This window comes from Quadrisphaera sp. KR29, from assembly GCF_052644995.1.
Genome location: NZ_JBQXXG010000019.1, coordinates 1 through 57,263, shown reverse-complemented (window position 1 = coordinate 57,263; position 57,263 = coordinate 1). Strand labels below are relative to the sequence as shown.

51 protein-coding genes and 2 pseudogenes (1 of these 53 running past the window's edge) are annotated in these 57,263 nt (G+C 76.7%); 16 read left to right on the top strand and 37 right to left on the bottom strand.

Features of this window, described 5'->3' with window-relative positions:
* Positions 1-875: the beginning of a zinc-ribbon domain-containing protein gene (locus ACUN9U_RS15585; RefSeq protein ID WP_445485926.1), read on the bottom strand. Its footprint begins 1,108 nt before the window's first position; only the first 875 of its 1,983 coding nucleotides appear in the window; it begins with the start codon at positions 873-875; its stop codon lies beyond the left edge, outside the window.
* 174 nt (positions 876-1,049) lie between these two features.
* Here ACUN9U_RS15585 and ACUN9U_RS15580 point away from each other — a divergent pair, with 174 nt between their 5' ends.
* Genes ACUN9U_RS15580 through ACUN9U_RS15560 form a run of 5 tightly spaced genes read left to right on the top strand, consistent with a single transcriptional unit; the run spans position 1,050 to position 7,323 of the window.
* A complete protein-coding gene (locus ACUN9U_RS15580) occupies positions 1,050-2,441 on the top strand; it encodes a magnesium transporter MgtE N-terminal domain-containing protein (protein ID WP_445485925.1) in 1,392 nt (463 codons plus the stop codon).
* Positions 2,434-3,123 carry a DUF1003 domain-containing protein gene (locus ACUN9U_RS15575; protein WP_445485924.1) on the top strand — a complete coding sequence of 230 codons (690 nt, stop codon included), beginning with the start codon at positions 2,434-2,436 and terminating at the stop codon, positions 3,121-3,123. The genes ACUN9U_RS15580 and ACUN9U_RS15575 overlap by 8 nt, the downstream gene beginning before the upstream one ends.
* Positions 3,124-3,176: 53 nt before the next feature.
* On the top strand, positions 3,177-5,315 hold the full coding sequence (locus ACUN9U_RS15570) for an ATPase, T2SS/T4P/T4SS family (protein ID WP_445485923.1): 2,139 nt from the start codon (positions 3,177-3,179) through the stop codon (positions 5,313-5,315).
* A 54-nt stretch (positions 5,316-5,369) separates the two neighbouring features.
* Positions 5,370-6,140: a hypothetical protein gene (locus tag ACUN9U_RS15565; RefSeq protein ID WP_445485922.1), complete on the top strand. Its 771-nt coding sequence runs from the start codon at positions 5,370-5,372 to the stop codon at positions 6,138-6,140.
* Between the two features lie 19 nt (positions 6,141-6,159).
* A complete protein-coding gene (locus ACUN9U_RS15560) occupies positions 6,160-7,323 on the top strand; it encodes an Mrp/NBP35 family ATP-binding protein (protein WP_445485921.1) in 1,164 nt (387 codons plus the stop codon).
* Positions 7,324-7,357: 34 nt separating this feature from the next.
* On the opposite strand, the gene ACUN9U_RS15555 is transcribed toward ACUN9U_RS15560, so the two are convergent.
* The 12 genes and pseudogenes from ACUN9U_RS15555 to ACUN9U_RS15500 all read right to left on the bottom strand — a co-directional run.
* Positions 7,358-7,999, bottom strand: a complete 642-nt coding sequence (locus ACUN9U_RS15555; protein WP_445485920.1) for a twin-arginine translocase TatA/TatE family subunit — start codon at positions 7,997-7,999, stop codon at positions 7,358-7,360.
* A gap of 119 nt (positions 8,000-8,118) precedes the next feature.
* Complete coding sequence (gene sigE / locus ACUN9U_RS15550; RefSeq protein ID WP_445485919.1) at positions 8,119-8,769, bottom strand: RNA polymerase sigma factor SigE; 651 nt, start codon at positions 8,767-8,769, stop codon at positions 8,119-8,121.
* A gap of 86 nt (positions 8,770-8,855) precedes the next feature.
* Positions 8,856-9,557 (bottom strand): O-methyltransferase, encoded by a 702-nt coding sequence (locus ACUN9U_RS15545; RefSeq protein WP_445485918.1) that lies wholly within the window; start codon positions 9,555-9,557, stop codon positions 8,856-8,858.
* A 17-nt stretch (positions 9,558-9,574) separates the two neighbouring features.
* On the bottom strand, positions 9,575-11,257 hold the full coding sequence (locus tag ACUN9U_RS15540; RefSeq protein ID WP_445485917.1) for a leucyl aminopeptidase family protein: 1,683 nt from the start codon (positions 11,255-11,257) through the stop codon (positions 9,575-9,577).
* A gap of 95 nt (positions 11,258-11,352) precedes the next feature.
* Positions 11,353-11,520 (bottom strand): DUF3117 domain-containing protein, encoded by a 168-nt coding sequence (locus ACUN9U_RS15535; protein ID WP_109772666.1) that lies wholly within the window; start codon positions 11,518-11,520, stop codon positions 11,353-11,355.
* 137 nt (positions 11,521-11,657) lie between these two features.
* The gene (locus ACUN9U_RS15530) at positions 11,658-12,932 is read right to left on the bottom strand and encodes a hypothetical protein (protein ID WP_445485916.1); all 1,275 of its coding nucleotides are present in this window, start codon (positions 12,930-12,932) and stop codon (positions 11,658-11,660) included.
* A 10-nt stretch (positions 12,933-12,942) separates the two neighbouring features.
* A complete protein-coding gene (locus ACUN9U_RS15525) occupies positions 12,943-13,404 on the bottom strand; it encodes an SRPBCC family protein (protein ID WP_445485915.1) in 462 nt (153 codons plus the stop codon).
* Between the two features lies 1 nt (position 13,405).
* A complete protein-coding gene (locus ACUN9U_RS15520) occupies positions 13,406-13,789 on the bottom strand; it encodes a DivIVA domain-containing protein (RefSeq protein ID WP_445485914.1) in 384 nt (127 codons plus the stop codon).
* A gap of 28 nt (positions 13,790-13,817) precedes the next feature.
* Positions 13,818-14,426 (bottom strand): LOG family protein, encoded by a 609-nt coding sequence (locus tag ACUN9U_RS15515; RefSeq protein ID WP_445485913.1) that lies wholly within the window; start codon positions 14,424-14,426, stop codon positions 13,818-13,820.
* A 103-nt stretch (positions 14,427-14,529) separates the two neighbouring features.
* The gene (locus tag ACUN9U_RS15510; RefSeq protein WP_445485912.1) at positions 14,530-14,799 is read right to left on the bottom strand and encodes a hypothetical protein; all 270 of its coding nucleotides are present in this window, start codon (positions 14,797-14,799) and stop codon (positions 14,530-14,532) included.
* A gap of 85 nt (positions 14,800-14,884) precedes the next feature.
* Positions 14,885-16,282: an FAD-dependent oxidoreductase gene (locus ACUN9U_RS15505; protein ID WP_445485911.1), complete on the bottom strand. Its 1,398-nt coding sequence runs from the start codon at positions 16,280-16,282 to the stop codon at positions 14,885-14,887.
* A 62-nt stretch (positions 16,283-16,344) separates the two neighbouring features.
* A pseudogene (locus ACUN9U_RS15500) lies at positions 16,345-17,604 on the bottom strand (MFS transporter); the annotation flags it as partial.
* Positions 17,605-17,788: 184 nt separating this feature from the next.
* Between ACUN9U_RS15500 and ACUN9U_RS15495 the strand changes: the two are divergent.
* Positions 17,789-18,712 (top strand): LysR family transcriptional regulator, encoded by a 924-nt coding sequence (locus tag ACUN9U_RS15495; RefSeq protein ID WP_445485910.1) that lies wholly within the window; start codon positions 17,789-17,791, stop codon positions 18,710-18,712.
* A 48-nt stretch (positions 18,713-18,760) separates the two neighbouring features.
* Here the strand turns inward: ACUN9U_RS15495 and ACUN9U_RS15490 are convergent.
* Both ACUN9U_RS15490 and dapE read right to left on the bottom strand, forming a co-directional pair.
* Positions 18,761-19,579 (bottom strand): annotated as a pseudogene (locus tag ACUN9U_RS15490) (YhjD/YihY/BrkB family envelope integrity protein); the annotation flags it as partial.
* 103 nt (positions 19,580-19,682) lie between these two features.
* A complete protein-coding gene (gene dapE / locus ACUN9U_RS15485) occupies positions 19,683-20,903 on the bottom strand; it encodes a succinyl-diaminopimelate desuccinylase (RefSeq protein ID WP_445485909.1) in 1,221 nt (406 codons plus the stop codon).
* Positions 20,904-20,995: 92 nt separating this feature from the next.
* Between dapE and dapD the strand changes: the two genes are divergently transcribed.
* Entirely contained in the window at positions 20,996-22,036 is a 1,041-nt protein-coding gene (dapD, locus tag ACUN9U_RS15480; RefSeq protein ID WP_445485908.1) for a 2,3,4,5-tetrahydropyridine-2,6-dicarboxylate N-succinyltransferase, read from the top strand.
* A gap of 36 nt (positions 22,037-22,072) precedes the next feature.
* Entirely contained in the window at positions 22,073-23,080 is a 1,008-nt protein-coding gene (locus ACUN9U_RS15475; protein ID WP_445485907.1) for a hypothetical protein, read from the top strand.
* Positions 23,081-23,211: 131 nt separating this feature from the next.
* On the opposite strand, the gene ACUN9U_RS15470 is transcribed toward ACUN9U_RS15475, so the two are convergent.
* From ACUN9U_RS15470 to mshB, 7 genes are all read right to left on the bottom strand, one after another.
* A complete protein-coding gene (locus tag ACUN9U_RS15470; RefSeq protein ID WP_445485906.1) occupies positions 23,212-24,531 on the bottom strand; it encodes a citrate synthase in 1,320 nt (439 codons plus the stop codon).
* Between the two features lie 78 nt (positions 24,532-24,609).
* Complete coding sequence (gene dapC, locus ACUN9U_RS15465; protein ID WP_445485935.1) at positions 24,610-25,770, bottom strand: succinyldiaminopimelate transaminase; 1,161 nt, start codon at positions 25,768-25,770, stop codon at positions 24,610-24,612.
* Positions 25,767-26,093 (bottom strand): ferredoxin, encoded by a 327-nt coding sequence (gene fdxA, locus ACUN9U_RS15460; RefSeq protein ID WP_445485905.1) that lies wholly within the window; start codon positions 26,091-26,093, stop codon positions 25,767-25,769. Before fdxA ends, dapC begins: the two co-directional genes overlap by 4 nt.
* Before the next feature lie 43 nt (positions 26,094-26,136).
* Positions 26,137-28,218 (bottom strand): VanW family protein, encoded by a 2,082-nt coding sequence (locus ACUN9U_RS15455; protein ID WP_445485904.1) that lies wholly within the window; start codon positions 28,216-28,218, stop codon positions 26,137-26,139.
* A 20-nt stretch (positions 28,219-28,238) separates the two neighbouring features.
* Positions 28,239-28,778, bottom strand: coding sequence for a flavin reductase family protein (locus ACUN9U_RS15450; RefSeq protein ID WP_445485903.1), 540 nt, complete (start codon positions 28,776-28,778; stop codon positions 28,239-28,241).
* Positions 28,775-30,706 carry an AAA family ATPase gene (locus ACUN9U_RS15445; RefSeq protein ID WP_445485902.1) on the bottom strand — a complete coding sequence of 644 codons (1,932 nt, stop codon included), beginning with the start codon at positions 30,704-30,706 and terminating at the stop codon, positions 28,775-28,777. Before ACUN9U_RS15445 ends, ACUN9U_RS15450 begins: the two co-directional genes overlap by 4 nt.
* A 105-nt stretch (positions 30,707-30,811) precedes the next feature.
* The gene (mshB, locus tag ACUN9U_RS15440; protein WP_445485934.1) at positions 30,812-31,759 is read right to left on the bottom strand and encodes an N-acetyl-1-D-myo-inositol-2-amino-2-deoxy-alpha-D-glucopyranoside deacetylase; all 948 of its coding nucleotides are present in this window, start codon (positions 31,757-31,759) and stop codon (positions 30,812-30,814) included.
* Between the two features lie 446 nt (positions 31,760-32,205).
* Here mshB and ACUN9U_RS15435 point away from each other — a divergent pair, with 446 nt between their 5' ends.
* A complete protein-coding gene (locus ACUN9U_RS15435; RefSeq protein ID WP_445485901.1) occupies positions 32,206-32,823 on the top strand; it encodes a hypothetical protein in 618 nt (205 codons plus the stop codon).
* Positions 32,824-32,867: 44 nt separating this feature from the next.
* On the opposite strand, the gene typA is transcribed toward ACUN9U_RS15435, so the two are convergent.
* From typA to ACUN9U_RS15375, 12 genes are all read right to left on the bottom strand, one after another.
* Positions 32,868-34,772 carry a translational GTPase TypA gene (gene typA, locus ACUN9U_RS15430; protein ID WP_445485900.1) on the bottom strand — a complete coding sequence of 635 codons (1,905 nt, stop codon included), beginning with the start codon at positions 34,770-34,772 and terminating at the stop codon, positions 32,868-32,870.
* Positions 34,773-34,806: 34 nt separating this feature from the next.
* On the bottom strand, positions 34,807-36,537 hold the full coding sequence (locus ACUN9U_RS15425; RefSeq protein ID WP_445485899.1) for an EAL domain-containing protein: 1,731 nt from the start codon (positions 36,535-36,537) through the stop codon (positions 34,807-34,809).
* Between the two features lie 6 nt (positions 36,538-36,543).
* A complete protein-coding gene (locus ACUN9U_RS15420) occupies positions 36,544-37,599 on the bottom strand; it encodes an aldo/keto reductase (RefSeq protein ID WP_445485898.1) in 1,056 nt (351 codons plus the stop codon).
* A complete protein-coding gene (locus ACUN9U_RS15415; RefSeq protein ID WP_445485897.1) occupies positions 37,596-38,432 on the bottom strand; it encodes an SDR family NAD(P)-dependent oxidoreductase in 837 nt (278 codons plus the stop codon). The genes ACUN9U_RS15420 and ACUN9U_RS15415 overlap by 4 nt, the downstream gene beginning before the upstream one ends.
* A complete protein-coding gene (locus ACUN9U_RS15410; RefSeq protein WP_445485896.1) occupies positions 38,429-39,316 on the bottom strand; it encodes a fumarylacetoacetate hydrolase family protein in 888 nt (295 codons plus the stop codon). Before ACUN9U_RS15410 ends, ACUN9U_RS15415 begins: the two co-directional genes overlap by 4 nt.
* Positions 39,317-39,390: 74 nt before the next feature.
* Positions 39,391-40,479, bottom strand: a complete 1,089-nt coding sequence (locus ACUN9U_RS15405) for a PfkB family carbohydrate kinase (protein WP_445485895.1) — start codon at positions 40,477-40,479, stop codon at positions 39,391-39,393.
* A complete protein-coding gene (locus ACUN9U_RS15400; protein WP_445485894.1) occupies positions 40,476-41,159 on the bottom strand; it encodes a bifunctional 4-hydroxy-2-oxoglutarate aldolase/2-dehydro-3-deoxy-phosphogluconate aldolase in 684 nt (227 codons plus the stop codon). The genes ACUN9U_RS15405 and ACUN9U_RS15400 overlap by 4 nt, the downstream gene beginning before the upstream one ends.
* The gene (locus tag ACUN9U_RS15395) at positions 41,156-41,908 is read right to left on the bottom strand and encodes an SDR family oxidoreductase (protein WP_445485892.1); all 753 of its coding nucleotides are present in this window, start codon (positions 41,906-41,908) and stop codon (positions 41,156-41,158) included. Before ACUN9U_RS15395 ends, ACUN9U_RS15400 begins: the two co-directional genes overlap by 4 nt.
* On the bottom strand, positions 41,905-43,014 hold the full coding sequence (locus ACUN9U_RS15390; protein WP_445485891.1) for a zinc-dependent alcohol dehydrogenase: 1,110 nt from the start codon (positions 43,012-43,014) through the stop codon (positions 41,905-41,907). Before ACUN9U_RS15390 ends, ACUN9U_RS15395 begins: the two co-directional genes overlap by 4 nt.
* On the bottom strand, positions 43,011-43,472 hold the full coding sequence (locus ACUN9U_RS15385) for an RbsD/FucU domain-containing protein (RefSeq protein WP_445485890.1): 462 nt from the start codon (positions 43,470-43,472) through the stop codon (positions 43,011-43,013). Before ACUN9U_RS15385 ends, ACUN9U_RS15390 begins: the two co-directional genes overlap by 4 nt.
* The gene (locus ACUN9U_RS15380) at positions 43,469-44,494 is read right to left on the bottom strand and encodes an amidohydrolase family protein (RefSeq protein ID WP_445485889.1); all 1,026 of its coding nucleotides are present in this window, start codon (positions 44,492-44,494) and stop codon (positions 43,469-43,471) included. The genes ACUN9U_RS15385 and ACUN9U_RS15380 overlap by 4 nt, the downstream gene beginning before the upstream one ends.
* Entirely contained in the window at positions 44,484-45,818 is a 1,335-nt protein-coding gene (locus ACUN9U_RS15375; RefSeq protein ID WP_445485888.1) for an enolase C-terminal domain-like protein, read from the bottom strand. Before ACUN9U_RS15375 ends, ACUN9U_RS15380 begins: the two co-directional genes overlap by 11 nt.
* Positions 45,819-46,057: 239 nt before the next feature.
* On the opposite strand from ACUN9U_RS15375, the gene ACUN9U_RS15370 reads away from it, so the two are divergent.
* The 6 genes from ACUN9U_RS15370 to ACUN9U_RS15345 all read left to right on the top strand — a co-directional run bounded on the left by ACUN9U_RS15370 (position 46,058) and on the right by ACUN9U_RS15345 (position 53,061).
* Positions 46,058-46,759 (top strand): FadR/GntR family transcriptional regulator, encoded by a 702-nt coding sequence (locus ACUN9U_RS15370; protein ID WP_445485887.1) that lies wholly within the window; start codon positions 46,058-46,060, stop codon positions 46,757-46,759.
* A 132-nt stretch (positions 46,760-46,891) separates the two neighbouring features.
* Entirely contained in the window at positions 46,892-48,142 is a 1,251-nt protein-coding gene (locus ACUN9U_RS15365; protein ID WP_445485886.1) for an ABC transporter substrate-binding protein, read from the top strand.
* 49 nt (positions 48,143-48,191) lie between these two features.
* On the top strand, positions 48,192-49,139 hold the full coding sequence (locus tag ACUN9U_RS15360) for a carbohydrate ABC transporter permease (RefSeq protein ID WP_445485885.1): 948 nt from the start codon (positions 48,192-48,194) through the stop codon (positions 49,137-49,139).
* The gene (locus tag ACUN9U_RS15355) at positions 49,129-50,058 is read left to right on the top strand and encodes a carbohydrate ABC transporter permease (protein ID WP_445485884.1); all 930 of its coding nucleotides are present in this window, start codon (positions 49,129-49,131) and stop codon (positions 50,056-50,058) included. The genes ACUN9U_RS15360 and ACUN9U_RS15355 overlap by 11 nt, the downstream gene beginning before the upstream one ends.
* Before the next feature lie 52 nt (positions 50,059-50,110).
* Complete coding sequence (locus ACUN9U_RS15350; protein WP_445485882.1) at positions 50,111-51,496, top strand: alpha-L-fucosidase; 1,386 nt, start codon at positions 50,111-50,113, stop codon at positions 51,494-51,496.
* Complete coding sequence (locus ACUN9U_RS15345; protein WP_445485881.1) at positions 51,493-53,061, top strand: alpha-L-fucosidase; 1,569 nt, start codon at positions 51,493-51,495, stop codon at positions 53,059-53,061. Before ACUN9U_RS15350 ends, ACUN9U_RS15345 begins: the two co-directional genes overlap by 4 nt.
* Before the next feature lie 254 nt (positions 53,062-53,315).
* Here ACUN9U_RS15345 and ACUN9U_RS15340 read toward each other — a convergent pair whose 3' ends face one another.
* From ACUN9U_RS15340 to ACUN9U_RS15330, 3 genes are read right to left on the bottom strand one after another with little or no spacing between them, the layout of a single operon-like run.
* The gene (locus tag ACUN9U_RS15340) at positions 53,316-53,999 is read right to left on the bottom strand and encodes a LutC/YkgG family protein (protein ID WP_445485880.1); all 684 of its coding nucleotides are present in this window, start codon (positions 53,997-53,999) and stop codon (positions 53,316-53,318) included.
* Positions 53,996-55,507, bottom strand: coding sequence for a lactate utilization protein B (locus ACUN9U_RS15335; RefSeq protein ID WP_445485879.1), 1,512 nt, complete (start codon positions 55,505-55,507; stop codon positions 53,996-53,998). Before ACUN9U_RS15335 ends, ACUN9U_RS15340 begins: the two co-directional genes overlap by 4 nt.
* Positions 55,504-56,382: a (Fe-S)-binding protein gene (locus ACUN9U_RS15330; RefSeq protein ID WP_445485878.1), complete on the bottom strand. Its 879-nt coding sequence runs from the start codon at positions 56,380-56,382 to the stop codon at positions 55,504-55,506. Before ACUN9U_RS15330 ends, ACUN9U_RS15335 begins: the two co-directional genes overlap by 4 nt.
* Before the next feature lie 80 nt (positions 56,383-56,462).
* On the opposite strand from ACUN9U_RS15330, the gene ACUN9U_RS15325 reads away from it, so the two are divergent.
* On the top strand, positions 56,463-57,182 hold the full coding sequence (locus ACUN9U_RS15325; RefSeq protein WP_445485877.1) for a FadR/GntR family transcriptional regulator: 720 nt from the start codon (positions 56,463-56,465) through the stop codon (positions 57,180-57,182).
* Positions 57,183-57,263 lie beyond the last annotated feature (81 nt).

The window sequence follows — 57,263 nt, the reverse complement described above, 5'->3', positions numbered from 1 at the left end:
TGACGGGCGGAACTCGCGTACCACCGGTGGTCGCTGAACTTCGGGCAACGCCACCAGAGGCCCCGTGGGCTGGCCGCTGGCCAGACATGGGGCTGGAAGAACGGTTGCCCATCCGTCGCGACGAGTTCCACCAGCGACGGAGCGACAGCTGCCAGCGAGTCGGGATGGTTCTTCGGCGCGTCACCACCAGGGCCGGGTCGACGCAGTCCCCTCTTCCCGGCGCAGTGAGGGCACCCCCGCCCAAGGCGGACCCTGTTCGACGTGTTGGCGATCCACACGTGATCCGGATCTTTGGGACAGCGCCACCAGTAGGCCTTCTCGGTCTTGGCGACGACGTCTCGGGGAGTGATGGGCTGATTGAGCTCCAGGTCGAACTGCGCGGCGATCAACGGCGCGACCGTCGCCAAGGAGTTCGTCACGGACACGTGCTTCCCAGCACAACAGGGACAGCCTGATCCGCGGCTCCTCGAACCGGCTGAAGCGCACCAGATGTGGTCGGGAGCAACGGGACAGACCCACCACAGCTTGGTGTCAGCCCCCGCTCGGACGGAGCCCAGCTCGAGGTCACCGTTGAGATCGGGGTGGAGCTGTTGGAAGAGGTCCGGCCGCAGCGAAGCGAGTGTGTTGGTCACTGACGGCTGGAGGCCCGCGCAGAACGGGCAACCGTGCCTACCGCTGGTCCTGGTCGCCACCGTCGTCTCCCAGACGTGGTCGGGACCGCGGACGCAGCGCCACCACACGGGCGTGTGCCCACCTGCAGCAAGGTCTTCCGGCGAGGTCAGACCGTTGAGGTCGGTCGAGAACTCCTCGACCAGTTCGGGGTAGTCCGAGAGCTTCTTGTTCGCGACGGACGGCCTTGCGCCGTTGGTGCCCACGGATCAGTCGCTCCTCTGCGAGTCCACGTTCCCTCCTGCCCAGAGGATGCAGGACACCACCGACGGTCCACGGCGGTGGCGGCCCGCGTTGCAGCACCGACCCGTGCGGCCGCGTCGCCCGGGCGGGCGCCGCTGCCGGGGGCAGCCCGGCCGTCGCGACTACGCTCGCTGCACGTGAGCGGCGCACCGTCCCGGGTCTTCGTCGCGCGCCTCGCCGGGCTGCCGGTGTTCGACCCCGTGGGCGACCGCGTGGGGCGGGTGCGCGACGTCGTCGTCCTCCCCCGCGCGGCGCGCAGGCCGCGGGCGGTGGGACTGGTGGTGGAGGTGCCGGGCAAGCGGCGCATCTTCGTCCCCATGACGCGCGTGACCAGCATGGACACCGGTCAGGTCATCACCACCGGGGTGCTCAACGTGCGCCGCTTCGAGCAGCGCGAGGCCGAGGTGCTCGTCATCACCGACCTGTTCGACAGGGAGGTCGTGCTCGGCGGTGCCGCCGCGCGAGCGGTGCGCGGGGCCGACGTCGACGGCCCCGTGGAGGGCTCGGTGGAGGACGTCGCGCTGGAGCAGACCCGCAGCCGGGACTGGGAGGTCGCCCGGCTCTTCGTGCGCGAGTCACCCCGTGGCGGGCGCAAGAAGGGCCTGCGGCGCAAGGGCTCCACCGCCCTCATCGACGTCCACGACGCCGCGGGCCTGTTCGGCACCCCCCAGGAGCAGGGGGCGGCGCTGCTCGCGGCCTCCCTGGAGGAGATGAAGCCGGCCGACATCGCCGACCTCCTGCACGACATGCCGCTCAAGCGCCGGGTGGAGCTGGCCGCGGAGCTGGACGACGAGCGCCTCGCCGACGTGGTCCAGGAGCTGCCCGACGACGACCAGGTGCAGGTGCTGTCGGCGCTGGGCCGCGAGCGCGCCGCCGACGTGCTGGAGGCGATGGAGCCCGACGACGCCGCGGACCTGCTCAACGAGCTGTCCGAGGAGGCCGCCGAGCAGCTGCTGGGCCTCATGGAGCCCGACGACGCGCGCGACGTGCGCCGCCTGCTGGCCTACGAGGAGGACACCGCCGGCGGTCTGATGACCACCGAGCCGGTGGTCATGGGCCCCGAGGCGACCGTGGCCCAGGCGCTGGCCACCCTGCGCCGGCCGGAGGTGCCCTACACGCTGGCCGCCGCCGTCTTCGTGGTGCGCCCGCCCACCGAGACGCCCACGGGGCGCCTGCTCGGCGTGGTCCACCTGCAGCGGCTGCTGCGCGAGCCCCCGCACGAGGCGATCGGCGGGCTGCTCGACACGGAGATCGAGCCGCTGGCGCCCGACACGCCCCTGGCGGTGGTGACCCGCCGGCTGGCGACCTACGACCTGGTGTCGCTGCCCGTGGCCGACCCGCAGGGCCGCCTGCTCGGCGCGGTGACCGTCGACGACGTGCTCGACCACCTGCTGCCCGACGACTGGCGGGAGGTGGACGAGGAGTCCGTCGAGGCCCGCCAGGAGCTGGCGACGGTGACCGGCCAGCTGCGCGCGGTGGAGCCCGGAGCCCCCCGCCCGCGCCCCGCCGGGAGGAGGGCGCGTGGCTGAGGACCGCGACGGCCGGCGCCGCGACGCCCTGGACGTGCCCCGCGAGGGCCGCCAGCGCCTGGCCCCGCGCGTGCCGCGCCTGGACCGGGAGCGCTTCGGGCGCATCTCCGAGGCCTTCGCCCGCTTCATGGGCACCCCGCAGTTCCTGCTGTACATGACGGTGTTCGTCGTCGTGTGGCTGGCGTGGAACACCTACGCGCCCGAGTCGGCGCAGTTCGACCCCCGGGCGCTGAACTACACGCTGCTGACGCTCATCCTGTCCCTGCAGGCCTCCTACGCCGCCCCGCTGATCCTGCTGGCGCAGAACCGCCAGGACGACCGCGACCGGGTGGGCCTGGAGCAGGACCGCCAGCGCGCCGAGCGCAACCTCGCCGACACCGAGTACCTGGCCCGCGAGGTCGCCGCGCTGCGGCTGGCGGTCAGCGAGGTGGCCACCCGGGACTTCGTCAGGTCCGAGCTGCGCACGCTGCTGGAGGAGCTGGAGCTGCTGGCCGCCGACCAGCGCCGCGGCGAGGACGACGACGACGAGCAGGAGCCGCGCCTGGACAGGCCGCTGGACCGCAGCCGCGAGAAGGCGCGCGAGAAGGCCCGCAAGCGCGAGAAGGCGCTGGCGAGGGCCGCCGAGGCCCCGCTCGACGCCTCGGCGCCGACCGGCCAGGTGCACGCCACCACCGAGCGCTGACAGGCACCGCCCCAGCGCTCAACCGGCCCGGCGCGCGTGCCGATGCACCTCGCGTGACGCCCGCAAGACCCTCCCCCACGCTCTCGACGCTGCAGTCGCTGCAGCGCCGGCGCCTCGGCGACGTCCTCGTGGACGCCGGGGTGCTGACGCCCGCGCAGCTGGCCGAGGTGCTCGCCGGGCAGCAGAGCAGCACCGGGCGCCGCAAGCGCCTGGGGGAGCTGCTGGTGCAGTCGGGCATCGCCGACGAGCGCACGATCGCGCGGGCGCTGGCCGACCAGCTGAACCTCACCGTGGTGGACCTGTCGCGCATGGTGCCCGACGCCGAGGTGGTGCGCAGCCTGCCGCAGGCGGTGGCGGAGCGGACCCGCGTGGTGCCGCTGGAGCGCACGCGCACCGGCCTGGTGGTGGCGGTGGCGGACCCGACCAACGTGCTCGCCCTCGACGACGTGCGCCTGCACACCGGCTCGACCGACCTCGTGGTCACCGTGGCCACCGAGAGCCAGGTCCGCGAGCAGCTGGCCCGCGCCTGGTCCCTGGGCCAGGACCGCTCCTCGGCGGCCGCCGTGGAGGACGCCGGCGGCGAGCTGGAGGCCGGCCCGGGCTCGGCGGCGTCCCTGGAGCAGGACGCCGCCGCCGGCGACGAGGAGTCGCCGGTCATCAAGCTGGTCAACCGGATCCTGTCCGACGCCGTGCGGGCGCGGGCCTCGGACATCCACATCGAGACCCAGCGCGACGAGCTGCGCGTGCGCTACCGCGTGGACGGCGTGCTGCGCGAGGTGATGAGCGCCTCCAAGCGCGCCGCCGGGCCCATCATCAGCCGCATCAAGATCATGTCGGGCCTGGACATCGCCGAGCGGCGCGTGCCGCAGGACGGCCGCAGCCGCGTCGTCGTCGACGGCACCGCCTTCGACTGCCGCGTCTCCACGCTGCCGGCGCTGCACGGGGAGAAGGCCGTGATCCGCCTGCTCACCCGCGGGGACGCCGTGCCCGACCTCGACTCCCTGGGCTTCGAGCCCGAGCAGCTGGAGGTCTTCCGCAAGGCGCTGTCGGTGCCGCAGGGCCTGGTGCTCATCACCGGGCCCACCGGCTCGGGCAAGACCAACACGCTGTACTCCGCGCTGGCCGAGGTCCTCACGCCGGAGAAGAACATCATCACCCTGGAGGACCCCGTCGAGGTCCAGCTGCCCGGCATCACGCAGGTGCAGGTCAACGTCAAGACGGGGATGACCTTCCAGGCGGGCCTGCGCTCGGTGCTGCGGCAGGACCCCGACATCGTGCTGGTCGGCGAGGTGCGCGACTCCGAGACCGCCGAGCTGGCGCTGAAGGCCTCCCTGACGGGCCACCTCGTGCTCACCACGCTGCACACCAACTCCGCCGTGGCGGCGCTGACCCGGCTGGTCGACATGGGCGTGCAGCCCTTCCTGGTGGCCTCCTCGCTGACCGCGGCGATCGCCCAGCGCCTGGTGCGCAAGCCCTGCGCCTCGTGCGCGGCGCCCTACGAGCCTCCGGCGGTGGTGCTGGCGGCCCTGGGCCTGCGCGCCTCCGACCTGGCCGGGGCCACCCCGCGCCGGGGCACCGGCTGCCCGGACTGCGGGGGCACCGGCTACAGCGGGCGCACGGCCGTGTACGAGGTGCTCCAGGTGGACGCCGACCTGCGGCGGGTGCTCATCGCCGACCCGCGCAAGGCCGCCGTGGGCGAGGCCGCCGCCCAGCGCGGCATGGCCTCCCTGCGCGACTCCGCCGTCCGCAAGGCGATGGCCGGGCAGACCACTTTCGAGGAGGCGCTGCGCGTCACCGCCTCCGACGACGCCGCCCCCACCAGCTGCCGCGCCTGCGAGCGGTCGCTGGAGGAGGGCATGGTCGCCTGCCCCTACTGCGGCACCGCCCAGCGGGAGGCGGGCTGCTCCAGCTGCCACCGCCCGCTGCGCCAGGAGTGGGCCTGCTGCCCGTGGTGCGCGGCCCCGGTGACCGGCCGGGCGCTGAGCCCCGCCGGCGCGGAGGTCGCGGCACCGGGACGACCGGTGGGCGCGCCGCGCGCCGGCCGGCTCATCGGCGCTGACGACCCCGCACCGGCCCCGGCAGCGCCCCACCCGCTCCACCCGGCAGACCCGCTCCACCCGGGTGACCCGGTGCAGCAGGTCCCGCAGGCGCGGCAGGTCCACCAGCAGGCCGCACCGCCGCGCTGGGCCTAGCCTCGTCCTGACGCCGGGTGCCGCCGCGCCCCGGCCCGGGCAGCGGGAGGACGCGTGAGGACGCCCGGCACGGCCGACGCCGACGACGTCCTCCTGGTCGACCTCAGCGCGCACGACGACGCGACCGCCGGCGGTGCCGCGTGGGACGTCGACGGCGACGAGCCGGCGCTGCCCACCGGTGCGCCGGCGCACGGACCCGCTGCCCGCCGCTCGCGCCGCGCGTGGGCGGGCGTGGCCGCTGGCGCCGTCGCCGTCGTCCTCGTGCTGGTGGGCGCCTCCGAGCTGCTGCGCAGCCCGCAGGAGCGGGTGGAGGGCCGGCTCGCCGACGCCCTGCAGGACGCGGGGGTGCAGCTGGCCGAGCCGGTGTCGCTGCGGGACGCCGTCGGCGAGGGCGTCTGGACCGGGCGCCTGCGCGTCCTGACCCCCGACGGCGACGTCTCCGGCGTGCGCGTGGCTGTACGGCCCGACCCGGCCGACCCGGCCGCCGCCGTCCCCACGGCCGGGCTCTTCCCGCTGGTCGACTGCACCACCCGCTACCCCCTGAGCTGGGCCGGTGACAGCGACACCAGCTTCCGCACCGGCCGCGACGACCTCGCCGAGTGCGTCACCGCCTCCCCCGGCGGCGGCGTGCTCGTCACCATCGCCTGGCGCACCGACGGCGACGACGACGGCGCCGCGGGCCGCCAGACCTGGCTCACCGACGCCCGCGGCGGGGTGGTGTGGCTGCACAACGGCAGCGGCGACGGGCGCGGGGGCGGGTCGGGGCTGACCGGGGAGCAGCAGCGCGCCGTGGCCACCGCGGAGGGGCTGCTGGCACCGCTGTGAGCGCGCCTACCCTCGGGGGGTGAGCCTGCTCCGCCGTCCGACGTCCGCCCCCCGTCAGGGGCCCGACGAGGCAGCCGTCCGCGCGGCGCTGGGCACCGTGCTCGACCCCGAGATCCGCCGCCCCATCACCGAGCTCGGCATGGTCGGCCAGCTGGAGGTCTCGGCCACCGGAGCGGTGCTCGTGCAGGTGCTGCTGACCACCTCGGGCTGCCCGCTGCGCGACACCCTCGAGCGCGACGTCACCGCGGCGGTCAGCGGTGTCGAGGGCGTCCGCGGGGTGCGCGTGGACCTCGGCGTCATGGACGACGAGCAGCGCTCCCGGCTGCGGGGGGTGCTGCGCGGGCCCGCCGGCGGCGAGCGCGACGTGCCGTTCGCCCGGCCCGGGTCGCTGACGCGGGTCTACTGCGTGGCCTCGGGCAAGGGCGGGGTCGGCAAGTCGACCCTGACGGTCAACCTCGCCGTCGCCATGGCCCGCGACGGGCTGCGGGTCGGCCTGGTCGACGCCGACGTCCACGGCTTCTCGGTGCCCGGCATGCTCGGCACCCACGACAGGCCGGTGAAGATCGACGACGTCGTCATCCCGCCGGTGGCGCACGGCGTCAAGGTCATCTCCATGGGCATGGTCGTGCCGGACGGCCAGCCGGTGATGCACCGCGGCCCCCTGCTGCACCGCGCGCTGCAGCAGTTCCTCACCGAGGTGCACTTCGGCGACCTCGACGTGCTGCTGCTCGACATGCCGCCGGGCACCGGCGACGTGCCCATCAGCGCCGCGCAGCTGCTGCCGGGCTCGGAGCTGCTGGTGGTCACCACCCCGCAGCCGGCGGCCGCGGACGTCGCCCACCGCTCCGGCGGGCTCGCGGCGCGCACCGGGCAGGGCGTGGTCGGGGTCGTGGAGAACATGAGCTGGATGCCGATGCCCGACGGCTCGCGCCTGGAGGTCTTCGGCTCCGGGGGCGGCGCCGCGGTGGCCGAGCGGCTCTCGCGCGACTCCGGCGCAGCGGTGCCGCTGCTGGCGCAGGTCCCGATGGACGTCGCGGTGCGCGAGGGCGGCGACGCCGGCGCGCCCGTGGTGCTGTCGGCGCCCACCTCGCCGGCCGCGGTGGTGCTCACCGACCTGGCGCGCACCCTGGGCCGGCGGGCCCGCGGCCTCGCGGGGCGCCCCCTGGGCGTGGTGCCCGTCTGAGGCGCCCGCCCGCCCGCGGGCGGTGCAGGGACGGTCAGGTCGCCTCGAGGTCGACGGCCGCGCCGGCGGCGGACCGGGCCATCGGCACGCCGGCCGCGTCACCGGCTTCACCCGCCGCACCGCCGTCCGCCGCGCTGCGGTCCGCCGCACCGCCGGAGCCCGGGGTCGCCGGAGCGGCTCCCCCTGCGGCGACGGCTCCCGCGGCCGGTGCCGCGCTCTCCGGGCGCTTGGCAGCCGGGCTGACCGACGGCAGCCCGGCGGCCGGCGGCTTCGCGGAGCCACCCGCGCGGGAGGCGGCCGTGGCACCGGCAGCCGTGGCATCGGCAGCCGTGGCATCGGCAGCCGCGGCGCCACCGACGGCCGCGGGCCCGCCGCTGCTGACCGGCTTGCCCGCGGGGCGCGCGGGCGGCTCGTCGTCCTCCAGGGCGTCCGTCAGGGCGTCGCGGATGATCTTGCGCGGGTCGTACTGGCGCGGGTCGAGCTTCTTCCAGTCGACGTCGTCGAACTCGGGTCCGAGCTCGCCGCGGACCTGCTCGCGCAGCCCCATCGCCATCCTCCGGCCCTCGCGGACCACCCGTCCCAGCTGCGCGGCGTACCTCGGCAGCCGCTCCGGTCCCACCACCACCAGGGCGATGACCAGCAGCACGGCGAACTCGCCGGGGTTGATGCCGAACACAGCTTGCTCCCTCGCTCACCGCACCTGACCGGGCCCTGGAACGGGGGCCCCGGGCACCATCCTGCCCCCGCCGCGCGGGTCCGAGGGCCACACCCGCCGGGTGCGGGCGCCCGGCGGGCTCAGCCGACGAGCGGGACCACCCGTCCGGGGCCCCCCAGGACGCGCGGTCCCGGGCGGCGCGCGGGCACCGGCGCGGGGCGCGCGGGCGCCCGGTGCTGCAGGTGCTTGCGCAGCTGCGCGCGCGCCCGGGACAGCCGCGAGCGGACCGTGCCGGTCTTCACCCCGAGCACCTCGGCGACCTCCTCGTAGGTCAGCCCCTCGACGTCGGCGAGCACGACCACGGCGCGGAAGTCCGGTGAGAGCCTGTCCAGGGCGGCCTGCACGTCGACGTCGAAGCGGCCCGCCTCGAAGGCACGCTCCGGCCCGGCGCCCCGGTCGGGCAGGCGCGCGGCGATCTCCTCGGTGAGGGCGTCGAAGCGCAGCCGCCGGCGGCGGCGGGCCTGGTCGAGGAAGAGGTTGGTGGTGATGCGGTGCAGCCAGCCCTCGAAGGTGCCGGGGACGTAGCTGTCGAGGGAGCGGAACACCCGCACGAAGACCTCCTGGGTGAGGTCGTCGGCGTCGTCGCGGTCACCGGTCAGGCGGTGCGCCAGCCGGTGCACCCGCGCGGAGTGCTCGCGCACGAGCTCCTCCCACGAGGGCGGCACCCACGCCTCCTCCCCGGCCGACGGGGTCGGCGGGGAGGGGCGCTGTGCGCCCGCGTGCGCTGGCATGGCCAACACTCTGCTCCTGCAGGCTGGCAACGGCCTGGGGAGCGGGTGTGAGCCGGGTCACGCGGGCGCGGGCGCCGGCCGGGTCGTCACCGCCGCCGCGCCGCCAGCAGCAGGCCCTCGCCGCTGGGCACGAGGGCGGGCAGCAGGTCCGGGGAGCTCCGCAGCGCCCGGGACAGCTCGCGCACCGCCGTGGTCACCGGGTCCCGCTGGGCGGGGTCCCCGGCGCGGTCGGCCGAGAGCGCGCCGTGCAGCGCCACCACCCCGCCCGGGCGCAGCAGGCGCACCGCCCGCTCGAGGTAGGCGTCGGTGCCGACCGGGTCGGCGTCGAGCAGCACGAGGTCGTAGCCGCCCTCGGTGAGGCGGGGCAGGACGTCGACGGCCCGGCCGGTGATGCCGCGGATCCGCCCGCTGCGCACGCCGAGCTCGGCGAAGGCGGTGCGGGCCGCCCGCAGGTGCTCGGCCTCGGCGTCGATCGTGGTGAGCACCCCGTCGCGCGGCATGCCGCCGAGCATCCACAGCCCCGAGACCCCAGCGCCGGTGCCCACCTCGACGACGGCGCGCGCGTCGACCGCGGCGCACAGCGTGGCCAGCAGCGCGCCCGCGCCGTTGCCGACGGCGGCGATGCCCAGCTCCCGGGCCCGGGTGCGCGCGCGCTCCACCGCCTCGGACTCGGGCACGAAGTGCTCGGCGTACTGCCAGCTGGCGGCCTTGGAGCCGCTCGCGGAGGTCGCCGGGGCCCGCCGCGGAGCGGCACCGGCCGGCGCCTGCCCGCCGGGGAGGCCGGGCACGCCCGGCACCCCGGGGGTCACGGCAGGTCCCGCAGGAGCGCCAGCAGCACGCGCGCGCCCCAGCCGGTGGCGCCGCGCGGCACCTCGTGGGACTCCTTCTCGGCGCGCCCGACGCCGGCGATGTCGAGGTGCGCCCAGCGGCGGCGCCCGGCGAACTCGCGCAGGAACAGCGCCGCGGTCACCGCGCCCGCGCCGGGCGCCGGGGAGGAGGGCACGTGCCGCAGGTCCGCCACGTCGGAGTCGAGGCTGGGTCGGTAGTCCTCGACCAGCGGCATCCGCCACACCCGCTCTCCGGTCGCCTCGCCGGCCCGCTCCAGCGCGGCCGCCAGGGCGTCGTCCTCGGTGAACAGCGCGGCGTGCTGGCGCCCCAGGCCCAGCGTCGCGGCCCCGGTCAGCGTGGCGACGTCGAGCAGCAGCGCCGGGTCCAGCTCGGCGTCGGCCAGGGCGAGGGCGTCGGCCAGCACCAGCCGCCCCTCGGCGTCGGGGTTGTCGACCTCCACGGTGGTGCCGTCCAGCACGCGGACGACGTCCCCGGGCCGGTAGCTGGCGGCGCCCAGGGCGTTCTCCGCCAGCGGCAGCAGGGCCGTGACCGGCCGGGGCAGGCCGGCCTCGGCGGCGGCGACGGCGGTGGCCAGCACCACCGCGGCGCCCGCCATGTCGGTCTTCATGGCCACCATGGACTCGCGCGGCTTGAGCGCCAGCCCGCCGGTGTCGAAGGTGATGCCCTTGCCCACGAGCACGGCGCGCCCGCGCTGCGCGGCGGCGGGGTCGGCGGGCGTCCAGTCGACCCGCACCAGGCACGGCGGGTGCTGCGAGGCGGCGCCCACGGCCAGCAGAGCGCCGGCGCGGCGCTGGGCCAGCTCCTCCTCGTCCAGCACCCGGACCGTCAGCGTGCCGGAGCCCGCGGCCACGGCGGCGGCCCCGGCCAGCGCGCGCGCCTGGTCCGCGACCCACGCCGGGCTCTTGGTGGACGACGGCGCGGCGGCCAGGTCGCGCACGCGCCAGGTGGCGGTGGCGGCGGTGGCCGCGGCGGCCAGCGCCGCCTCGTGGCCAGCGGGTGCGCCGAGGAGGACGACAGCGCCCGCGGCGGGCGCGGGCCCCTCGCCGAGGCCGGTGCGCGGCGGGGACCACGAGCCCAGCAGCAGCCCCTCGACGAGGGCGCGCAGGCCCTCCGCGTCCAGGCCGGCGGCGGCCGTGGTGGCCGCGCGGTCGGTGCCCCGGGCGGTGCGCGCGAGGGCCGCGCCGGCGCGGCGCAGGTCGCGCGGCGAGCCGGACCCGGTGCCCAGCAGCACCAGGCGCGTCGGGGCGCCGTCGGCGCCGCGGGGATCTGCGGCCAGGCGGGCGCCGTGCAGGGGCAGCACGCTGCCCGCGGCCGCGCGCCAGCGCGCCAGGCGGCACACCTCGACCAGGTCCAGGCCGGTGCTGGCGGCCAGCCACGCCCCGGCGGGGCCGAGCGCGACGTCGTCCGCGGGCTCAGCGGTGCCAGCGGCGTCGGGAGGGCTGTCGCCGCGGGCGCCCTCGTCACCGCCGCGCGCGGGGCGACCGACCGGCACCACGAGCAGCGACGCCCCGCCCAGCGCGGCGCCACCGGGGCCACCGGCAGGACCGGTGGCCCCGGTGGCCCCGGCCGTGCCGGTGGCCGTGGCTGCTGTCGCGCCCCCGGCGGTGGGGGCGGTCTCCAGGGGGGCCGCGACCTCCACCCGCGGGAGCGGGCGGTCGGGGCGGGGGCCGACGGCGAGGTCAGCGGCCCTGCCGTGCGCGGGCGGCGCCGAGGGGGGAGGCGCGCCGGCCACGCTCAGCCCGCGGCGGTCTTGAGCGCGTCGCCCAGGGCGTTGGCCTCGTCCGGGTTCATCTCGACCACGAGGCGGCCACCACCCTCGAGCGGCATGCGCATGACGATGCCGCGCCCCTCCTTGGTGACCTCCAGGGGACCGTCACCGGTCCTGGGCTTCATGGCAGCCATGAGGCACACCCCTTCCACGTGCAAGGCACGCCATCGGTGGAGCGGGCGCTGGGAGCGCCCGCGGTCGGTGACCATCATCCCATCGGCGGCTGACGACCGGTAACCCAGGCGTCCACCGGTCGGGCGCGCGCCGCAGGTCACGGCGGCCAGTCCGACGGCGGGGAGAACCGCCACAGCCACGCGACCCACACCACCTGCAGCGCCAGCCCGGCCACCGCCCACGCCCCCACCGCCGCCCGGGAGCGCACCTGGACGGCGATGAGCAGCGCCACGGGGACCTGCAGGAGCAGGTAGCGGAACAGGGACGTCCACGGGTCCAGCACCACCAGCAGGTAGGCCTGCTGCGCGAGCACCCACGCGGGCAGCTCCGGGCCGAGCGACCGCGCCGCGGGGCCGGTGCACCACCACACGAGCGCCAGCAGCGCGGCCACGAGCACCACCGGACCGGCGACGTCGCCGAACAGCTGCGAGGACGCCCGGAACCACGGTTCCACCCACACCACGCGACCGCTGCGCCAGGCCGACTGCACCTGCGTGTAGGCGTCGGGGACCCCGGTGGCCACCCCCACCGCCACCGGCCAGGCCAGTCCGGCGACGCCGCTGGCCACCAGGAGCCCCACCAGCGCCACCCGGTCGCGCACCGCGACACCGCGCCCCTCGGCGCGCCAGCGCGCCAGGGCGTGCACCAGCACCACCAGGACGAAGGGCAGCGCCACGGCGCGGGTGGCGCCCAGCAGCAGCACCGCCAGCACGCACCAGCCGTAGCGGCGCTCCACCAGGGCCAGCAGCGCCCACGCCAGCGCCAGCAGCGCGAGGGCCTCGGTGTAGGCGTACTGCAGCACCGGCGCCGCGGGCGCGCACAGCACCAGCAGCAGACCCGCCAGGGCCGCCCCCTCCCCCGCCACCCGCGCGAACAGGCGCCGCAGGACGACGGCGGCGCCTGCACCGACCAGCAGCGCCGTGGTCGGCGCGACGACCTCCCAGCTGCCGCCGGTGACGGTCATCAGCACCCGCACGAGCAGCGGGTAGGCGGGGAAGAAGGCCCACTCGCTCTGCGCGGCGGCGCCGTCCTGCGAGCGCGGGAGGGGCAGCGGGTAGCCGTGCTCGGCGATGCTGCGGTACCAGGTCGCGTCCCACAGGCCGGCGGCCATGACGGGGTAGGACGGCGCGGCGGGCGTCCACACCGACTGCTCCTGGAAGGGCGCGACGCAGACCGTGGCCACGGCGGCGAACACCCGCGTGGCGGCGTAGACCAGCAGCGCCTGCGCCCAGCCGGGCAGCAGGCCGAAGCGCTGGCCGGCGCGGGCGCCGGCCACGCGCGCGGCCGCTCCGGCGCCCTCGCGGGCCGCCACCAGCCCGTCGAGCAGCCGCTCGAGCTGTCCGCCGCGCGGCGCCCGGGGCGGGGCGCTCACCCGCCGCCGCTCACCGGGCGGCCCGCGCCTCGGCCTCGGCGGCCACCTTCTTCAGGGTGCTGCCGAAGGCCAGGCGCCCGCCGAGGGCGATCGGCAGCGTCACGGCGCGCGACAGGGTGCGGCTGACCAGGGCGATGTCCTCGGTCCAGCGCAGCCGGCTGCGCCCGCCCGGCAGCGGCACCACCTGCACCTCGGCGTGGCCGAGGACCAGGGAGCCGAGGTGGTCGATGGCGGCGGTGCCGGCGCGGGTGGGTGTGGGCGGCTCCCAGGAGGTGACCTCCATGGGGTCGTCGAAGGCCAGGCGCCCCACGCCGCTGCGCCCGGTGAAGCGGGTGCCGGCGCCGCCGGTGTCGCGCTCCACGCGCATGGTGGTCAGCGGGATCCAGTCGCCGTGGCGGGCCCAGTCGGTGACCAGCTCCCAGACGACGTCGGCGGGGGCGGCCACCTCGCGGTGCGCGGTGAAGCGGGCCACGTCAGATCTGCTCCTCACGGGTCGGTGCCCGGCCGGGGGCCCGGGCGGGGGCGTGCTGGGCGGCGTGCGGGCCTGCGTGCGGGGGCACCTGCCCGCCCAGGGGCGTGGTGGCTGCGGCGGCGAGCGCCTCCAGCCGGCGCTCGCGCTCGGCGAGCTCGGCGCGCAGCCGGTCGAGGGCGGCGTCGACCTGGTCCATCCGGTAGCCCCGGGGCACCACCGAGAAGCGCAGCGCGTCCAGGTCCGCCGGCTCCAGCGGGCGCGGCGGCAGGGGGCGGTGCGGGCTGCTGGAGGTGGGCGCGGGCATCCCGGTCGGCAGCCGGCCCGCCGCGACGGCGACGACCACCCCCACCACGGCCACCGCCAGCAGCAGCAGGACGATGCTCACGCCGCGATGCTGCCAGACGGGCGCCGCCTCAGGCGCCCGCCTCCAGACCCTCCTGCGCGCGGACGGCGGGGACGGGGGCGGGCGCCCCCGGGTCGGCCAGGCCGGCCTCGACGGCGTCGAGGGCCTGCTGCGGGCTGGTCGTCCACGTCACCTCGGCCGCGGCGGCGGGCAGCACGAAGCCGGCGTCGACGAGCTCGGCCACCACGCCGCGCAGGCCGGCGAGCACCCCGGTGGGGTCGCAGACGACGACGGGCTTGGCGTGCAGGGCGAGCGCCCGCGCGCTCCACACCTCCAGCAGCTCCTCCAGGGTGCCCAGGCCGCCGGGGAGGACGACGAAGGCGTCCGCGGCGTCGTCCATGAGCCCCTTGCGCTCGCGCATGCCCTCGGTGACCACCAGCTCGTCGGCGTAGCGGTCACCGACCTCCTTCTCCAGCAGGGACCGCGGGATGACGCCGTAGGTGCGCCCGCCCCCCTCGCGCACGGCGCGGGCCACCGCGCCCATCATCGACACCGAGCCCCCGCCGGAGACCAGGGAGTGGCCGCGGGCGGCGATGAGCGCGCCGACGTCGGCGGCCAGCTGGACGTGGCGCGGGTCGATCCGCTCGGAGGCGGAGCAGTACACGGCGATCGCGGGCACGCCCCCACCCTGCCAGCCGCTGCCGCGGGGCCGCCCCGGGAACGCCGCCGTCCGTGGCGGGCCACCCGCTGAGCCCCACCTCCGGCGCCCACCGGGGCGCGGGTCAGCTGGCGGCGGCGACCCCGCCGGTCACCGGCCCGCCCGGGGAGCGGGGCCGCCGGGGCGCCGCCGCCACGGCCGCGTCGGTGAGGGCGCGGACCAGGTCGGGCGCGTCCTCGGGGTCCAGCCGCAGCGTGGTGGTGCACACGTCGCCGTCCCACACGGAGAGCACCACCAGGCCTGCGTCGGGGTGGGTGGTGACGCGCAGGGCGCGGGCGGGGCGGTCGCGGTCGCGCACGACCGCGCTGCGGGCGGGGGCGGGGACGACGCGCATGACCGATCATCGCCCCCGCCCACCGGTCGCCACCAGCCCCCGGACGGGCGGGACAGCGTGGCGGCGGCGTGTCGGTCCCGGCGGCTCAGGCGCCCGGCGAGCACGCCCGCTCGACCGCCTGGGCGGCCTTGCGGGCGGCGATGAGCACCGGGTCCCACACGGGCGCGAACGGCGGGGCGTAGGCCAGGTCCAGGGCCAGCACCTCCTCCACCGACATCTCGTTCCACACGCAGATGGCCAGGGCGTCCACGCGCTTGCCGGCCCCGGAGCGGCCGACCACCTGCCCGCCGAGCAGGCGGCCGCTGCGCTGGTCGGCGACCAGCTTCACGCGCACCGGCTCCGCGCCGGGCATGTAGCCGGCGGTGGTGGTGGAGTCCACGGCGGCGGTGACCACCTGGAAGCCGGCGTCGGCGGCCTCGTCGGTGGACAGCCCGGTGCGCCCGATCTCCACCCGGCAGACCTTGGTGATGGCCGTGCCGACCACGCCGGGGAAGGTGGCGTAGCCGCCGCCGAGGTTGATGCCGGCCACGCGGCCCTGCTTGTTGGCGTGGGTGCCCAGCGGCACGTGCACCCCGCGCCCGGAGACGCGGTGGCGCACCTCGGTGCAGTCCCCGGCCGCCCACACGCCCTCGGCCCCGGTGCGCTGGGCGACGTCGACGGCGATGGCGCCGGACTCCCCCAGCGGCACGCCGGCCTCCCGCGCCAGCGCCACCGAGGGCGCCACGCCCAGGCCCAGCACGACCAGGTCGCAGGGCAGCTCCAGGCCGCTGGCGGTGTGGACGGCCCTCACACGGCCGCCCTCGGCGGCGGGCGCGAGCTCCAGGCCGCACACCTCCTCGCCGGTGACCAGGTGGACGCCCTCGTCGCGCACCGCGTCGGCGATGAAGGCGCCCATGTCGTCGTCGACGGTGCCCAGCGGGGTCGCGCCGCGCTGGACCACGGTGACGTGCAGGCCCCGGACCACGCAGGCCTCGGCGACCTCCAGGCCGATGTACCCGCCGCCGACCACCACCACCCGCCGCACGGTGCCGTCCCGCTGGCCCCGCTCGAGGTCGGCGATGAGCGACGAGCCGTCGTCGAGGGTCTGCACGCCGTGCACCCCGGCCTCCGGGCCGGCGTCGAAGCCGGGGGCGTCGGGGCGGCGCGGGACGGCGCCGGTCGCGAGGACCAGCTGGTCGAAGCCCTCGCTGCCCTCGGGCGGCCCGCCGCCGTCGCCGGCCCCGCCGGCGCGCCGCCAGGTGACGGTGCGGGCGGCCAGGTCGACCCCCACCACCTCGGTGCCCATCCGCAGGTCCACGCCGCGGCGGCGGTGCTCCTCCGGGCTGCGCGCGATGAGCTCCTCGCGGGACCCGACTACCCCGCCGACCCAGTACGGGATGCCGCACGCCGAGTACGACGTGGCGCTGCCGCGCTCGAACGCGACGACCTCCAGGTCTCGCCCGCGGGCCGCGGCCTGCTGGAGGGCCTGCGAGGCCGCTGCCATGCCGGCCGCGTCACCTCCGACGACGACGACGCGGGAGCGGCCGGGAGCCATGCGCTCGACGCTATCCGGAGATCGCCGGCGCGCGCGGCGACCGCCCTCGCGGGGTGGACGCCCACCCGCCGGGCCAGCAGGACGGCGACCACGAGGGCGGCTCCGGCAGGCACCAGGCCGCAGAAGGCCAGCCCGACCCGGGCGCCCCACGTCTCGGTGATCCAGCCGACCAGCGGCGCGCCCAGCGGGGTGCCGCCGACGAAGGCCAGCAGGTACAGGCCCATGACGCGGCCGCGCACGCCGGGGTCCACCCACAGCTGCACGGAGGAGTTGGCCATCGCCTGGAAGGCCAGGTTGACCGCCCCCACGGCCACGAGGACGACGAGCAGCACGGCCGCGTCCGGCGCCAGGGCGGCCACCGCCTGCAGCGCCCCGAAGCCGAGGCAGGCGGCCACGATGAGGCGCAGCCGGGTGGTGGCGCGGGTGCCGGCGACCAGCGCCCCGGCGGTGGAGCCCAGCGCCAGGGCGGTGTTGAAGGCGCCGTAGAGCTGCGGGCCGCCGTGCAGGACCTCGGTGGACATGGCGGTGAGGACCACGGGGAAGTTGAGCCCGAAGGTCCCCACGACCCCCACGAGCACGATGGTGACCAGCACGTGCGGGCGCTCGCGCACGTGCGCCAGGGCTGCGCGCACGCCGCCGCGGTCCCGCGCCGCCCCCGGCACGCGCGGCACGGGCCGGGTGAGCAGGTCCGCCGGGCGCAGCAGCGCCAGCGCGACCAGCGGCGCGGTGAAGCAGGCGGCGGTGGCGGCGAAGGCCCAGCCCGTGCCGACGGTGCTGATGAGCGTGGCGGCCACGGCGGGTCCGAGCAGCCGGGAGGTCTGGAAGACGGCGGAGTTCAGCGACACCGCCCCGCGCAGGTGCTCGGCCGGCACCAGCTCGCCGGCGAAGGCCTGGCGCGCGGGGCCGTCGACGGCGGTGACGCAGCCGCCCAGCAGCGCGAGCACCCACACCAGCGGGGCGCTGGCCACGCCGGTGAGCGTCACCAGCGCCAGGGTGGAGGTCAGGGTGAGGAAGGCGGCCTGGGTGATCATCAGCAGGGTCCGCTTGGGGAACCTGTCGGCCAGCTGCCCGGCGTGCAGGCCGAGGAGCAGCACGGGGGCGAACTGGCAGGCCATGGTCACCCCCACGGCGGCGGGGCTGCCGGTGAGCTCCAGCACGAGCCAGTCGGTGGCGATGTTCTGCATCCACACGCCGGTGCTGGCGACGGCGTGGCCTGCGAGGTAGGTGCGGTACGGGCGGTTGGACAGCGGCGCGAGGGCGCGGGGGGCCAAGAGGGCCTCTTCCGGGGGTCGGCGGGGCGACCGGGGTGGTGGCGGACCGGGGCGGCGGCAGCGCGGGTCGCGGACCGCTCGCGGTCACGGACCGTCGCCGCCGGGCACCAGCCTCTCGCGCGCTCGGGTGCTGCCGCAGCATCACCGGAGCCGATCGGTGCTCTGACTGGCATCATGGACCGTGATGGGTGAGCAGGTGGGGAGCGGGTACGACGTCGTGCAGCTGCGCTCCTTCCTCGCCGTGGCGCAGGCGCGCAGCTTCACGCGGGCCGCCGCCCGGCTCGGTGTGGGGCAACCCACCGTGAGCCAGCACGTGCGCAAGCTCGAGGCCGCCACGGGCCGGCTGCTGGTGCTGCGGGACACCCGCAGCGTGTCGCTGACGCCCGACGGCGAGGCGATGATCGGCCTGGCGCAGGAGATCGTGGCCGCCCACGAGAGGGCCACCGCCTACTTCCGCGGCCAGCGCCCGCACGGCCGGCTGCGGATGGGCATGTCCGACGACCTGGCGCTGACCCGCCTGCCCGCCATCCTGCGCGAGTTCCGCCGCGAGAACCCGCTGGTCGACCTCGACCTCGCGGTCGACCAGAGCGGGACCCTGCACCGCCGCCTGGCGGCCGACCGCCTGGACGTCTACGTGGGGCGGCGCCCGGCGGCGGGCGACGCCAGCCGCCACGTCACCGGGGCGGCCATCGGCGAGCAGCTCGTCAGCCGCGAGCGCATGGTCTGGGTGGGCACCCCGACCACCCGGCTCGACCCTGCGGCCCCGGTGCCGCTGGTGCTCTACCCGCCGCCGTCGATCGCGCGGACGATGATGGAGGAGGCGCTGCAGCGCGCCGGCACGGCCTACCGCACCGCTGCGCTGTGCCGCGGCACCAACGGCCTCATCGCCGCCGTGGCCGCCGGCATCGGCCTGTCGGCGGTGCCGCGCAGCCTGGTGCCCCCGCAGCTGTCAGTGCTGCGCCGTGACGTCCGCGCCGAGGTCCTCCTGCCCGAGCTGGGCACCACCGACCTCGTGCTGCTCACCAACCCGCGCACCGCCGAGCGCCCCGCCTCCCGGGCGCTGGTCGCCGCCGTGCTGGCCAGCGGGCCCGCCGTCGTCTCCGGCTGAGCCCGGCGCCGCCGGGCGCGCAGCGGCGGCCCACTCCTCGTCGACCAGCCCCCCGAGCAGCACCACCGCGCTGCCCAGCCAGCCCAGGAGCATGGCGGCCACCAGCGCGCCCACCACCGTGGCGGCCGCTTGCACGGCCTCGTCCCCGGAGCTGGTCACCGGGCCGGGGGTGCCCAGCACCGCCAGCGCCGCCCGGAAGGCGACCACCAGCCCCACCAGCGCCGCGGTGGCGAGCACCGCGCCGGGAGCCACCGAGCGCCACGTGACGCGCACCGGCGCGCCCACCCGGTACAGCAGCGCGAGCCCCGCGGCCACCACCACCAGCAGCACCGGCCAGCGGCCCACCGCCCACGCCGTGGCGAAGGCGCCGCCCAGCCCCAGCGCGTCCGCGAGGCGCTCCCCGCCTCCGAGCAGCGGGCCCACCACGAGGACCACGAGCACCAGCGCCCCGGCCACCACGGCCACGAAGGTCAGCACGAAGGAGAGCAGGAACAGCAGCACCGGGCGGCGCTCCTCCACCGGCGTCCCCCCCTCGCGCAGCACCCGCAGCGCCGAGCGCACCACCCGGCTGGCCACCACGAGGGCGACCAGCGCGCTGCCCAGGGCGACCCCGGTCTGCTCCTGCGCGAGCAGCTCGCGCACGAGCGGCGCGCCCAGGCTGGAGGCCAGCGCCGGGCTCAGCACCGCCTCCAGCAGCTGCACGAGGAACGCCTGCGCGTCCCCGACGTCCTCGGGGTCCAGCCAGCGCCCGAGCAGGCCCAGCCCGGCGCCCAGCGCGGTGACCAGCGGCACCGCCGACAGCAGCAGGTAGAAGCACATCTCCGCCGCCCGCCCGCCGAGGCGCAGGTCGGAGGCCCGCAGCGCCACCCGCGCCGCCACCGCCACGGGGTTGCGCCCGCGCAGCCGCCAGGGCGCCCGCTGGGCGGGGGCCTGCAGCCTGACGACGAGCCGCGTGGGGGGCACGGCCCGGCTAGTCCCGGGACGCCGCGGCCGGCGTCGTCGGCAGCAGCCAGGCCAGCAGCGCCTCGCGGCACTCGCGGACCTCCTCGACGGGGCACCACTCGCCGGCGGTGTGGGCCAGCAGCGGGTCGCCGGGGCCGAAGTTCACCGCGGGCACGCCGAGCTCGGAGAACCGGGCGACGTCGGTCCAGCCCAGCTTGGCCACGGGCTGGCGCCCGCTGCGGGCCATCACCTGCTGCACGAAGTCGCGCGTGGCCGGGTGGTCCAGGCCGGGCCGGGCGCCGGGGGCGGCGTCGACCACCACCAGCTCGGCGCCGACCTGCTCCTCCAGCCCGGCGAACACCCCCCGGACGTGCTCCTCGGCCTGGGCGGGGGTGAAGCACGGCGCGAAGCGGTGGTTCACGGTGACCGTGCACGCGTCGGGGATGACGTTGCCGGCCACGCCGCCGCTGATGCCGACGGCGTTGAGCCCCTCGCGGTAGACCAGCCCGTCGACCTCGATGCTGCGCGCCTCGTAGGCGGCCAGGCGGGCCAGCACGGGGGCCGCGAGGTGGACCGCGTTGACGCCGACCCAGGAGCGCGCCGAGTGCGCGGCGCGGCCGGTCAGGCGGACCTCGGCGCGCAGCGTGCCGTTGCAGCCGCCCTCGATGCCGGCGCTGGTGGGCTCCCCCAGGACGGCGACGTCGCCGGCGAGCCAGTCGGGGCGCCGGCGCGCCAGCCGGCCGAGGCCGTTGAGGGCGGAGTCGACCTCCTCGTGGTCGTAGAAGACCCACGTGACGTCGCGCGGGAGGCGGCGCGGCTCGGCCGCCAGCGCGTCCGCCACGGCCGCGGCCGCCGACAGCGCCACCGCCACCCCGCCCTTCATGTCGGTGGCGCCGCGGGCCACGAGCCGCTCCACGCCCTCGACGACCTCCCGGCGCGAGGGCAGGTCGCCGCCGGCCAGCGGGACGGTGTCGAGGTGGCCCGCGACGACGACGCGCTCCGGGCGGCCCAGGCGGGTCCGCGCGACCACGGCGTCGCCGTCACGGAGGACCTCGTAGTGGGCGCTGCCGCCGCCCCCGCGCGCGCCCAGCGCGCGCAGGGCGTCCTCGACGAGGTCGGCCAGCGGGCCCTCCCGGCCGCTGACGGACTCGACGTCGCAGACGGCGCCGGCCAGGTCGGCGACGTCACCGGCCAGGTCCAGGCGCGGCGAGGGGGCCGCGCGGTCGGTGCGCGCCGGGGAGCTGCTCACGGAGCACGACACTACGGCCCGCGCGGGTGGCGGCCCGGGACGAAGGTCGGCGAGCGCGCCCGGCACCGCGCCGGCCTCCCTACCCTGGGACCATGACCACGGGCACGGCTGCCGGCACGGACGCGACCACCCCACCTCCGGCGCCGGGCGCCTCCCGCAGGGCCTGGGGCTACGGCCTGGCCACGACGTCCACCGCCGACGGGACGGTGCTGGACACCTGGTACCCCGCCCCGGCCCTGGGACCGGCCCCCTCCGACGACAGCCCGTACGCGGTGCCCGCCGCGCTGGCGGCGCTGGAGCGGGAGGACACCGCCCGCGGCGTGCGCACCCAGGTGGTGCGCACGGAGGTGGACCTCGACGCGCCGCCCGCCGACGCCCCCGACGCCTACCTGCGCCTGCACCTGCTCTCCGCGCGGCTGGTGGCCCCGCGGACGGTCGACCTCGACGGGATCTTCGGGGTGCTCGCCAACGTCGTGTGGACCGACCGCGGCCCGTGCCCCGTGCCGGGCTTCGAGCAGACCCGGCTGCGGCTGCGCGCCAGCGGCCCGGTGCACGTGCTAGGGGTCGACAAGTTCCCGCGCATGGTCGACTACGTGCTGCCCACCGGCGTGCGCATCGCCGACGCCGACCGGGTGCGCCTGGGCGCCCACCTGGCCGAGGGCACCACGGTCATGCACGAGGGCTTCGTCAACTACAACGCCGGCACGCTGGGCGCCTCCATGGTCGAGGGGCGCATCTCCGCGGGCGTGGTGGTCGGTGACGGCAGCGACGTCGGCGGCGGCGCGTCCATCATGGGCACGCTCTCCGGAGGCGGCACGCAGGTCGTCTCGGTGGGGAGGCGGTCGCTGCTGGGCGCCAACGCCGGCATCGGCATCTCCCTGGGCGACGACTGCGTGGTCGAGGCGGGCCTGTACGTCACCGCCGGCACCAAGGTCGTGCTCACCGGTGACCTCGCCGTCGCCGCCGCGCCCGAGGGCTGGCAGCCGGGCGACGACGCCGTCGTCGTCAAGGCCCGCGAGCTGTCGGGCCGCGACGGGCTGCTGCTGCGCCGCAACTCCACCTCCGGTGCCGTGGAGGCGGTGGCGCTCACCCGGGCGGCCGTCGTCCTCAACGACGCGCTGCACGCCAACTGACGCCACCCGACCCCTCCTCCGGAGCCCGTGCCCCTCATGGCCACCGTGCAGCAGCGCCGCCGCCCCGCTCCCCCACCGCCGCCGCGGCGCGGCGGGGGACACCGCGCCGTGGGCCGCTTCGTCGGCACGGCGGCGGTGCTGGCGGTGCTGGCCGGGGGGGCGTGGGTGGCCGTGCAGCAGGTGGCGCCCTCGTCCACGGTGGTCGTCGAGCGGTGCACCGCGGTCGGCGGTGAGGGCGACGGCGCCACCGAGCACGACCTGGCGCCCGACCAGGCCGCCAACGCCGCGCTCATCACCGCCATCACCCAGCAGCGCGGGATGCCGGCGCGCGCGGCCACGATCGCCCTGGCCACCGCCGTCCAGGAGAGCAAGCTGCGCAACATCGCCTACGGCGACCGCGACTCCCTGGGGCTGTTCCAGCAGCGGCCCTCCCAGGGCTGGGGCACCGAGGCGCAGATCCAGGACCCGGTGTACTCCACGAACGCCTTCCTGGACGTGCTGGCGCGGGTGGACGGGTACGCGGACGCCCCCATCACCGTGGTCGCCCAGCGGGTGCAGCGCTCGGCCTTCCCCGACGCCTACGCCGACCACGAGCCGGAGGGCCGCGCCTACGCCTCGGCGCTGACCGGGTACTCACCGGCGGCCCTGACCTGCCGGCTGCGCCCGGTGCCGGACTCCTCGGCGCAGGCGGCGGGCCAGGACGGCTACTGGCCGCGCACGCAGCCGCTGGTGGCCGCGTTCGGGCGCGAGCGCGGGACCGGCGTGCCCATCGCCCCGACCGACGAGGGCGCGGGCGCCCTCATCGGCACGCCCGCCACCGGTGGGGCGGCCGACGACGCCCAGCGGCGCACCGGCTGGTCGGCGGCGCAGTGGGCGGTGGCGCACGCCGCGGACTTCCAGGTGGTCGCCGTGGGCACGGACGGCAAGCAATGGCGCCGCGACAGGCCCGACGACGGCTGGACCGACGTGCCCGAGGCCGACCGGGAGCGCCTCGCACCGGCCGGCGCCGCCGTCGTGCTGGTCGCCGGCGGCCGGTTCGAGTAGCCCCCAGGAACCGCAACCAGGCGCTCGGCTGCGGATCCCGACCCCTCCGGAACCGCAACCAGGCGCTCGGCAGCGGCTCCCGACCCCTCCGGAACCGCAGCCAGGCGCTCGGCTGCGGCTCCTGCTGCGGTTCAGCGCTCGGAGACGGGCACGTAGGCGCGCTCGGGCGAGCCGGTGTACACCTGGCGCGGCCGGTTGATCTTCATGGCGGGGTCGGTGACCCCCTCGCGCCACTGCGCGATCCACCCCGGCAGGCGGCCGAGGGCGAACAGCACCGTGAACATCCGCGTCGGGAAGCCCATCGCCTGGTAGATCAGCCCGGTGTAGAAGTCGACGTTGGGGTAGAGCTTGCGCTCCACGAAGTAGTCGTCCTGCAGGGCGATCTCCTCGAGCCGCTTGGCGATGTCGAGGAGCGGGTTGTCGGCGCGGGCGAGCACCCGGTCGGCGGTCTTCTTCACGATCGCCGCGCGCGGGTCGTAGTTCTTGTACACGCGGTGGCCGAAGCCCATGAGGCGCACGCCGTCGCGCTTGTCCTTGACCTTGGCCATGAACGAGTCGGCGTCGTCGTCGCCGCGGTGGATCGCCTCGAGCATCTCCAGCACCGCGGAGTTCGCCCCGCCGTGCGCCGGGCCCGAGAGGGCGTGGATGCCGGCGGAGACCGACGCGAAGAGGTTCGCGCCGGAGGAGCCGACCATGCGCACGGTGGAGGTGGAGCAGTTCTGCTCGTGGTCGGCGTGGAGCACGAAGAGCAGGTCGAGCGCCTTGACCATCTCCGGGTCGGGCTCGTACGGCTCGGCCGGCCACCCGAAGGTCATCCGCAGGAAGTTCTCCACCAGGCCCTGGGAGTTGTCCGGGTAGAGCATCGGGCGCCCGGTGGACTTGGAGTAGGCGTACGCCGCGATGGTGGGCAGCTTGGCCAGCAGCCGGAAGGTCGACAGGTCGACCTGGGCGGCGTCCTTGGGGTTGAGGGAGTCCTGGTAGAAGGTCGACAGCGTCGAGACCGCCGAGCTCAGCACCGGCATCGGGTGCGCGTCGCGCGGGAAGCCGTCGAAGAACCGCTTCAGGTCCTCGTGGAGGATCGTGTGGCGGTTGATCCGCGAGGTGAACGCCTCGAGCTGGTCGGCGGTGGGCAGCTCGCCGTTGATGAGCAGGTAGCTGACCTCGGCGAAGCTGGAGTGCTCGGCCAGCTGCTCGATCGGGTAGCCGCGGTAGCGCAGCACCCCGGCGTCGCCGTCGATGTAGGTGATGTCGCTCTGGCAGGAGGCGGTGTTGACGAAGCCCGGGTCGAGCGTCACGAAGTCGGTGCGCTTGAGCAGGCCCGAGACGTCGAGCCCGTCGTTGCCGTCGACCGCCGGCACCACGCTCAGCGGCAGGGAGCCCCCGGGGTGGACCAGCGTCACGGGCGATCCGGAGGGCACGGCGGACAGCGGGCCGGTCGCGGGGTCGGTCATGGCGCGGCTCCTCGTCGTCGGGGGTGTCTGCGGGACAGGGCGACGGGGCGTCGCCCCGCAGGTGGTGCGCTGAGGACGCTACCGGTCCAGGGCGCCGAGCCGTGAGGCGGCGGCGTCGACCCGCTCGTCGGTCGCGGTGAGGGCCACCCTGACGTGCGCGGTCCCCGACGGCCCGTAGAAGTCGCCGGGCGCCACGAGCACCCCGAGGTCGGCGAGGCGCTCGAGCAGCTCCCAGCCGCTGCCGAGGACGGGTGAGCGGGCCCACAGGTACAGGCCGGCCTCGGAGTGCTCCACCACCAGCCCGGCGCCCTCCAGCGCCGAGCGCAGCACGCGGCGGCGCCGCGCGTAGCGCTCGCGCTGGGCCGCCACGTGCTCGTCGTCGGCCAGGGCCGCGGCCACGGCCGCCTGCACCGGCGCGGGCACGATCATCCCGGCGTGCTTGCGCACGCCCAGCAGGTGCGCCACCAGCGCGGGGTCGCCCAGCACCACCCCGCCGCGGTAGCCGGCGAGGTTGGACCGCTTGGACAGCGAGGTGACCAGCAGCAGCCCCTCGTGGGAGGCGCCCGCCACGCGCGGGTCGAGCACGCTGGGCACCTCGGGCACGTCCCAGGCCAGCTCGGCGTAGCACTCGTCGGAGGCGACCACGGCGCCCTCGGCGCGGGCGCGCTCCACCGCGGCGCGCAGGTCGTCCGCGCCCGTCACGGCGCCGGTGGGGTTGGAGGGGCTGTTCAGCCACACCAGCCGCACCCGCCCCCCCGCCAGCTGCTCGGGGCTCGGCCAGCCGCCCGGGGGGACGGCGACGGCGCGCGCACCCGCCAGGCGGGCACCGACGTCGTAGGTGGGGTAGGCCACCTCGGGGATGACGACGACGTCGCCGGGGCCCAGCCCGAGCAGGGTGGGCAGCCAGGCCACCAGCTCCTTGGAGCCGACCGTCGGGAGCACGGCGGAGGGGTCCACGCCGACGGCCCCGCGCGAGCGCGCCGCCCAGCCGGCCGCCGCCTCGCGCAGCGCGGGCGTGCCGGCGGTCAGCGGGTACCCCGGCGCGTCGGCGGCCTCGCGCAGGGCGCGCTGCACCACCTCCGGCGTCGGGTCGACCGGGGTGCCGACCGAGAGGTCGACGATGCCGCCGGGGTGGCGGCGGGCGCGCTGGGCCGCCGGGCCGAGGGCGTCCCACGGGAAGTCCGGCAGCGAGCCGGTGCGGGACGCCCCGCCGCCGGCCCGCGGGGACCAGCCGGTCAGTGGCCCGTCTCCTGCGGCGGCAGCGCCGCGACCAGGGGTGCGTCCTTGGCGATGGCGCCGAGCTTGGCCGCCCCGCCCGGAGACCCGATGTCGTCGAAGAAGGCCGCGTTGTCGGTGGTGTAGTCCGCCCACTGCGCGGGGACGTCGTCCTCGTAGTAGATGGCCTCGACGGGGCACACCGGCTCGCAGGCCCCGCAGTCGACGCACTCGTCGGGGTGGATGTAGAGCGACCGGTTGCCCTCGTAGATGCAGTCGACCGGGCACTCCTCCACGCAGGCGCGGTCCTTCAGGTCGACGCAGGGCTGCGCGATCACGTAGGTCACGGCAGCAGTCTCCCACCCACCGGCGGCTGGCGACGAGCGGAGGTCAGTCGAGCGCCGGCGCGGCGCCGCCGGGGGCGCCACCGGCGCCCGGTGCCGTGCACGTGACGGCCGTGCGCGGGGCGTAGGTGGTGGTCAGCTCGTCGGTCACCGCCTGCGCCTCCTCCTGGTCCGGGGTCCGCCCGCTGCCGGGCACCGGGGTGGTGGTGCGCACGACGGTGGTGGTGAAGCCGTCCTGGCCGGGCTGGGCGGCGCACTGCGGGGACGGGTCGGACAGCTGCACCGGGGGGCGCACGTCGCTGGCCGCGGAGGTCGTCAGGGTGACCTGGCGGGTCGGCGGCCCCCACACCTGCACCCGCAGCACCCCGTCCACCACCTCCACGCGCAGCAGCGCGCCCGTGGAGGTGGCCTCGGTGAGGACCAGCGGCGCGCCGGGCCCGACCACGGCGTCCAGGCCCACCGGGTCGCGCGGGTTCCACGACTCCGGCGCCGTGCGCGCGTCGACCTGCAGGCCGGCGGCGAAGGCCGCTGCGTGCACCGCGGAGGCCACCTGCGTGGTGCCCGCGGCCAGGGTGGTGGTGGCGCGGCCGTCGACCACCACGCGGGCCGGCACCCACCCGGCCTGCTCGCTGGGCTCCCCCATGCGCGCGCCGACGTCGAGCGGCTCCCCGGGGGCGAGCACCGCGCCGTCCAGCGCGCGCGCCGCGGCGGTGACGTCCTGCGTGCGGGCCGGGTCGGCGGTCAGCGGGGAGACCACCTGGCCCAGCAGCGCGCTGATGCCCATCCCGGCCAGCGCCTCGGTGCTCAGCGCCGGCTCGACCTGCCGCGTGGCGACCTGCGCGGTGCGCCCCTCGCCGCTGGCCACGAGCGCCGCGGCGGCGGCGGTCGACAGCGCCCGCGGGTCCGGCTCGGAGCCGGCGACGGCGGGGACCACCACGGGCGCTCCCGTGCTGGTGTCGAGGCGGGCGTCCTGGGCGGGTGCGCTGGTGGCGGGGTCGGCGGCGGCCACGGCCTCCGCCAGCGCCGCGCCGTCCACGTGCAGCCGCAGGGAGGGGCCGTCCACCACCACCGACAGCGAGGGCAGCACCTGGGCCGGCGGGAGCACCACGGTGCGGCCGCCCACCACCACGGTCAGGGGCGCGGAGACCGCCGGGAGCGCCTGGGCCTGCAGCGCCTCCTGGACGGCGGCGGCGGTGGCCTGCGGCTCGGTGGTGCGCGCGGGCAGCGGCAGCGGGCGCTGGCCGCCGGGCGCCCCGGGCGCGGCCAGCCAGGCGCGGCGGACCTGCGCGACGGCGGCCTCGCGGTCCAGCGCGGTGCCGGTCACCGGCGCGACCGCCACCGGCTGGCCGGAGGCGAAGCTGATCGACCCCTCCACGGCCGGGACGTCGAGCGCCACGGCCGCCCTGTCCACGGCGGCTGCGAGGTCAGCCTCGCGGCCCTCCAGGACGGGCGCGACGGCGCCGCCGCCGGCCACCTGGCGCCACAGCGTGGTGGGCAGCCCGACGGGCCCGATGGCGCGGGCCGCGGTGGCGGCGGCGTCCAGGCGCAGGTCGGCGACGGACGGGTCGACGGTGGTGGTCCGCTGCCCCTGGCCGGGGGCGTCCAGGCGCACCTGCAGCGGCTCGGCCAGCCGCGGAGCGAGGGTGCGGGACAGCAGCCGCACCGCGTCGTCGCGGTGCATCCCGCCGATGGCGACGCCGGCCACGGTGGTGCCCTCGGGCACCCGGTCGGCCAGGTGCGCGGAGACCCCCGACCAGGCCGCGGCCACCAGCCCGGCGCCGGCCACGAGGGCGAGGACGCGGGCCCGCTGCCCCCTCGCGGCGCCGTCCTGGCCCTCCCGCCGGTGGTCCTGCTGCGGCTCCTGCTGGTGCTCCGGCTGGTGCCCGGGCAGCCCCGCCGCGGGCGGCGGCGCCGTCGCGGGCGCCGGGCCCAGGACGGGGGCACCCGACGTCTCGGGCAGCACGACGACGGCGCCGGCGGCTTTCGGCTCGAGGCGGTGCTGGGGGGCTCGCGGGGCGGGCACGCGCGCGGGGCCGCCCGGGCCGCCGGCGCTCCCGGGGCGCCGCCCCGGTGCGCTCGCGCGCTCGAGCATCTCCAGCAGCTGCGCGGCGCCCCCTGCCTCTCCCACGCCAGCGAGGCTAGGGAGGATCAGGCCAGGGCGTGGTAGGAACGCCGGAACCTGACCAGCGGCTTCTCCCCCGCGGCGGCCGCAGCGCCGGGCCGCAGGCCCACCACCGCGCCGAGCACCACGGCGTGGTCCCCGGCGGGGTGCACGTCCGTCGTCCGGCACTCGAACCCCGCGAGCGCGCCGTCCAGCAGCGGCACCCCCGTCACGGCGCCGGGGGTGTGCGGGACCCTGTCGAGCTGGCCGACCGCCGGGCGCCCCGGAGTGGCCAGCCAGCTCGCCGTGGCGCGCGCGCCCTCGCCCAGCAGCGACAGCCCCCAGGTGCCGGCGCCCTCGACGGCGTCCAGGAAGCGCGCGTCCTCGTGGACGCACACCAGCAGCAGCGGCGGCTCGCGGCTCACCCACGTGCACGACGTCACCGTGATGGCGTGGTCCTGGCCGCGCCAGCGGGTGCTGGCGACCGCCACGCCGGCCGCGATCTCCTCGAAGGCCGCCGCGGCGGCGTCGGGGTCGACGCCGCCGCCGGAGGCGGCGTCGGGGTGCTGGCCGGGCTCGGAGGTCACAGCCCCACGGTAGGAGCGGCCACCGGGGCGGTGGGCGGCAGGACGACGGTCAGGCCGGGCACGGGCACGGCCGGCCCCGCCGCCGCGAGCACGTCGCTGATCTCGTGGCCGATGAGCTCGTGGCGCTCCAGCAGCGCGTCGCGCAGGGCGGCCACCAGGTGGGTGTTGGCGCCGAGCAGCGCCCGCACCGCGTCGCGCTGGGCGGCGAGCAGCTCCTCGAGCTGGGCGCGGGCGCTGGCGTCGCCCAGCACGCGGCCCACCAGGCCCTCCCCCACGGGCGAGGCCTCGGCCGCGGCGAAGGAGACCAGCGAGGAGGCCATGCCCGCCGCGCCGACCATCTGCGCGCCGACCCGGGTGGCGTACGCGAGGTCGCTGCTCGGCCCGGTGGAGGTGTCGCCGAAGGCGAGCTCCTCGGCCACCTGCCCGCCGAAGGCGATCCGCACCAGCGCGACCAGCTCGCTGCGCGAGCGGGTCCACACCTCCTCGGCGTCGCCGTGGGCCAGCAGCCCCAGCGCCCCGGCGCGCTTGACGATCGTCAGCACCTCCAGGCGGCGCTGGGGGGCCACGAGGTGGGCGACGACGGCGTGGCCCGCCTCGTGGGTGGCGATCAGCCGCGCCTCGCGGGCGGTGTAGCCGACCGGGGAGCCCAGCCCCACCGAGGTCACCAGGCGGGCGTGCTCCACGTCCTTCCAGCTCATGGCCTGGGCCCCCCGGCGCACAGCGTTGACGAGGGCCTCGTCGAGCAGGTTCTCGATCATCACCGGGGTGGAGCCGGCGGTGATCCCCGCGAGGGCGTCGCGGCGCTCGTCGTCGTCGAGCTCGGCCTCGTGGGCCTTGCGCGCCAGGAAGTGGTCGAGCACCTCCCGGCGGCCCCGCTGGTCCGGGGCGTCGAAGGTGAGCCGGCGGTCGAAGCGGCCCGGGCGCAGCAGCGCGGGGTCGAGGGAGTCGGCGCGGTTGGTGGCGGCGATGAGCAGGACGTCGACCGGCTCGACCCTCGGGCGCGGCAGCTGGCGGTGCGCCGGCAGCAGGAGGTTGGCCGCGTCGACCAGCCGGCCGAGCAGCTGCTGCGCGCCGGTGGGCTCGTCGAAGGACTGCATCTGCACCAGCAGCTCGTTGACCACGCCGCCCACGCCCTCGGTGCCCATCGCCGACACGACGGCGCCGCGCGGGACGCCGGCGCCTGCCACGGCGCTCTGCAGCGGCAGCCCCTCGAGCCCCCCGCAGCACACGACGCTGCTCGCGCTCGCCGGGGAGGTGGCGGGCGCCGTCGGCATGCCGTGGCGGACGGTGGCGATGGCGTCGACCTCCTCGATGAAGCCGATCGCCCCGCCCTCGGCGCGCGCGGCCCGCCGCAGCGCCCGGAAGTAGGAGCGGATCCGGCGCGCCGTGGCGCCGTAGTACATGGACTGGAAGCTCGTGCCGGACACGTAGAGGAACGGCACCCCGGCCTCGCGGGCCATGGCCTTGGCCATGTGCGTCTTGCCGGTGCCGGGCGGGCCCTCGAAGAGCAGCCCTCGGCGCGGGGTGCCGCCCATCTCCCGGCGGAAGGTGCGCCCGGCCAGGAAGAGGTCCAGGGAGCGCTGCACCTCCTCCTTGACCGGGCCCAGGCCCTTGACGTCGGCCATCGACACGTCGATCTGCTCGGGGCGGTAGACCAGGTGCGGGGAGCGGCCCGAGACCACGACCTGCGCGAGCAGCACGCCGATCATCAGCAGGAAGAAGGCCCCGACGATGAGGTACAGCGGGTCGACGGCCGGCAGCGCGACGTCGGACGCCGACACCGGGTCCCCGGTGAGCAGCCGGTACCAGAGGTAGCCGGCCACGGGGGCGAGGACGACGGCGATGCGCAGCAGGCGGCGCTGGCGACGGCGCTCGCGGTTGCGACCGACGTCGGCGCTGTCGCGGCGGACGCCCTGCTGAGGCTCCATGCTCACTCCCCGTGTTGACCTGGCGTCATCACAGCGACCGCCTGACACTCTCCGCAACCGCGGCTTCACCCTCGGCGGTGGAGAGTCACGCTGAGTGACACGTGGTCACGCTGGAGGAGCGATCCCCGCGAAGAGGTCCGTCTCGAGCCCGTCCCCGCGGCGGGTGTCGGGCGCTCTGACGCCCCGCGCCAGGCGGTAGGCCTCCGTCGTCCACACCGGCTGCCAGCGGTCCTGGCTGACCATGAACTCCGGCCCCCCGCTGCCGCCGTCCAGCCGGGTGCGCACCTGGCTGCGGTGGGCGCGCAGCGCCGCCGCCTTCGCGGCCAGCTGCTCTGGCGCCTCCACGACGCACGCCACCTCCGCGTCGTCGACCACCATGCTGGGCCACGCGGAGCGGTCGGGGCCGAAGGACTCCTCGGCCTCGGAGGCCGGCACCACGCCCTCGTAGAGCTTGGCGACCTCCCACGGCACGCCCCCGGCCACCCCCGGCGCCGTGGGGTGGGCCGCCAGCTCCACGGCGCGGCGGGCCACCGCGGCGGCCTGCACGTGGTCGGGGTGCCCGTAGCCGCCGCCCGGCTCGTAGGTGACCACCACCTGCGGGCGCACCTCGCGCAGCACCCCCGCGAGGCGCGCGGCGGCCTCCTCCAGGTCCGCCCGCGCGAAGGCCGCCGGTCCGGTGTCGGGCGCCGCGACCGCGCGCATGCCCTCGCCCCAGGCCATGCCGGAGTCCTCGTAGCGCACCGCCGCCGTCTGGGCGGCGTCCTCGCCGTCCAGGGGGGCGTCGTCCAGGAAGCGGTGGTCGGTGACGCCGAGCGCCTCCATCGCCGCGGCCAGCTCCAGCACGCGGTGCGCGGCCAGCGCCGCGTGGTCGCCCTCGAGGTGCGCGAGCTCGGGCTCGACCACCTCGCCGCGCTCCCCGCGCGTGCACGTCACCAGCGTCACGCCCGCGCCGGCGCTGGCGTAGCGGGCCATGGTGGCGCCGTTGCCGATCGTCTCGTCATCGGGGTGGGCGTGCACGAGCAGCATGCGGCGCGGCACGTCGAGGGACTCCATCGCCGCGAGCTCCTCCGGCTCGAAGGCCCGCTCGGCGACGTCGTCGACGACGTCGGCCATCTGCGCGAGCACGTCGTCGTCGGGACGGGAGGCGGTCTCCGCCGTGGAGTCGGGCTCGGGCGTGGTCGTCACAGCCCGCCACGCTAGCCAGTCCTGCGGCTGGCGCCTCCCCGGCTCCTCGGCGCTTCCCGAGATGGCCCTCATCCGCCGTCGTCGCACGTCGCGGCGATGAGGGCCATCTTCGGAACCACCCGGCGACAGTCCCGGCGACGTCCGTCGTCCCCGTCCCTGCTCCGCGCCCTCGCCCTCGCCCTCGCCGGCGGACCACGGGGGCCACGACGCCGAGGGCTTCCCGAGATGGCCCTCGTCCGGTGGCAGGTGCCGGAGCCGGGGCGCCTGTGGACAGCCCCAGCGGCGGGACGGCGACCTGGGCCAGCCTGTCCTGCGTGCGCTTCTCGACCCCGCTGCCGGAGGAGATCCGGGACCGCGCCTTCCGCGTGGAGGAGGCGCTGGCCCTCGGGGTGACCCGCAAGCGCTTGAGGGGGGTGGACCTGCGGGCGCCGTTCTACGGGGTCCGGGTGCCGCTGTCGGTGCCGTGGGGCGTGCGCGCCCGCGCGCGGGCGGCCCTGCTGGTGCTGCCGGAGGGGTCGCTGGTCGTGGGGCTGCACGCCGTCGCCGTCGCCGGGCTGCCGGCGCCGATGAGCTGGGACGACCTCGTGGAGCGCCCCCTGGAGGTCGCCGTGCCCCTGCGCCTGCGGGAGCCGAGACCCCGCAGGAACCTCGACGTCGGCGTCCTGCCGTGGCGCACCAGGTGCCGGACGGTGGTGGACGACGGCGTGCCGCGGCCGGCGGACGAGGACCTGTGGGCGCACGTGGTCGGGGCGGGGACGCCGCGGCTCTCTCCCGACGGCGTCCTGGAGCTCGGGCGCGCGGTGCTCGAGCGCGGCGGCGGGGACCCCTCGGCGATGCGCGAGGCCCTGGGGCGGGTGCCGCCGGCCATCGCCACGCGGGCGCGGCTGCACCTCGCGCGGCTGGAGCGCACGAAGAGCGCCGGACGCCCCTGACGCGGTGCGTCAGGGGCGTCCGGGAGGACGACGAGGGAGCAGGGTCAGCGGCGGGCGCGGGCGGCCTTGCTGCGCTCGGTCTGGTCGAGGACCACCTTGCGGATGCGCACGGCGTCGTGGGTGACCTCGACGCACTCGTCCTCGCGGCAGAACTCCAGGCTCTGCTCCAGGGAGAGCTTGCGGGCTGGCACGAGGCGCTCCAGCTCGTCCGCGTTGGAGCGGACGTTGGTCATCTTCTTCTCCTTGGTGATGTTGACGTCCATGTCGTCGGAGCGGGAGTTCTCCCCGACGACCATGCCCTCGTACACCTCGGTGGAGGGCTCCACGAAGAGCGTGCCGCGCTCCTGCAGCGACGTCATCGCGTAGGAGGTCGCCTGGCCGGCGCGGTCGGCCACCATCGAGCCGGACGGCCGGGTGCGCAGCTCGCCGAACCACGGCTCGTACTTCTCGAACGTCGCGTGGGCGATGCCGGTGCCGCGGGTCTCGGTGAGGAACTCCGTGCGGAAGCCGATGAGCCCGCGGGAGGGCACGAGGAACTCCATGCGCACCCAGCCGGTGCCGTGGTTGGTCATCTGCTCCATGCGGCCCTTCCGCACCGCGAGCAGCTGGGTGACCGCACCGAGGTAGTCCTGCGGGACGTCGATGGTGAGGCGCTCGACGGGCTCGTGGACCTTGCCGCCGATCTCCTTGGTCACCACCTGCGGCTTGCCGACGGTGAGCTCGAAGTTCTCGCGGCGCATCTGCTCCACGAGGATGGCCAGCGCCAGCTCGCCGCGGCCCTGGACCTCCCAGGCGTCGGGGCGCTCGGTGGGCAGCACGCGCATGGACACGTTGCCGACCAGCTCGCGGTCGAGGCGGTCCTTGACCAGGCGGGCGGTCACCTTGGCGCCCTTGACCTTGCCGGCGGTCGGGGCGGTGTTGGTGCCGATGGTCATGGAGATGGCCGGCTCGTCGACGGTGATGAGCGGCAGCGGGCGGGGGTCCTCGGCGTCGGCCAGGGTCTCCCCGATGGTGATCTCGGGGATGCCGGCCACCGCGCAGATGTCACCCGGACCGGCGGAGTCCGCGGGCTTGCGCTCGAGCGCCTCCGTCATGAGGAGCTCGGTGAGCTTCACGCGCTGCTGCGTGCCGTCGGCACGGCACCAGGTGACCGTGTCGCCCTTGTGCAGCTCCCCCTCGTGCACGCGGCACAGCGCGATGCGGCCCAGGAACGGGGAGGCGTCGAGGTTGGTGACGTGCGCCTGCAGCGGCGCGCCCGGGGTGTAGGAGGGCGCCGGCACCGTCTCCAGGATGGTGCGGAACAGCGGCTCGAGGTCCGCCTCGTCGGGCATCCCGCCGTCGGCGGGCTGGGTCAGGGACGCGCGCCCGGCGCGCGCCGAGGCGTACACCACCGGGAAGTCGAGCAGGTCGTCGGCGCCGGGAAGGTCGCCGGCGAGGTCCAGGAACAGGTCACCGGTCTCCTCGACGACCTCGGAGATGCGCGCGTCGGGCCTGTCGACCTTGTTGACCACGAGGATGACGGGCAGCTTCGCGGCCAGCGCCTTGCGCAGCACGAAGCGGGTCTGGGGCAGCGGGCCCTCGCTGGCGTCCACGAGCAGCGCGATCGCGTCGACCATGGACAGGCCGCGCTCGACCTCGCCGCCGAAGTCGGCGTGGCCGGGGGTGTCGATGATGTTGATGGTCACGCCCTCGGGAGCGCCGACCGCCGCCGCCGACGGGCCGGTGTACCGGACCGCCGTGTTCTTGGCGAGGATGGTGATGCCCTTCTCGCGCTCCAGGTCGCCGGAGTCCATGACGCGGTCGTCGACGTGCTGGTGCTCGCCGAAGGCGCCGGACTGCTTGAGCATCGCGTCGACCAGCGTGGTCTTGCCGTGGTCGACGTGGGCGACGATCGCGATGTTGCGCAGGTCGGCGCGGGTCGCGGTCTTGCTGGTGGTGCCAGCGGACATGGGTGTGCACTCGATCCGTCGTGGGGTGAGGCCCTCAGCGTACCGGCGCGGCGGTCCCCTCCGTGAGGCGCGAGAGCAGCGGCAGCCGGGGCTCCAGCTCGTCGGCGGCCAGCGCGGGGGCGAAGTGCCAGCCCTGCCCGCCGGTGCACCCGGCCGCCGCGGCGCGCTCGGCCTGCGCCGCCGTCTCGACCCCCTCGGCGACCACCTGCAGGCCGAACGCGGCGCCGGCGCGGGCGGTGAGCTCCAGCAGGTGGCCGGCCGCCGCGCCCGCGGCGGCCGTGAGCCCGCTGTCGACCTTGAGCTGGTCGGCGGGGGTGGTCGCCAGCGCCGCGATGGAGGTGGACCCGGTGCCGAAGTCGTCCAGCGCCACCCGCACCCCGTGCGCGCGCAGCGCCTGCAGGTGCGCCGCAGCGCCGGTCCCGTCGCCCGCGAGCAGCGCCGGCTCGCTGACCTCCAGCTGCAACCGCGCGGGCTCCAGGCCGGCGGTGGCCAGCGCCTCCAGGACGTCGGGGACCACGCGCGGGTCGGCCAGGTGGCGCGCCGAGAGGTTCACCGAGACCACCGGCACGTCGCGACCGCGCGCGCTCCACCGGACCAGCTGGAGCGCGGCCTCGCAGAGCACGAAGGCCTCCAGGTCGCGCACGAGGCCGCAGCGCTCCGCGGCGGCGACGACGACCGCGGGGTCGACGGGGCCGTGCCCGGGCCGGTCCCAGCGCAGCAGCGCCTCCACGCCCAGCACCCGGGCCAGGACGCCACCTCCGGCGTCCCACGCGCTCCCGCAGCCCTCGGCGGCCGTCCCGGTGAGCGGGACGACGGGCTGGTAGACCACGCGCAGCTGCGCCAGCGCCAGCGCCGTCCGCAGCGCCTGCTCGGTGCGCGCGTCCTCGGCGAGCCGGCGGCGCAGCGCGTCGTCGAAGAGCTCCACCCGCCCGCGGCCCGCGGCCTTGGCCCGGTGGGCGGCGGTCGCCGCCTCCGCCAGGAGGGCCCGGGCGGCCTGTTCGGCACCGTCCCCGCCGGCACCGTCCCCGCCGGCACCGTCCCCGTTGCCACCGGCGCCGGGGTCCGCCAGCGCGGCGCCCGCGCTGGCCGTCACCGCCAGGACGCACCCGGGCAGGTGCACCGGCTCGGCCAGGGCGCCCACGAGCCGGGCCGCGGTGAGCCGGAGGTCGTCAGCGCCACCCGCCGCGGGCACGACGACGGCGAACTCGTCGCCACCCAGGCGGCCGACGAGGGCGCCCGGACCTGCCGCCGCTGCCAGCCGGGCGGCGGCGGCGCGCAGCAGGCCGTCACCGGCGGCGTGGCCGTGGTGGTCGTTGACCGCCTGGAAGCCGTCGAGGTCGACCAGCAGCAGCCCGGTGCACCGCCCGGCGTCGCGGTCGGCCAGCAGCACCCGCCCCAGCTGCTCCAGGACCCGCCAGCGGACCGGGAGCCCCGTCAGGGAGTCGTGCGCCGCCTGGTGGTCCAGCTGCTCGGCCAGCACCTCGCGGGCCTGCTCCGCGCGGGCGGCCAGCTCCGCCCAGGCGCGCAGGTCGCTGCCCAGGTCCCCGGGCAGCTCCGGCAGCTGCAGCGCGGCCTCGTGGTCGCCGAGGCTGCCGAGCCGGACCCGGTGGTGGACCTGCCGCAGCGCCCGGTCCGCCGCGGCCAGCTCGGCGGCGGCGCGGGCGAGCCGCCGGCGCACGAGCAGGCCCGCCACCGCGCCGGCGGCCAGGCAGGGCGCCACCACCGCCGCGCCGGCCGCGAGGAGGTCCAGCCCGGCTGCGGTCACACCCCTTCATCGGCCGGCGGCGCCCCCCGCAGGATCGTGCGGACGAGTGAGGCCGCGCTCGGCGAGGTCCGCCCACAGCGCGGGCCACCCGCCCGCGGGCCGCTCGGTGAGCAGCCCGGCGTTGCGCGCCACCTGCTCCGGCGTGCGCATGCCCAGGGTGACGTCGACGACGGCGGGGTGGGCCAGGGCGAAGGCCACGGCCGCGGCGGGCAGCGTGGTGCCGTGCTCGGCGCAGACCGCTGCCAGCTGCCGGGCGCGCGCGATGAGGTGCGGCGGCGCCTGCTCGTAGTTCCACGGGGCGTCGTCGGGCACCTCCTGGCGCGCGAGCAGCCCGGAGTTGAACACCCCGACGGCCACCACGGCCTTCCCCAGCTCCACCGCGGCGGGCAGGACGTCGTCGAGCGCGCCCTGCTCCAGCAGCGTGTACCGGCCGGCCAGCATGACGACGTCGGCGTCGGACTCGCGCAGCACCCGCGCCAGCGGTGCGGAGTGGTTCATGCCGGCGCCCACGGCGCCGACCACGCCCTGCTCGCGCAGCTCCACCAGCGCGGGCAGCGCCTCGGCGAGGGCCTGCTCGAGGTGGTCGTCGGGGTCGTGGACGTACACGACGTCGAGCCGGTCCAGGCCCGTGCGCGCCAGCGTCTCCTCGATCGAGCGCAGCACGCCGTCGCGGGAGTGGTCGCGCACGCGGCCGAGGTCACCGGGGACGTCGAAGCCCTCGTCGTCGCGCTCCAGCGGCCGCTCGCGCGGGCGCAGCAGCCGGCCGACCTTGGAGGAGACGACGAACTCCTCGCGGGGCCGCCCGCGCAGCGCCTCCCCGAGGCGCCGCTCGGACAGGCCCAGGCCGTAGTGGGGGGCGGTGTCGAAGTAGCGGATCCCGGCGTCCCAGGCGGCGTCGACGGCGGCGCGGGCGGTCTCGTCGTCGACGGCGCGGTAGAGGTTCCCGATGACGGCCGCCCCGAAGCCCAGGGTGCTCAGGTGCACGCCCGTGGCGCGGACCTCGCGGGTGGGCAGCGGCTGGGCCGCGGGGGTGCTCGGGGTGGTGCTCGGGGTGGTGCTCACCGGGTCTCCTGGGTGGGCGGGGCCGGCTGGCGGGGGGGCAGGAGGAGGCTGTGGGCGCCGCCGTCGACCTGCAGCACGCTGCCGGTGGTGGCGCCGGCGAGCGGGCTGGCGAGGTAGCAGACGGCGTGGGCCACCTGCTCGGGCGCCACCAGGCGACCGGTCGGCTGGCGCGCCACGAGCGCGGCGAGGGCCGCGTTGGGGTCGTCGGCCTGCGCGAGCAGGCGGCGGACCCACGGGGTGTCGGCGGTGCCGGGGGCCACCGCGTTGACGCGCACGTCCTCGCGGACCAGGTCGGCCGCCATCGCCTGGACGAGCGCGTGCAGGGCCCCCTTGCTGGCGTTGTACGCCGCGCGCTGCACCAAGCCCGTCCAGCCGCCGATGGAGCCGGTGCACACCACCGCCGCGGGGCTCGGCCGCCCCTGCGCCAGGGCGGCGGCGGCGCTGGCGCGCAGGTGCGGCAGCGCCGCCCGCACCAGCCGCGCGGCGCCGACCACGTTGACGTCGAGGACCCGGTGCCACTCGTCGTCGTCGACGTCCTCGACGGTGCCCACCGAACCGGTCCCGGCGTTGGAGACCACCACGTCGAGGCCGCCCAGCAGCTCGGCGGCCCGGGCGACGGCGGCGCGCACGGAGGCGTCGTCACCGACGTCGCAGGTGACCTCGGCGATGCCGGGCTCGGGGTGCTCCAGCGGGCGCAGGTCGAGGGAGGCGACGGCGGCGCCGCGCTCGGCCAGGGCGCGGGCGGTGGCGCGGCCGATGCCGCTCGCGCCGCCCGTCACGACGGCGCGGACGCCGGCGAGCTCCGCCGAGGACGGCGCGGCCGCCCCGCTCACGCCTGCCCCATCACGGTGCGCTGGGCGCCGAGGTCGGCGCCGGGCCCGGAGATGGAGCACTCCACCACGTCGCCCTCGCGCAGGTAGGGCTTGGGGTCGGGGAAGCCGAGCGCGACGCCGGCGGGCGTGCCGCTGTTGATGACGTCACCGGGGTGCAGCACCATCACCTGGCTCAGGTAGTGCACCAGCGCCGCGACGCCGAACACCATCTGCGCCGTCGAGCCGTGCTGGCGCTGCTCGCCGTTCACGGACAGGCGCAGCTCGAGGGCCTGCGGGTCGGGGACCTCGTCGGCCGTGAGCAGCCACGGGCCCAGGGGGTTGAAGGTCTCGCAGCTCTTGCCCTTGTCCCACTGGCCGGTGCCCTCCAGCTGCAGGAACCGCTCGGAGACGTCGTGGCTGACCGCGTAGCCGGCCACGTGCGCCAGCGCGTCCCCGGGGCCGTCGAGGTAGCGGGCTGTCGAGCCGATGACCACGGCCAGCTCCACCTCGTAGTCGGTCTTGGTGGAGCCGCGCGGCACGAGGACGGTGTCGCGGTGGCCGACGACCGTCCACGGGTCCTTCATGAAGACGACCGGCTCGGACGGGGTTTGCATGCCGGACTCGGCCGCGTGGTCGGCGTAGTTGACGCCGATGCAGACGACCTTGCCGGGCCGCGCGACCGGGGCACCCAGGCGCACTCCGCCGCTCCCGGCGGGGTGGCCGGGGTCCCAGCCGGCCACGGCCGGCAGGTCGGCCGTGCGCCGCGCCAGCGCCGCGAGCCGCTCGGGAGCCAGGGACGGGCCGTCCCAGTCGGCGGTGAGGGAGGAGGCGTCGCGCAGGACGCCGTCCGCGTCGAGCACGCCGGGCGCCTCCGCGCCGGGCTCCCCGAAGCGCACGAGCCTCATCTGCGGTCCTCCGTCGTCGTCGTGCGCGCCGTGGTGGTCATGGGCGGGTCCTCCGGGGTCGGGCCGTCAGCGGGTCATCGCTGCACGTGGGCGGTGCCGCCGGCGGCCAGGGCGCGCACCTCGGCGAGGGTGGCGGCGCACGTGTCGCCGGGGGTGGTCATCGTGAGGGCGCCGGCCGCGACGCCGTGGGCGAGGGCCCGCTGCAGCGCGGCGGCGTCCCAGGGCGCGCCCGCGGCCCGGGCGGTGAGCACGCCGTCCAGCACCCCGGCGGTCAGGGCGTCGCCGCTGCCGATGCGGTCCAGCACCGCGACGCCGTCCAGGCGCGGGCCGACGACCGCGCCGGTGGCCGGGCTCCACGCCGCGGCCCCCCAGTCGTTGACCCCGGCCGAGACCACGCGGCGCCAGGAGCTGACGAGCAGCGGCGCGCGGCCGTCGCCGTCGTCCCCGCCCTCCTCCCAGCGTTCGCCGAGCCCGGCCAGCACCCGCCCGACCTCCTCCGGGGTGGCGAGCTCCTCCGCCCTGCCGTCCCGCAGCCGGGGGTCTGCCAGCTGCAGGGCGCCGAGGACGACGTCGGCGAGCCCGGCCAGGCGCAGGTCGGTGCGCCGCGCCGCGGCCGCGCCGCCGCGGTGCCGCCACAGGGAGGGGCGGTGGTTGACGTCGTAGGAGGTGCCCACCCCCAGCCGCCGGGCCGCGCGCAGCGCCTCCTCGGCCAGCGCGGTGGTGCTCGGCGACAGGCCCGCGAAGACGCCGCCGGTGTGCAGCCAGGCGGCACCGGCCAGCGCGGCGTCCCAGTCGACGTCGCCGGGCCCCAGCCGCGAGGCCGCCGAGCCGGCGCGGTCGGAGACGCCCAGGGCGCCGCGCACCCCGTAGCCGCGCTCGACGAAGTTCAGCCCGGTCCGCGCGCCCTGCGACGGGTCCACCCGGAGCACCCGGGTGGAGTCCACGCCGCCCGCGCGGACCAGTCCCTCCACGAGGTGGCCGAGGGGGTCGTCCACCAGGGCGCTGACCAGCCCGGCCCGGCGCCCGAAGGTGGTGGCCAGGGCCCGCACGGCGTTGTACTCCCCGCCGCCCTCGCAGACCGCGAAGGAGCGGGCGGTGGCGATGCGGCCCTCCCCCGGGTCCAGGCGCAGCATCACCTCCCCCAGCGCGAGCACCTCGCTCACGGGCGCACCGCCCGGCACGCGGCGACGGCGGCGGCGAGGCCCCGGGCCAGCTCCCGCCCGGCGGGCGCGGAGCGCCCGGTGACCGCGGCGACCAGGTCCGCGGGCACGCACCAGCTGCCCCCGACCGCGGCCACGGACGGCAGCGCCAGGTACGCGCCCAGGTCGGCCTCCCCGACGCCCCCGGTGGGCACGAAGGCGACGTCGGGGAACGGCCCCGCCAGCCCGGCCAGCAGCGGCGCACCGCCGACCGCGCCGGCGGGGAAGACCTTCAGCAGCCGCAGGCCCGCCCGGCGGGCCAGCTGCACCTCGGTGGCGGTCGACGCGCCGGGCACCGCGGGCACGCCGCGGGCGCGGGCGCGGGCGACGACGTCGGGGTCGTGCCCGGGGCTGACCACGAACCGCGCGCCGGCCTCCACCACGGCGTCGACCTGGTCCGGCTCGAGCACGGTGCCCGCCCCCACGAGCAGCCCGCGGGTGGGCGCGAGCTCGGCCAGCACGCGCAGCGCCGCGGGCGTGCGCAGCACCACCTCGGCGGCGCTCAGCCCGCCCTCGACCAGCGCCGCCCCCAGGGCGGCGCCGTCGGTGCGCTCGCCCACGACGACGACGGGCAGCAGCGGGCAGCGCCGCAGCGCCTGGCGCAGCGCCGCGTCCGGGGGCGGAGCCGGGCTCGTCGCGCTCACCGGCCCAGCCAGCCGCCGTCGACGGGCAGCACCGTCCCGTGCACGTACTCCGCGGCGGGGCTGCACAGGTAGACCACCGCACCGGCGACGTCCTCGGCGCGCCCCCACCGCCCGGCGGGGATCCGCTCGAGGATGGCGCGGGACCTGTCGGGGTCCTCGCGCAGCGCCGCGGTGTTGTCGGTGGCGATGTAGCCGGGCGCCACCGCGTTCACCCCGACCCCGCGCGCGCTCCACTCGTTGGCCAGGGCCTTGGTCAGCCCCGCCAGCCCGTGCTTGGCGGCCGTGTAGCCGGGCACGGTGATGCCGCCCTGGAAGCTCAGCAGGGAGGCCGTGAAGACGATCCGCCCGGAGCCGCGCTGCAGCATCGCCGCCCCGACGGCCTGGGCCAGCACGAACTGCGCCGTCAGGTCCACCGCCAGCACGTGGTCCCAGTCCTCCAGGGCGTGCTCGGCGGCCGGGGTGCGCCGGATGGTGCCGCCGTTGGCCACGAGCAGGTCCACGCCCCGCGCCGCGAGGTCGGCGCCGAGCTGCTGCACCGCGGCGCGGTCGGCCAGGTCGCAGGCCAGCGCCGTGAAGGACCGGCCCTGCGCGCGCACGGCCGCCGCCACGTCCCCGCCGGGACCGCGGGTGGAGCACCCGATGACGTCGGCGCCGGCCCGGGCGAGCGCGACCGCGACGGCCGCGCCGATCCCGCGGCTGGCACCGGTCACCGCGGCGAGGCGGCCGGTCAGGTCGAACGGGCCGCTCACGCGGGGGTCCCCGGCCCGCCCGGGAGCCCACCGGCGCGCTCGTCCGCCCGCTCCCCGCCGCCCTCGGCGGGGGGCCGGCAGTCGACGAGCACCTTGACCGCGCCGCCCCCGGCCAGCGCGGCGAAGGCCTCGCCCACGCGCTCCAGCGGCACGACGTCGCTGATGAGCCGCGCGGCGGGCACCTCCCCGGAGGCCACGAGCTCCACCGCCCGCGCGAAGTCCTCCCGCTGGTACAGCCGCGCGCCCAGCAGCTCCAGCTCGCGCCAGAAGAAGCGGTGCAGGTCGACAGTGCGCGGCTGCGCGTGGATGCCGACCTGGCACAGCCGGCCCCGCACCGCCAGCACCGAGACCGCGGTCTCCAGCCCGCCCTGGGACCCGGAGACCTCGAAGGCCACGTGCGCGCCCGACCCGCCCGAGCGGGCCCGGGCCAGCGCGGCGACGTCGGCCTCGCGGGGGTCCACCGCGGCCAGCCCCAGCTGGCCTGCCAGGTCGCGGCGCGCGGCGTCGAGCTCGACCAGCAGCACGTCGGCGCCGGCGCGGTCGGCGACCAGGGCGATGAGCAGGCCCACCGGGCCCCCGCCGACCACCACCGCGCACTCCCCCGCGGCGAGCCGGGAGCGGCGCACGTCGTGCACCGCCACCGCGGTCGGCTCCAGCAGCGCCGCGGTGCGCAGGTCGAGCCCGTCCGGCAGCGCGACGAGGGTGTCCGCCGGCACCACCCACCGCTCGGCCAGCGCCCCGGGCGAGTCGATGCCGAGGAAGTCGAGGTGCTCGCAGACGTGCCCGTGGCCGGCCCGGCACGCCGGGCAGGTCCCGTCCGCGCGCAGCGGCACCACGGTGACGGCGTCGCCGACCGACCAGCCGGTGACCCCGTCGCCGAGGGCGGTGACGCGGCCGGCGGTCTCGTGGCCGATCACGGCGGGGGTGGTGACGCGGGCGTCCATGTGCCCGGCGGCGATGTGCAGGTCCGTGCCGCAGATCCCCGTGTAGGCGGGGGCCACCTCCACCTCGCCCGGGCCGGGCGCGCGGCGCTCGACGTCCCCGGCGGCGACGACGCCGCCGCCGCGGTACTGCGCGGCCCTCACCGCCGTGCCCGGGGCGGTCACAGGACGGCCCTGCCGGAGGCGGAGTCGGCCGCGGAGACGCCCTGCACCCCGACGGTCAGCAGCAGGTTGGCGTACTGGCGGACGTCCCCGGTGACCACGACGACGGCGAGGTCCTCCCCCCGGGCCGCGGCGTAGAACGCGTGGCGGTCCAGCGCGGTCACGGGCACCTCGCCCTGCTGGGCGAGGCGCGCGCGGTGGGCGGTGGCGGCCGCGGAGTCGGTGCCGTCCGGCGGCACCATGACGGCCGCGGCCTCCACGGGCAGGGCGTCGAGCAGGACGTCGAGCACCGCTGAGGCGTCGAGGAGCCCGGGGGCGAGGTTGAGGTGGACGCGCTCGGCGCGGGGGCCGACGGCCGTGGTGGCCGGGTAGTGCGCGTCGCACAGGAGCACCCGCGCGCCGTGCCCGGCGGCGGCGAGCGCCGCGAGCAGGGGCGGGTGGACGAGCCGTCCGGCGATCACACGGTCTCCAGGGTGCTGGCGGGGGGTGTCGGTCGTGCCGGCAGGCCGAGGGCCTCCGGCGCGGCGCCCAGGCGGTAGGCGGCGCGGGCGGTGCCGCCGAAGAGGGCCTCCCGCTCGGCGGCGGTGAGCTGGGCGGCGTGGGCCGCCACGAGGTCCGCCCACGCCCGCCAGGAGGTGGTCAGCAGGCAGACCGGCCAGTCGGAGCCGAAGGCCACGCGGCCCGGCCCGAAGGCGTCCAGCAGGACGTCGAGCACGCGGCGCACCGCCGCTTCGTCCCAGCCCGCGCCGCCGACCTCGCTGAGCAGGCCGGAGGCCTTGCAGACCGTCCCCGGCACGGCGGCCAGGGCGCGCACCTGCCGCTCCCAGGCCTCCAGGGCCCCGGCGGGGGCGCCGCGGCGCACGTCGGGCTTGCCGGCGTGGTCCAGCACGGTGCGCAGGCCGTGCTCCGCGGCGCGGCGCGCGGCCTCGACGCCGGCAGCGCGCTGCGGCTCGCGCACGAGCAGGTCGAAGGCGAGGCCGTGGGTCGCGAGCGCGCGCAGGCCGCGCTGGACGTCCTCGCGCAGCAGCCAGGCGGTGTCCGGCTCGTCCTGCACGAGGTGGCGCACCCCGACCAGCAGCTCCCCTCCGGGGGCGGCCCGCAGCGCCTCGAGCTGGGCGTCGACGTCGCCGGTGAGGTCCGCCCACCCGACCACGCCGGCGAGCAGCGGGTCGGCGGCTGCGGCGGCGAGCAGCGCACGGCTCTCGGCGGCGGTGCAGACCGACTGCACCACCACAGCGGCGCCCAGCGGCCTGCCGTCGACGCCCTCCGAGCCCGCCGCGCGCAGGTCGGCGGCGGTGAAGACCCTGTCGATGGCCTCGTGCTCGGGCCGGGCGAGCCAGTCCTGGCCGGGGTCGGCGGGGTCCCACAGGTGGTGGTGGGCGTCCACGGCGGTCGGTGCCGGCGCGGCCGGGGGCTGCTGGACGCCCCCACCGCCGGACCCGCCGTGGACGCCCACCGGCTGGGGCGGCCCGTCAGCGCGCACCGCGCGCCCGCCACTGGGGGCCGTCGGGGAAGGTGTAGTCGGCCACCGAGGCGGCGTGCATCTGCCCGCCGCCGCCGGGCGCGAGCGGTGCGCGGTAGCGCCCGCGCTCGAGCTGGACCGGGGTGACGAAGTGCTCGTGGAGGTGGTCGACGTGCTCGACCACGCGGTCCTCCCAGGTGCCCGAGACGGAGACGAAGTCGAGCATCGACAGGTGCTGGACCATCTCGCACAGGCCGACGCCGCCGGCGTGCGGGCACACCGGGACGCCGTGGTGGGCGGCCATGAGCAGCACCGCGAGGTTCTCGTTGACCCCGGCCACCCGGGCGGCGTCGACCTGCACGACGTCGACAGCGCCGGCCTGCAGCAGCTGCTTGAAGACCACGCGGTTGGCGACGTGCTCGCCGGTGGCCACCTTGATGGGGTGGACCGCGCGGCGGACGGTGGCGTGGCCCAGGACGTCGTCGGGGCTGGTGGGCTCCTCGATCCAGTACGGGTCGTAGGGGGCCAGGGCGTGCATCCAGGCGATGGCCTGGCCGACGTCCCAGCGCTGGTTGGCGTCGACGGCGATCCTGACGTCGTCGCCGACGGCGGCGCGGGCGACCTTCAAGCGGCGCACGTCGTCGGTGAGGTCGGCGCCCACCTTGAGCTTGATCTGGGTGAAGCCGTCGGCGACGGCCTCGCGGGCCAGGCGCTCGAGCTTGTCGTCGGAGTAGCCCAGCCAGCCCGGCGTCGTCGTGTACGCCGGGTACCCGCGCTCCAGCAGCAGGGCCTCGCGCTCAGCCCGCCCGGGGAGCGCGCGCTCCAGGACGGCCTTCGCCTCGGCGCGGGTCATGGCGTCGGTGAGCCAGCGGAAGTCGACCAGGTCGAGCAGCTCCTCGACGTCGAGGTGGGCCAGGTGCTGCCACAGCGGCTGCCCGGCGCGCTTGGCGCGCAGGTCCCACGCGGCGTTGAGGACGGCGCCCACCGCCATCTGCACGACGCCCTTCTCCGGGCCGAGCCAGCGCAGCTGGGGCTCGTGGACCACCTCGCGGGAGAAGGCGCCCAGGTCGTCCAGGACCTCCTCGACGCGCCGGCCGACCACCCACGGCGCCAGGGCCTTGATGGCGGCGGACTGGACGTCGTTGCCGCGCCCGGTGGTGAACGCCAGCGCGTGGCCCTCCAGGCCGTCCCCGGCGTCGGTGCGCAGCACCGCGTACGCGGCGGAGTAGTCCGGCTCGGGGTTCATGGCGTCCGAGCCGTCGAGGTGCTCGGAGGTCGGGAAGCGCACGTCGTGGACCTCGAGCGCGGTGAAGACCGCAGGGGAGGCGGTCGGGTCGGACGGCACGGGGGACCTCCACAGGGCTGACGGGCGGGCGCGGGGGCGGGCTCCGCGACACCGCGGGCTGCCACGCCCGTCGCCGCGCTGCGGCGCCGGTGGCGCGGCGTCGTCCTCGACGCGGCGCTGACGCTAGCGAGTCAGTCATCCGATGTCTAGACGTCGCAGACATCAGACAGGCAGAGTGGAGCCCGACCGCGGGGGGCGCTGGGCACTCCCGCCGGACCCAGCACCGGGAGGTGACCCGCGTGGCAGCTCCCCTGACGGAGGCCGCGATCGAGAAGGTCCGCGAGCTCATCCGCAGCGGCGACCTGGAGCCCGGGCAGCGGCTGCCGGCCGAGGCGGCGCTGTCGGCGCAGCTCGGCGTGAGCCGCTCCAGCCTGCGCGAGGCCGTGAGGGCCCTGGCCACGGCCGGCGTGCTGGACGTCAAGCGCGGCGACGGCACCTTCGTCACCGCCCTGACCCCCGAGCAGCTGTTCACCGGCATCGGCGAGGCCGTCGACCTCATGGGCGACGAGTCGCTGCTGGAGCTCATGGAGTGCCGACGGGTGGTCGAGCCGCAGGTCACCGCCCTCGCGGCCACCCGCTGCGAGGACGAGGACCTGCGGCAGATCCACCGCCACCTGCAGCTCATGGAGGCGGCCACCGACGAGGCCGACCTCATCGCCCACGACGCCGACTTCCACGCCGCGATCGCCGCGGCCAGCGGCAACGCGGCGCTGGCGGCCATCCTGCGCGGCATCTCCGGGGTGACGCTGCGCGCCCGCGTCTGGCGGGCGCTGACCGAGGCGGACTCCTCCCGCCACACCATCGACGAGCACCGGGCCATCTACGACGCCGTGCGCGACGGGGACGCCCCGCGCGCCGCGGCGGCCGCGCTGCTGCACGTCGCCAACGTGGAGTCCTGGATGCGCCGCACGCTCGCGCCGAAACACCGCCAGAACGCTTGACAGGGGCGCAGCCGTCGGACAAGAGTGCGCAGTCATCGGATGTATCGCCCCGGGGAGCGCTGGTGCTCCCCGGCCCGGGAGTCCGAGCGCAGCACCCCCTCTTCGCCCGACGACGTCGTCACGGAGGCACCGATGGCACCCACCCTCTCGCGCCGGCAGCTGCTCGGCCTCGGCGGCGGCGCGGCAGCCGCCCTGGCCCTGACCGCCTGCGGCGGCGGCTCCTCCGGAGGCTCCGGCGGCAGCAGCTCCACCGACCTGTCGTGGTTCATGTGGAGCGCCTCGACCGCCGAGGTCGACGCGTGGAAGAAGGTCGCCGAGATCGCCGGCCAGGAGTCCGGGTCGACGGTCACCTTCCAGACCGCCGCGTGGAACGACTACTGGACCAAGCTGACCTCGCAGGCCGCCAGCGGCCAGACCGCCGACCTGGTGAGCATCCAGTCGCTGCGCGCCCCGCAGTTCGCCCAGCTGTTCACCGACCTCGGCCCGAAGCTCGCGGACATGGGCGTCAGCGAGTCCGACTTCGACGCGGGGATCCTCGACGCCCTCAAGGTCGACGGCAAGCTCGTGGCGCTGCCCTACGACTTCGGGCCCCTGGTGGTCTTCTACAACAAGACGGCCTTCGAGCAGGCCGGGCTGCCCCTGCCCGCCATCGGGTGGACCCAGGACGACTTCGTGGCCGCCGCCAAGGCCCTGACCACCGGCAGCAGCTACGGCTTCTTCGCCGGCGCCGTGCCCGACAGCATCATCCCGTTCGCCATGAGCCAGCACGGCGTGCAGGCCGTCACCGCCGACGGGGAGCTCGACATCGACAACGACGAGTGGCGCGACACGCTGAACTGGTACCGCAGCCTCATCGTCACCGAGAAGGTGGCCGCTCCGCTGGCGGCCGCCGGCTCCCAGGCCGCCTCGACCAACCAGTTCCTCGCCGGCAACGCCGCGATGAACATCGACGGCCCGTGGAGCCTCATCAACGCGAAGGCCACCGCGGGCTTCGAGGTGGGCATCGCCCCGATGCCCGTCGGCGGCAGCGGCTCCAAGACGGTCAGCGCCGGCTCCGGCTTCGGGGTCTCGGCCAGGGCCGCCAACCAGGACCTGGCCGCCAAGGCCGTCGCCGGGCTCACCGGCGTCGAGGCGGAGGCCTACCTGGGCGAGTCCGGGCGCGCCTTCCCCGCGCGCACCGCGCAGCAGCAGTCCTGGTACGACGGCAACGACCTGCAGGACGCCCAGGAGGTCATGGACGCCATGATCGCGGCCTCCGAGGGGTACCGGACCACGGCCAAGTGGACCCAGGTCAACAACGAGTGGAACAAGTACGCCGTCACGTGCTTCAACGGCGACACCGACGTCGACTCCTTCATCCAGCAGGTCATGGCGCAGGCCTGACGCGCCCCGGCGCCTCAGTCCCCGCGATGTCCAGGCCCGAGGAGGTCCCATGGCGCTGACCGGCGCCGTCCGCGTCACCGATGCCGCTGGCTCGTCTGCGGCCCCCGCTCCCCCGCGGGGGACCAGGCGGGGCGACGGCCGCGCCGCCTCGGCCTTCCTGCTGCCGGGCGCGATCGGGTTCGTCGCCTTCACGGCGTTCCCGATCGTCGCCTCGCTGGTGATGAGCTTCTTCGACTGGCCCGTGCTGGGCGACCCCAGCTTCGTCGGCCTGCGCAACTTCACCGAGCTCTTCACCACCGACCCGGTCTTCAAGACGGCGCTGCTCAACACCGCAGTGTTCGTGCTGCTGTACGTGCCGGTCAACATCGTGGTGTCGATGGGCCTGGCGGTGTGGATCTCCCCGCGCATCGTGGGGCGGCGCTACTACCGGGTGCTGTTCTTCGTGCCCGCGGTGACGCCGATGGTGGGCAACGCGGTGGTGTTCGGCCTCCTGTACACCCCGCGCGGGCTCATCGACAGCCTCTTCCAGACGCTCTTCGGCGTCAGCGCGCCGAACTTCCTGGGCTCCAGCACGTGGGCCCTCCCGGCCGTCGTCCTCATGTCGGTGTGGCAGGGCTTCGGGTACAACCTGCTGGTCTTCTCCGCGGCCCTGGACGCCGTGCCGGCGCACCTGACCGAGGCGGCCGCCATCGACGGCGCCGGCCCGGTGCGCCAGTTCTTCTCGGTGGTGCTGCCGCTGCTCAGCCCGTCGCTGTTCTTCGCGACGGTGCTGACCCTCATCAGCTCGTTCCAGGTCTTCGTGCAGCCCTACATCCTCACCGGCGGCGGCCCGGGCAACAGCACCACCACGCTGGTCATGTACCTGTACCAGAGCGGCTTCCAGAACTTCCGCCTCGGGTTCGCCTCCGCCATCGCCTGGGTGCTGTTCGTGATCATCATGGCGCTCACCGCCATCCAGTTCCTCGGGCAGAAGAAGTGGGTGCACTATGACCAGTGAGACCCTCGGCGCCACGTCCACGGGCCTCACCGCGGCCGGGTCCGGCACCGGCTCCCCCGACGGCGGAGGCCGCGTCGGCGGCGTCGTCCCGCAGAAGCGGCACAAGAGGCGCCCGGTGGTCTCCCAGCTGCTGCTCACCCTGGCGCTGCTGGTGTTCCTCGCCCCGCTGGCCTGGATGGTGCTGTCCAGCCTCAAGAGCGCCGGGGAGATCTTCACGACGCCGCCCAGGCTGTTCGGCGAGACCCTGCTGTTCCGCAACTACGGCGACGCGCTCGACTTCCTGCCGTTCGGGCGCTTCATGGTCAACACCGCCTTCGTGGCGGTGACGGGCACCCTCATCACGCTGGTGACCTCGGCGCTGTCGGCCTACGCCTTCGCGCGGCTGCGCTTCCGGGGGCGCGACTCCCTGTTCCTGGTCTACCTGGGCACGCTCATGGTGCCCCAGGAGGTCGTCGTCGTCCCGATGTTCCTGATCATGAACCAGCTCGGGTGGGTCAACACCTTCCAGGCGCTGATCCTGCCCTGGGCGTTCACCGCCTTCGGCACCTTCCTGCTGCGCCAGTTCTTCCTGACCATCCCCAAGGAGCTGGAGGAGTCCGCGCGCATCGACGGCGCCGGGCACTGGCGCATCCTCACGCAGATCATCGTGCCGATCGCGGCGCCGGCCTTCGCGGTGCTCGCCGTCTTCACGTTCATCACGTACTGGAACAGCTTCCTGTGGCCGCTGATCATCACCAACGACGTCTCCACCACCACCGTGCCGCTCGGCCTCAACCTCTTCCTGGGGCAGAACGGCCAGGCGTGGAACCTGCTCATGGCCGCCGCGACCATCTCGATGGCCCCCACCGCGCTGCTCGTGCTGCTGCTGCAGCGCTACCTCGTCAAGGGCATCGCCCTGTCGGGGCTCGGCGGCCGCTGACCCGCCCTCGCACCCCGCACCACCACCTCGCCACCGACGGAGGCCCTCTGCCGTGTTCGCCGACGACGCCCGCCCCGAGCAGTACCGACGCTTCGAGCGGCCCGTGCCGTCCTGGTTCTCCGAGGCCGGGCTCGGCATCTTCATCCACTGGGGCGCCTACTCGGTGCCGGCGTGGGCCGAGCCGATCGGTGAGCTGGGCACCTTCGACGCCGAGTACTGGTTCGCCCACAACCCCTACGCCGAGTGGTACGCCAACACCATCCGCATCGAGGGCTCCTCGGCCGCGCAGCACCACCGCGAGGTCTTCGGCGGGGCTCCCTACGACGACTTCCTGGACGCCTGGAAGGCGGAGGACTTCGACCCCGACGACTGGGCGTCGCTGTTCGCCCGCGCCGGCGCGCGCTACGTCGTCCCCACCACCAAGCACCACGACGGCATCTGCCTGTGGGACGCCCCGGGCACGGAGGGCCGCAACACCGTCGCCCGCGGCCCGCGGCGCGACCTCGTCGGCGAGATCGCCGCGGCGACCCGCCGCGCCGGGCTGCGCTTCGGCACCTACTACTCCGGCGGCCTCGACTGGCACGTGGCCGACTTCGGTCCGCTCACGGGGACGTCGTTCGACGGCCAGCGGCCCAAGGACGAGGAGTACACGCGGTACGCCAACGCCCACGTGCGCGACCTCGTGGAGCGCTACGCGCCCGACGTGCTGTGGAACGACATCGAGTGGCCCGACGCCGGCAAGCCGGAGGGTCCGCTGTCCCTGGTGGGCGTGCTGGAGGACTTCTACGCCGCTGCCCCCGAGGGCGTCGTCAACGACAGGTTCGGCGCCACGCACTGGGACTTCCGCACCAGCGAGTACCAGCAGGGCCGCGACCTGGAGTCCGGGGCGTGGGAGAACTGCCGGGGCATCGGGTACTCCTTCGGCTACAACCAGGTCGAGGGCCCCGAGCACCACCTGACCGGCCCCGGCGCCGTCAAGCACCTGCTCGACGTGGTCTCCCGCGGCGGCAACCTCCTCCTGGACGTCGGCCCGACGGCGTCGGGGCGGATCCCCGAGCTGCAGCGCCGCTGCCTGGAGGGGCTGGCCGACTGGATGGCCGTCAACAGCGCCGCGGTGCACGGGACGACGACGGTCGAGGAGTCCGTCGCCCGCCCCAGCGGCCAGCAGGGCCACGACGACGACGGCAGCGGCGCGACCTGGGTGCGCTGGACGCGCTCGGGGGAGGTCCTCAACTCCGTGGTCGACGCCTCCGGTGAGGTGGCGCTGCCGCTGACCGCGAGCGCCGTCGAGCTGGGCTCGGCCCGCCTGCTCGACGGCACGCCCGTCAGCGCCCGCGAGGGCGCCGGAGGCGAGGCGTCGGTCGTCGTCGACGTGCCGCAGTCCGCGGTCCAGCACGGGCCCGCCGTCGTCGCCTTCACCCTGGGAGCACGCGCATGACCGCCACCCCTCAGCGCGACTGGGTGCCCGCGCCCGTCGAGGTCCCCGACACCGCCGCCGCGCTGGCCGCGGTGCGCGAGGTCGTCGACGCCGGGCCGTTCAGCGACACGTGGGAGTCCCTGGCCGCCTACGAGGTGCCGGACTGGTTCCGCGACGCCAAGTTCGGGATCTTCATGCACTGGGGCGCCTACTCGGTGCCGGCGTTCGGCAACGAGTGGTACCCGCGGCGCATGTACCAGCAGGGCACGCCCGAGCACGCCCACCACCGCGAGGTGCACGGCGACCACGCCGAGGTCGGCTACAAGGACTTCCTGCCGCGCTTCACCATGGAGGCCTTCGACCCCGCGGGCATGGCGCAGCTCTTCCGGCGGGCGGGCGCGCAGTTCGTCGTGCCGGTGGCCGAGCACCACGACGGCCTGGCGATGTACGACGAGCCGCGCACCCGCTGGAACGCCACGAAGGTGGGCCCGAAGCGCGACGTGCTGGGCGACGTGCTGTCCGCGTGCGAGGAGCAGTGGATCGTGCGCGGGGCCTCCAGCCACCGCGCCGAGCACTGGTTCTTCTTCCACCCCGGGCGCGCCTTCGCCTCCGACGTGCGCGACGACCCCGAGTTCGCCGACCTGTACGGCCCGGCGATGCCGCAGGCGACCGGCCCGACCGAGGCCTACCTCGAGGACTGGCTGCTGCGCACGGTGCGGATCATCGACCGCTACCGCCCGCAGGTGCTCTGGTTCGACTGGTGGATCGAGCACCCCGCCTTCGAGCCGTACCGGCGCCTGCTGGCCGCGTACTACTACAACAGGGCTGCGCAGTGGGGCCGCGGCGTGGTCATCCAGTACAAGTGGGAGGCCTTCCGGCCGGGCACCGCGGTGCTCGACGTGGAGCGCGGCGGCATGGCCGACGTGCAGGAGCGCCCCTGGCAGAACGACACCTCGGTCTCGCGCACGTCGTGGGGCTGGGTCGAGGGCCACGAGTGGAAGAGCCCGGTGGACCTCGTGGGCGAGCTCGTGGACGTCGTCGCCAAGAACGGCTGCCTGCTGCTCAACATCGGGCCCAAGCCCGACGGGACCGTCCCCGCCGAGGAAGCCGCGCTGCTGGAGGGCCTCGGCGCCTGGCTGACGGTCAACGGCGAGGCCGTGTACGGCACCCGCCCGTGGCGCGTGCCCGGCGAGGGACCCACGGCGGTGCCGGAGGGCTCCTTCACCGACGCCGCGTCGCTGCCGTTCACCGCGGCCGACCTGCGGTTCACGCAGCGCGCCGAGGTCGGGCAGACGTCCCTGTACGCGATGGGCATGGTCAGGCCCGAGGACGGCGTGGTGCGCATCCGCTCCCTCGGCGGTGCGTCCTCGCTGGCGGTGCGCTCCCTCGGTGAGGTGAGGCTGCTCGGGCACCCGGCGCCGCTGGAGGTGCGCCGCACCGACGACGCCCTCGAGGTGGTCCTGCCCTCGCCGCTGCCGGCGGCGGTGGAGTCCGTGCCCGGGTTCGCGCTGCGCCTCGTGCTGCCCGACCCGGCAGCGCCGGCGCCGCGGGCGCTGCTGCTGCCCGAGGGCGAGGGCGGCGGCTGACCCACCCCTCCTGTCCCGCACGGGCCCTCCCCGCCGGCGGCTCGACGGCTCGGTGGCCGGTCGCCCACGATCACCGTGATCATGGGCGATCGGCCACCTCCGTGGATCGAGTCCGCACCGCCGACGCCCCTTGACCGCAGTTGACGCCCCTTCACCGCACCGGACGGGGCGCCAGCTGCGCCGAAGGGGCGTCAGCTGCATCCACGGGGCCTGGTCCGCAGCCGGACAGCGCCGCCGAGCAGGTCTCCCGTCAGTCAGCCGACGAGGACGACGTCCAGGCGGCGTGGGCCGTGCACGCCCTCGACCCGGTCCAGCTCGATGTCGCTCGTGGCACTGGGCCCGGAGACGAACGTCAGCGGGTGCGCGGGGTCGAGGCGCGCCAGGCCCTCGGGGACGGAGGCCACCACGTCGCGCGCGTGGACCACGCACACGTGGTGGTCGGGCACGAGGGTGAGCAGGCGCCGGCCCTGGGCGGGGTCGGCGGCGGCCAGCACGACCGTGCCGGTCTCGGCGATCGTGACGGCGCTGGCGGTGACGACGGCGTCGACCGCGTCGAGCTCCGCCGCCGTCAGGAGCTCCCCGCCACCGTCGCGGAGGACCTCGACCTCGGCGGGCAGCCCGGCCAGCCAGGCCGGGTCCAGCCCCGGCGGCACGGCCACCCGGCGCACTCCCGCCAGCAGCGCGGCGACAGCGGCCGCCACCCCGGCAGCACCGTCGTCGTCGCCCACGGGCACGCGGGTGACCGTGGCGCGGTAGTCCTCGATGCGCTCGGCGGCCAGGTCGCACACGGCGGTGCTGCCGGGCTCCAGCGCGCCGCGGGTGCGGTAGGCGCGGGGCAGCGCCTCCCCCGTCGGCACCGGCGGGAGCCCGCGGCGCTCGGGCGCACCCGCGTCGCGCGCGGTCCGCAGGCGCGCGAGCACCTCCTCGCGCGCGCTCACCGCTGGCCGCCCTCGGAGCCGCCGCGCTCGCGCGCCCACCACTGCCGGAAGGTCTCCGCGGGCGGTGAGGGCACGTCGCGCGCTGCCGTCCACCGCGACATCGGCCACGGCAGCGCCGTGATCCGGCCACCGTCCGGGGACTGCGCGCCAGCGACCAGCCGCCCCGCCGCCAGCCCCTTCTCGGCCGCGGCGAACCGCTTCGGCCCGGCCATCGCCGCGGCCGCCGCGCGCATCGCGACGTCCTGCCCGGTCGGCCGCCGGTGCGCCGCCACCGAGGCCGCGCGCTGCTGCACGAGCAGGTTCGGGATGTCGATGCGCACCGGGCAGGCGTCGAAGCACGCGCCGCACAGCGTCGAGGCGTAGGGCAGGGAGGCGTTGGGGTCGTCGTCGCCGGAGATGCCCGTGAGCATCGGGGAGAGGACCGCGCCGATCGGCCCGGGGTAGACCGAGCCGTAGGCGTGACCGCCGGCGCGCTCGTAGACCGGGCAGACGTTGAGGCACGCCGAGCACCGGATGCAGTGCAGCGCCTGGCGCCCGTCGGGGTCGGCCAGCACCGACGAGCGCCCGTTGTCGAGCAGCACGAGGTGGAACTCAGCAGGCCCGTCTCCGGGGGTGACGCCCGTCCACGTCGAGGTGTACGGGTTCATCCGCTCCCCCGTGCTCGAGCGCGGCAGCAGCTGCAGGAACACCTCCAGGTCGCGCCAGGTCGGCACGACCTTCTCCACGCCCATGAGCGTGATGAGGGTCTGGGGCAGCGTCAGGCACATGCGCCCGTTGCCCTCGGACTCCACGACGGCGAGGGTGCCCGTCTCCGCCACGCCGAAGTTGGCGCCGCTGACCGCCACCCGGGCCCGCAGGAACGTGCGCCGCAGGTGCGCCCGCGCGGCCATGGCCAGCTGGCGCGGCTCGTCGGACAGGGACGGGTCGACGCCGGGCATCTCCCGCAGGAAGATCTCGCGGATCTCAGCGCGGTTGCGGTGGATGGCGGGCACGAGGATGTGGCTCGGCGCGTCGTGGCCGAGCTGGACGATGAGCTCGGCGAGGTCGGTCTCGACGGCCTCGATCCCCGCGGCCTCGAGGGCCTCGTTGAGGCCGGTCTCCTGCGTGGCCATCGACTTGACCTTGACCACCTCGCGGCTGCCGGTGGCGCGCACGAGGTCGGTGATGATGCCGTTGGCCTCGGCGGCGTCACGGGCCCAGTGCACGACGCCGCCGCGCTCGACCACCCGCCGCTCCAGCTCCTCGAGCAGCTCGGGCAGGCGCGCCATGACGTCGGCCTTGAGGGCGCTGCCGGCCTCGCGCAGCGCCTCCCAGTCGTCGACCTCGCCGACGACGGCGGCGCGCTTGGCGCGGATGACGCCGGTGGCCTTGCCGAGGTTGCGGCGCAGCTGGGTGTCCGCGAGCGCCTCGCGCGCGGCCTTGGGGAAGGGGCGCTCGCCGCGCAGGTGCCCGACGCCGGCCGGGGCGTGCGCCGGGGCACCGGCCGCGGCGGTGGTCGTCTCGCTCACAGCGGGGCCTCCTGGGCGGTGGTGGGCTCGGCCTGGGCGCGCGTCGGGTGGCTAGCGTCCATGATCACGGTCGAGCTTCCACCCTCTCTGTGATCATGGGCGCTCGCCACCCTGCCGTCGGTGCTGTTGAGGATCTCGGCCAGGTGCACGGGCCTCACGCCGGTGCGCAGCCGCGAGAGCCCGCCGCCGATGTGCAGCAGGCACGAGGAGTCGGACGCGCTGCACACCTCCGCGCGCGTCGCGCGGACGTTGGCGAGCTTGTCGGCGAGCATCGCCGTGCTCGTCTCGGCGTTCTTCAGCGCGAAGGTGCCGCCGAACCCGCAGCAGACCTCCGCCTCGGGGAGCTCGACCAGCTCGATGCCGCGCACCGCGCGCAGCAGCTGCAGCGGCTTGTCGCCCACGCGCAGCATGCGCAGGGAGTGGCAGGTCGGGTGGTAGGTCACGCGGTGCGGGTAGTAGGCGCCGACGTCGGTCACGCCGAGCACCTCGACGAGCAGCTCGGACAGCTCGTAGGTGCGCTCGCCGATGGCGTGGGCGGTGCGCGCCAGGCCTTCGTCGCCGGCGCGGCGGGCGACCATCGCGTGCTGGTGGCGCACGCAGCCGGTGCACGAGCCCGACGGGGCCACGACGGCGTCCCAGCCGCGCGAGCCGCCGCCGGAGCCCTCCAGCACGGGCGAGAACACCTCGACGCTGTGCCGCACCAGCGGTGCGGCGAGGTCGAGGTAGCCGGTGTTGACGTGCATCTGCCCGCAGCAGGTCTGCCCCGGCGGGAAGACCACCTCGTGGCCGAGCCGCTCGAGCAGCTCCACGGTGGCGCGCACCACGTGCGGCGCCACGGCGTCCCCCAGGCACGTGGCCATGACGGCGATCCTCATCGCGGCTCCCCCGCTGACGCTCGGTCCGCACCCGCGCGGCCGATGTGGTCTGACCACAGTAGCCCCTAGTCTCGGCCGGTGTGAGGGCGCACGAGCAGGTGCTCGCCTGGGTGGAGGCCGAGCTGGCCGCGGGGCGCATCGGCGTCGGCGACCGGCTGCCGGCCGAGCGGGCGCTCGCCGCGCAGCTCGGCGTGAGCCGGCCGAGCGTGCGCGAGGCCGTGCGCGTGCTGGAGTCGATGGGCGTCGTGCGCGCACGCACGGGCTCGGGCCCGGAGGCCGGCGCCGTCGTCGTCGGCGGCCCGGCCACGGGGATCGGCGACTCCCTCGGCGCCGCGCTGCGCCTGCACACCGCCACCTCGCGCCTGCCCGTGGCCGACGTCGTGGCCACCCGGGTGCTGCTGGAGACGTGGGCCGTCGACGCCGCCGCCCGGCGCCGCGACGACGGCGGAGAGCGCGCCGAGGCCCTCGCCCGGGCGGCGGCGCTGCTGGACGCGATGGACGACGACGGCGCTGACGCGGCAGCGTTCATCGCGCTGGACGCGCAGTTCCACGTCGCGCTGGCGGCGTGCGCGGGCAACGCCGTGGTGGAGGCCGTGATGACGTCCCTGCGCGAGGCGGTGCAGTCCTACGTCACCGCGGGGGTCGCCACGCTGCCGGACTGGGCGGCGACGGCGGCGCGGCTGCGCGCGGAGCACCGGGGGGTGCTGGACGCCGTCGCGGCCGGGCGGGCGCACGAGGCCTCAGCGCTCGTGCGCGCCCACATCGAGGGCTTCGCCGCCGAGGCCGGTCTGCGCCCCTGACCAGGGTGGCCGGGGGCCCCGGGGGCCCCGGGCCGGGGGGCGGGGCCCCCCCCGGGGGGGCGGGGCGGGGGGGGGGGGCCC

Coding starts and splice junctions, on each gene's coding strand:
- ACUN9U_RS15345 (WP_445485881.1), top strand. CDS start 51,493: ATGACCGCCACCCCTCAGCGCGACTGGGTGCCCGCGCCCGTCGAGGTC.
- ACUN9U_RS15330 (WP_445485878.1), bottom strand. CDS start 56,382: ATGAGGATCGCCGTCATGGCCACGTGCCTGGGGGACGCCGTGGCGCCG.
- mshB (WP_445485934.1), bottom strand. CDS start 31,759: ATGGAGTCCCTCGACGTGCCGCGCCGCATGCTGCTCGTGCACGCCCAC.
- ACUN9U_RS15470 (WP_445485906.1), bottom strand. CDS start 24,531: ATGACCGACCCCGCGACCGGCCCGCTGTCCGCCGTGCCCTCCGGATCG.
- dapD (WP_445485908.1), top strand. CDS start 20,996: ATGACCACGGGCACGGCTGCCGGCACGGACGCGACCACCCCACCTCCG.
- ACUN9U_RS15360 (WP_445485885.1), top strand. CDS start 48,192: ATGGCGCTGACCGGCGCCGTCCGCGTCACCGATGCCGCTGGCTCGTCT.
- ACUN9U_RS15535 (WP_109772666.1), bottom strand. CDS start 11,520: ATGGCTGCCATGAAGCCCAGGACCGGTGACGGTCCCCTGGAGGTCACC.
- ACUN9U_RS15355 (WP_445485884.1), top strand. CDS start 49,129: ATGACCAGTGAGACCCTCGGCGCCACGTCCACGGGCCTCACCGCGGCC.
- ACUN9U_RS15445 (WP_445485902.1), bottom strand. CDS start 30,706: ATGGAGCCTCAGCAGGGCGTCCGCCGCGACAGCGCCGACGTCGGTCGC.
- sigE (WP_445485919.1), bottom strand. CDS start 8,769: ATGCCAGCGCACGCGGGCGCACAGCGCCCCTCCCCGCCGACCCCGTCG.
- ACUN9U_RS15505 (WP_445485911.1), bottom strand. CDS start 16,282: ATGGCAGCGGCCTCGCAGGCCCTCCAGCAGGCCGCGGCCCGCGGGCGA.
- ACUN9U_RS15475 (WP_445485907.1), top strand. CDS start 22,073: ATGGCCACCGTGCAGCAGCGCCGCCGCCCCGCTCCCCCACCGCCGCCG.
- typA (WP_445485900.1), bottom strand. CDS start 34,772: ATGTCCGCTGGCACCACCAGCAAGACCGCGACCCGCGCCGACCTGCGC.
- ACUN9U_RS15510 (WP_445485912.1), bottom strand. CDS start 14,799: ATGCGCGTCGTCCCCGCCCCCGCCCGCAGCGCGGTCGTGCGCGACCGC.
- ACUN9U_RS15365 (WP_445485886.1), top strand. CDS start 46,892: ATGGCACCCACCCTCTCGCGCCGGCAGCTGCTCGGCCTCGGCGGCGGC.
- ACUN9U_RS15410 (WP_445485896.1), bottom strand. CDS start 39,316: ATGAGGCTCGTGCGCTTCGGGGAGCCCGGCGCGGAGGCGCCCGGCGTG.
- ACUN9U_RS15495 (WP_445485910.1), top strand. CDS start 17,789: ATGGGTGAGCAGGTGGGGAGCGGGTACGACGTCGTGCAGCTGCGCTCC.